Source organism: Paenibacillus sp. p3-SID1389, assembly GCF_025151705.1.
Taxonomy (GTDB): Bacteria; Bacillota; Bacilli; order Paenibacillales; family Paenibacillaceae; genus Fontibacillus; species Fontibacillus phoenicis.
Map to the genome: position 1 here is coordinate 1 of NZ_JALXVO010000034.1, position 48,493 is coordinate 48,493.

Consider the following 48,493-nt stretch of genomic DNA (forward strand, 5'->3'; position numbering starts at 1 on the left):
CAAATCCGTTTGGCCACTTCATAGTGATGATCGCCTCAATGCAGTCCGCCTCACTTTGAAAACGGCTGCTGACAGGTTGAAGCAGCTCCGAATTCATACCTAACTCCATGTCCGATTCCTCCAATTCAAATCCTCTAACTCAATAAATGCGCACGTATGTTCTCTTTTTTTTCATTATACCAAACATACGTTCTATTTACAAGAAAAAAATCCCAGAAAGTCATTCTTATCTTTATGGAAAAGGAAAGATCAGCTCCCCGGGGACCTCATTTCACTCCCGTCCATGGATCTCTCAATTCTGAGCAAAAGGGATAATTGTGCAAAGTGGAGCAGCAAGAAGATCTCCTTCCCCGATCCCCCGTTCTGAGCAAAAGGGATAATGGCGAAAAGAGTGGCGCGCGAGAAGGGCCCAAGGGGCAGGGGAAGCCAAGGGACGCCAGGGGACGTAAAGGGACGCCGATCTTTTACAATTTGAGTGAGCTTGGGCTTAGGTCCAGCAGTGATCCTAGTCTGTGGCGGAAATGGGACAGGAGGGTATAATGGCAGGGAAACCTAGCGAGCTTCCTATGGATGTGGTGTTCACGAGCTCTAGCATGAGTTGTAAATTGGGCCTAACTTGAATCTCTTTGCGACTTTGTTCGTATATATAACATAATTCTAGTCTTACATTTTATATGAAATGGAATGATGTTGGGAGATTTGAGGAGGAGGAGGGAGTTTCTATGAAAAACGTATTTACGATTTTTACAGCTCCGGTGGAAACGTTTAGGCGGGTGCGGGAGAGTAAGACCGCTTGGCTCTTTGCGCTTGCGGTGATGATCCTTGTCTCCGTTGTCGTGATCTACATGCAGATGCCGGTGCTGGAGAAGGAATTTCAACGGCAGATCCAAAGTCAACAGTTGGATGCCGCGATGCAGGCGACGTTTATGGCGACAGCGAAGACGTCTGCTTACGTGATGGGCGTAGTGATGCCGATTATCACGATTTTCGTGACAGGCCTGCTGTTGTTGCTGCTGAATTTAGTCGTGCGCGGTGAAGGCAAATACATGCAGTTTGTTTCCATCGCTGCTTATTCCGCTCTGCCGGGGCTGTTAGGCAGCTTGATCACGGGAATTATGATCATGACGATGGACGTGCAGTCCGTCACGGATGTTTCGCTGAGCTTGGGGGCCTTTATCTCCGATAAGTCCAGCCCAATGTACCAGTTCTTATCCTTGATCAATCCATTTTCGATTTGGGGGCTCGTACTGTATATTATCGGCTCTTCGGTCATGATGAAACGGCCTTACAAAACGGTGGCAGGTTGGATTATTGTAGCATGGCTCGTGTTATCGCTGGGATCGCTGTTGCTGGTTTAAGTCCGGAATTATACATAACAGGATAGGTGATGGACTTGTTGAAGAAAAAATGGTTTTGGGGCGCCATCGTCGGTTTGGCGGTCATCGCGTTGGTCGTTGCCAACCTGATTGGGTTGAATCGGGCAACTGAAGTGAAGGTTACCGCCGTAGAGATGGGCAAAATCGTCGAGCAAATCTACACGAACGGCAAGCTGGAGCCGGGACAGACGACCTCGGTGTACGCTCCGGCAAGCGGATTGGTGGAAGCGGTAAAGGTGAAGTCAGGCGATACGGTCAAGAAAGGGCAGGTTCTCCTTACGCTGAGCATGGAGCAAGTGCGGGAGCAACTGGAGAAGGAACGGATTAATCTGCAATTGACCGAAGCGGAACGACTGGCGGCCAAAAAGCAGCATTTTGAAAGCTTCAAGCAAGCGCGTCTCGAAAACCCGGACCTCGAACCGGAGGAGTTGGACCTTACCACCTATGATTTGCGTATTCGTTCCAGTCAGCTGACGATCCAATCCCTGGAGAAGCAGCTCGCCAATCAGCAGGTGCTAGCCCCAGCCGACGGCGTTGTCACCTCACTTGCGGTAAACGCAGGTCAAATGCTGGCCGAAGGCAGCGAAATCGCAACGATTGCCGATGTGAGCCGGCTTAAAGTAAGTGCATACCTGAATGAGCTGGATGCAGGCAAGGCGGAGCAAGGGATGAAGGCCGTGGTTACCGGTGAGGCTTTTTCGGACAGTTATGAGGGCAGTATCTCGTATTTGGCTCCTACGGCGGGGGTGACCGATCCAACATCCAAGGATACGTCGGTGGAAATGGAAGTCAGCCTGAATCAAGTATCGCCGGAGCTTCGTCCGGGGTATAACGTCACGGTAGAGATGGAGATTCCCGATAAGGAGCGGCTTCTTGCGCCAATCGACGCGGTTCAGTACGACGGTGAGCAGGCATACGTCTTTAAGGTTCAGGACGGTGTTGCCGTTAAGGTGCCGGTTACAACGGGGAAGGAAGGCGAGGATCAAATTGAATTGGTCTCCGGGGCGGCCGCAGGCGATCTGGTCGTGGTGGAAGGCGGCGACAAGCTGCAGGATGGCGCTAAGGTGAAGGTGAAATGATTACACTCAAGGGCATCACCAAAATATACAAAAACGGTCCCCTTGAGGTACAGGCTTTGACCCCCATTGATCTGCACATCGAGAAAGGCGAGTTCGTGGCCATCATGGGCTCATCAGGTTCGGGCAAATCAACGCTGATGAACATTATCGGCTGCCTGGACGTCCCGACCTCCGGCAGCTATGAGCTGGACGGAGCTCCGGTAGAGTCGCTGAGCGAGGAGGAGTTGGCACGCGTACGGAACCGGAAAATCGGGTTCGTTTTCCAGAGCTTTAATCTGCTGGGCCGGCAAACCGTGCTGCAAAACGTCACGCTGCCGATGATGTACGCCGGCATCCCCCGGGAGAAGCGCAACGAGCGGGCACTTGAGCTGCTTCGCAGGGTTGGGCTGGCTGAACGGGTTAAGCACCGCCCAAACGAGCTTTCCGGCGGTCAGAAACAGCGGGTGGCGATCGCCCGGGCGCTGACGATGAACGCACCGATCTTGCTGGCCGATGAGCCTACCGGGAACCTAGATACGAAATCGTCCTATGAAATCATGGATTTGTTCAAAGAAATTCACGCCGAAGGGACGACGATCGTGCTCGTTACCCACGAACCGGACATCGCCGAGCATGCCGACCGGATCATCACGTTTGGGGACGGACGGATCCTAAGCGACAAGCGTAAAGGGAGTGTTGGCGGATGAGCATTTGGGAGAGCATCCTTGTTGCCCTGGACAATCTCCGAATGAACAAGCTGCGTTCCTTCCTGACGATGATCGGCATCGTTTTTGGCGTCGCTGCGGTGGTCACGGTTGTGTCTATTGGCCAGGCTGGACAAAGCTCGATTATGTCGGAGATTTCTAACTATGAGGATGGGTATTTTCTGATCTATCCGAACTATAACAACGGAGAACCCGAGGACAATACCTATTTCCGGCAGCGTGAATTGGCAGAGATTCGTAAGCTCCCGGGGGTCCGTTACGTTTCGTCGTCGTCTTCCTATGGGATGACCGGTAAGCTTAAGAAGGAAGAGCTGCAATTTAGTATCACTGGGACGACCTCGGATTCGCCTAAAATGCAGAAAATCGATGTGGTGGCGGGCAGGTTTTTTAACTCACAAGAGGAGCGGGCGCGTCAAAAAATCCTTGTAGTTGAGGCCAAATATGCCAATAAAGCGTTTGGTTCCCCGCAAGGGGCAATCGGCCGGAAAATCCAATTATCCGGAGGGATGTTCCGGATTGTTGGGGTGTACAAGGCGCAGGAGAGCCTCATGAGCAGCTTTGGCGGAGAGCGTTACTCCGCTTACACACCGATTACGGCTATGCTGGACGGGGAAGGGGCAAGCGATCGCTTAAGTATGCTCGAGATTCTGCCCACATCGCCGGAGAGAATGGATGAAACGGTGGAGACGGTCAAGTCCTGGCTTGCGGACCGGAAAAACGTAAGCAAGGATGCTTATGTCACGGAATCGGCAAGGGATGCGGAACAAATGATAAAAAGCACGTTCTCCATCCTGCAAACGATCATCGGTTCTATCGCCGGCATCTCCCTGCTTGTCGGGGGGATCGGGGTCATGAACATCATGCTGGTCTCCGTCACGGAACGGACCCGGGAAATCGGGATCCGCAAAGCGATTGGCGCGACGCCGGGGACGATCATGCTCCAGTTTATGATCGAAGCGGTCATCCTCTCGTTTATCGGGGGCACGATTGGCGCCCTGTTAGGGTTATTGGCGGCCTGGGTGTTCGCTTTGATCTCGGGGTGGCCGTTTGTCATCTCGATTTGGGCGATTTTGCTGGCCTTTGGATTTTCGGCTGCGGTGGGTATTTTCTTCGGCTTGTACCCAGCCAACAAAGCCTCCAAGCTGCACCCTATCGAATCGCTGCGTTACGAATAACAAAACAACCCGGTTCTCCGTTGGGTGGAGCCGGGTTGTTTCTTTTTGTTGCGGGTTACTATGATGTTGTGGGGCAACGGGGTTACGCCTTTGCTCCGGATGGCTGAACCGGGATATAAATGTCGATCTGTTTACCTTCCTTCGGCCAGCAGCGTTCATCATACCATTCAAAATCGGGCGCAGCCACTTGCTCGTAGCCGGACGTCGGGAACCAGCTCGTAAAGATTTCGTCCCATGTCTGCTGAATGGACGAGGAGAAATCGGCTTCACCTGCTGGCGGAGTGGTGAAGATCGCATAGGTTTGCGCTGGGACCCGATACTCGGTGAGTCCTTCCTGAACCTCGGTTGTTTCGTCGACTTCAAAGCCGATGATATAGCGGAACGTGCCGTCTTCATCGAGGGCGGTGCAGACGCCGAGTTCAACATTTGGATGGAGTTTGCCGGGGACGCGGGAGCCCCATTGTTCATGCATATATTTTTGCCAGAACGCTGGAATGTCCTTGTGATTTTGTCCATCCTCCGTGGTTGTTTGGATTGCGAAACCCAGGATGCGCTTAGCTGGAATCTGTTCAATACGGTATTGCATGACATACTCTCCCCAATCATAAGTAATTTGAGCAACGAAATCTCGAAGCGGATTGGCCCTGGGTACCAGGTATGGCGGGCGGCCGCGGCGGCGGCATTCCGTAGGCAGGATTCCGTACATTTTCCGGAAGGCCCGGGTAAAGGCCTCATGGGAACCAAAGCCGCAGCGCAGCGCGATGTCGACTATCTTCAGATCTGAATGTGCCAGGAGTTCGGCTGCTAGAGACAATCTGCGCTTTCGGATATAAGACGTCATCGTCTCGCCGACGAAAAACAGGAACGTGCGATGAAAATGGTATTCCGAGTAAAACATCGCCTTGGCCACCTCAGCCAACGTGAGCCCCTCGCCTAGCCGTTCTTCGATATAATCGATGCTTTTTTGAATGGTGTTGATTTGATTCATAACTGCCTCCAGACCGGTCTATGGTTCAAGTATAGCGGACCTAAAAATTGGCTTCTTGATCATTCTTGCGGTTGGGAAGATAAGCTAGCTTCAGTATAGCATAGGGGAAGGGGAGGAGCAGTGCCGCTTGTCTCCCGTTTGGCCGGTGATTTGTCAATCCCTGTGGCAAGACTCGCGCCTCCCCCCGTTCCCTGCTACAATGGGGGAAGCGAACGTTTATGGGCTTGACTCGGACGGAGCGCATGGAGAGAAGTTTTTGAAGGAAGAAGGGCTGCCTGTTGATTTTCGGAATCGGACATGACATCGTCGAAATCCAGCGCATGGAGCGCTTGTTAAACAAGTCGATCGGCGAACGGCTGCGCCGGCGGATCTTAACCGTGGCGGAGCTGGAGCTGCCTGGACAAGCTGCCCGACCGGCGGAGTTCTTGGCGGGGCGGTTTGCGGCGAAGGAAGCAGTCAGCAAGGCGTTTGGCTGTGGCATCGGTCAGGTGCTAAGCTTTACTGATATCGAGATTTTGCCCGATGCGCACGGGAAACCGTTTGTGACGCTGACGCCGGGAGCCTGGGAACGACTTGGTCTGTCTGGTGTCGGCCGACCGGAGGGCAGCGGGTATACCATACATCTTAGCATTACGCATGAGCGGCAACTGGCTTCGGCCTTTGCCGTGGTGGAACGCGTGGAATAGAAGGAGAGCAGGATGCGGGGAAACAGGGAAACACGGGTATTTTTCAGTACAGAACTGCTTAGTTGGTATGAGCGGTCGAAGCGGGACTTGCCTTGGCGCAGGCATCGCGATCCTTATTATATTTGGGTGTCGGAAATTATGCTGCAACAGACGCGTGTGGATACGGTGATTCCGTATTTTCAGCGGTTTATCGAGCGGTTTCCGACGATTCGGGATCTGGCAGAGGCGCCGGAGGAAGAGGTGCTGAAATGCTGGGAGGGCCTTGGCTATTATTCGCGGGCCCGCAATCTGCAGGCCGCGGCCAAGCAGGTGATGGAGCGGCACGGAGGGATCGTGCCGGATACCAAGGCGGAGGTATCCGCCTTGAAGGGGGTTGGCCCGTATACGACCGGGGCGATCTTGAGCATTGCTTTTAACCGCCCGGAACCGGCGGTGGACGGTAACGTCATGCGGGTGCTGTCGCGCTACTTCCTCATCGAGGAAGACGTCGCGAAGGCTGGGACACGCACCCTCATGGAGGAGCTGGCCGCGGAGCTGATCCCGGAAGGGCGGGCCTCCGATTTTAATCAGGCTTTGATGGAGCTGGGCGCGCTTGTCTGCACGCCTAAGTCGCCGCAATGCCTGATCTGTCCGGTGATGGCCCGCTGCGCCGGCCGGCTCGAAGGCGCGGAGGAGCGCCTGCCGGTCAAGAGCAAGGCGAAGCCGCCGCGGCCGGAGTACCGGCTCGCCGCCCTCGTCGAAGGCGGCGGGGCGCTGGCCGGCCGCGTGCTCGTGCGCCGGCGGCCGGACACGGGGCTGCTCGCACGGATGTGGGAGCTGCCCCACATCCCCGCCGACGCCGTGCCGGGCGAAGGCGCCGGCCTCCCCGACGGCCCGGCGATGGACCGGCTGGCGGCGGCACTGGCCGCCGCCGGGGTGCCCGCCCGGCCGGGCGGGGCGTTGCTGAACGCGGAGCACACGTTCAGCCATATCCATTGGAATCTCCGCGTGTTTCGTTTTGACGCGGAGATTCCAATGGAGGCGGCCGGCCGCGGCGTAGGGCCCGCGGCCGTGGCCGAGACCGCCGCGGCGTATGACGCGGCGGGCGGCGCCGACTCGGCGGCCCGGCCACAGGCCTCGGACGCCGGGGCCGCCGCCGATGACACCGCAGCCGAGTACCGGTGGATCACTCGGGAAGATATGGATAACCTGGCGTTCCCGAACGTGTTCCTGCGTATTCTGAATGGGTACTTTGGCGCTTAATGCGCCGAAGCCTCCAGGAAGCAGGGTGCCTAACAGCACGCGATACACGCAATAAGTTAATATTGTTCTGAATCAAAGGGATAGATCAATCCCCATAAGCAAAATAGCGGTACTTTTTACCGTTATACTGCCCAGTAGGCTAGTCCCCTCACATATGGCCACCCCCTAGCCGAGGAAGTCCATTACACTGGGCGGCTTGTTTGTAAAGTGTGCAGGATGGAACGTTCATGTGGAGCGCTAAAGGGACTGGACAGCACGGTGAAACAAGGGTAAGAGACTAACTAATTTTATAGAAGTGCGCGGTTTGAGGTAGGGGGAACTTGTTTGCACGATGGGTGCGTTAGGAGGATAGCTCCAAAAGTCAATAAGTCTACTTCTAGCCGACGTCTTCGTAGAAGGATAGCGGTAAAAAATTGGCCTTATTGCGAGCGCCAACGATTGTTGAGGCGCTAATCGGGTCTGATAAGGCCCTAAATTACCGCTATTTGCGGCGAAGCACGTCCCCGGGAGTAAATAGCGGTAAAAATTGGCCTTATTGCGAGCGCCAACGCTTGTTGAGGCGCTAATCTGGCCCGATAAGGCCCTAAATTACCGCTATTTGCGGCGAAGCACGTCCCCGGGAGTAAATAGCGGTAAAAATTGGCCTTATTGCGAACACCAACGCTTGTTGAGGCGCTAATCGGGCCTGATAAGGCCATAAATTACCGCTATTTGCGGCGAAGCACGTCCCCGGGAGTAAATAGCGGTAAAAATTGGCCTTATTGCGAGCACCAACGCTTGTTGAGGCGCTAATCGGGTCTGATAAGGCCCTAAATTACCGCTATTTGCGGCACAGCCCCATCCGTGAACAAAATAGCGGTACTTTTTACCGCTATCCGGCCGCCACACCACAACAAAAGGAAGGCGCATCTCACGCGCCTTCCTTTTTTCCATTACATCATACGGTTCTCCACGGATTTCATGTGGTTCTGGGTATCGGGCTCGCGATGCTCTTCGTCCGAGACTTTGCCGAGGTCGGGGGTGGCTCCGCCGCCGGTGACGCTGTGGGCGAAATTCGTGAATTGCTGCTTATGCGCATCCTCGGCGTGTTTGGCGGCGAGAAGCTCCTCCGGGTCATTCGTCAATTTACGCTTTTGCTCTGCCATAGATGTATCCTCCTTCGTGAGTAATGAACGCAGCGTTATTTCTTCGCAGCCTCATACCGGCGGTTCACTTCGTCCCAGTTGATAATGTTCCAGAACGCGGCGATGTAATCCGGCCGTTTGTTTTGGTACTTCAAATAATACGCGTGCTCCCAAACGTCCAGGCCAAGAATCGGCGTTAAGCCTTCGAAGAGCGGGCTGTCCTGGTTCGGCGTACTGGTGACCGCGAGCTTGCCGTCCTTGCCGACGACCAGCCACGCCCAACCGCTGCCAAACCGGGTGGTCGCCGCTTTGGTGAATTCCTCTTTGAATTTATCGAAGCCGCCGAGGTCGCTGTCGATAGCAGCAGCTACAGCGCCGGTGGGCGCACCGCCGCCGCCGGGGCCGATGACCTTCCAGAACAAGCTGTGGTTGGCATGTCCACCGCCGTTGTTGCGTACGGCCGTGCGGATGCTCTCCGGAACGGCATCCAGGTTGGAGATCAGCTCCTCCACGCTTTTGCTCTGCAGTTCCGGCGCGCTTTCCAGCGCAGCGTTCAAGTTGGTGACATACGTGTTATGGTGCCGATCATGGTGGATGATCATCGTTTGCTCATCGATATAAGGTTCCAGTGCGTTTGCCGGGTAAGGCAAAGCAGGCAATTCATGTGCCATGGTCGTTCTTACCTCCCGTTAATAATAAGATCCCGCTTCGTCATCCGAGTGTTAAGGAAGTCATCAGCTCCCCGCCGTTAACACCCGCATAACAATCCTATTATTGGTAGTACATAAAAATATATGCATAAATGTGAGTCATAACAGGGGCGTTTGTAAAAGTTCATAATTGTAACCGCTTAATTCAAAGCGCTTTCATAAGAAAATTGATGTATTTGGGAGATATCTATGGTTTAATGGACAAGGAAGCTGTTTTTTTCTCGTTTTTGTCTGGAATCAAATATTCGGTTGATGTAAATCAGGGGGTTATGTTTTACATCGGCCTATCTTGCGTGAAGAAAAGGGAGATCTTAGCATGCTTATTCGTTCCTTTCAGTTGAGTGATGTAAATCAAGTGATGGAGCTATTGCAGTTGGCCTTATCGGAGGATTGCTACGAAGACACCAAGTGCGCGTTTGCCAGACAACTTTCTTGGGATTCTGAGCTGATTATGGTTGCAGAAGTCGAGGAAGAGATCAAAGGGGTATTGATCGGGACGATCGATCAGAATACGGGATGCATTTACCGCATGGCCGTACACCCTGATTACCGCCGGCGCGGCGTCGGCCGCAACCTTGTGACCGCGATGGAACAACGGTTCCAGCAGCGGAATGTCCGTCGGATTATGGTCGCCGGAGATGAACACAATAAAGCGATCATGCCGCTCTACGAGGCGATGGGCTATGGGGCAGGCAAGTTTTTGGAAGCCTTCCAGAAGCTTGGTATCGCAGCCCGGACGCTGACGGGATCCAATTGATGAAACTTCCCAAGACAGAAATGGGAAATGTTGAAGCATATCTTCCATCCGTTGCAAATGGGTGAAGGATGTGCTTTTCTATTTATATAGATTGTTTAATTTTGATGAGGTGCAGGATGGAACCGGTCATGGATTCGGAGCAAAAGGCAGCGTCAGATCCCGAACGCTCTGCTAACGAGCTGCAAGCGGAAGCCACGCAACCGCGGTGGGCCGCAGAACTGTGGGAGATGCTGAAGACGATCGTTATCGCCTTTGTCATTATGCTGCTGTTAAACCTATTTGTTTTTAACTTATCAATGGTGAAGGGACAATCGATGCAGCCTACCCTGGAAGAGCAGGAGCGGCTGTTCGTGGATAGGCTGGTGTATCGGTTTCATCATCCGAAGCGCGGTGAGATCGTCGTGCTGAAGGATCCTAGTGTGGATGCCGACCGGAAGCCTTTTCTGGTGAAGCGAATCGTGGCGGTTCCCGGGGATACGGTTGAAGTGCGAGACGGCCAACTGTTCATTAACGGGCAGCCGTTGGACGAGCCATACACCGACTCGGTAATCGAGGACGGCGACATGCCGGAGCTGAAGCTGGAGGCCGGACATTATTTCGTGATGGGCGATAACCGCCACGCCGGACGAAGCAAAGACAGCCGTTATTTTGGCAGCGTGAAGGAGAAATGGATCGTTGGCCGCGCCGAATTCGTTTTTTGGCCGATTACGAAGATCCGTAGTTTATAAGCCGTTTGCTTGGGAGGATGAACAGTGAAGGAAGTGACGATTTATACGGACGGGGCTTGCTCCGGGAATCCCGGTCCAGGGGGATGGGGCGCGGTGCTGATGTTTAACGGGCATCGGAAGGACCTGTCCGGCGGCGAAAAAATGACCACCAACAACCGCATGGAAATCCAGGCGGTCATTTCGGCGCTTAGTCAATTAAAGGAGCCTTGTCAAGTTAAGGTATACAGCGACTCCGCTTACGTGGTCAACTGCTTTCAGCAGAACTGGATTCGCGGCTGGCTCAAGAACGGTTGGAAGAACAGCAAGAACCAGCCCGTCGAGAACCGCGATCTTTGGGAAGAGCTGTGGCGGCTCATGGGCATTCACAAGGTGGAGTACATCAAGGTCAAAGGACATAGCGACAACGAGCTGAACAATTATTGCGACCAGTTAGCACGGGAAGCGATTAAGCGTTTATCTTCGTAAAAAAATACAACAGACAACCATTATGGCAACATGAACAGGAAGGAGGGGGACACATGTCTATGGCGGAAACCGGCATGACGCGTTTACCGGAAGGAGACAATCGCTGGGCGCAGCTGAAGCGGGAGATTCAGGAAGCAGCTGCGGAGTTCGGGATCGACGATATCGGCTTTGCCAGCGCGGATCCGTTCTTGTCGCTGAAGGCGATTTTGCAGGACCGGCGCGATAAAGGCTATGAATCCGGCTTTGAGGAGCCGGATCTCGACAAGCGGGTGTACCCGGAATTGTCGCTTACGGAGCCGGCTTCATTGATATCCATCGCGGTAGCCTATCCGTCGAAGCTGGAGAATCCCCCGAAGTCAGCGCCCGGCGAGCGGCGGGGCATCTTGGCCCGCTCTGCTTGGGGGCGGGACTATCATCAGGTGCTTCGCGAAGCGATGGCGAAGCTGGAAGCCTTCATCCGCGAGCGCGTACCCGAAGCGCGGATCGAGAGTATGGTCGATACCGGGGCATTGGTAGACCGGGCGGTGGCGGACCGGGCAGGGATCGGCTTTAAGGGGAAAAACTGTGCGATCATCTCCCCCAAGTGGGGCTCGTGGATTTACCTCGGCGAGCTGATCACCAACGTGCCGTTTCCTCCGGATACGCCGGTGGAGGAGGATTGCGGTGAGTGCACCAAATGCATCGACGCGTGCCCGACGGGAGCGTTAGTTGGCCCCGGTGAGTTGAACGCGCAGCGGTGCATTTCTTTTTTGACGCAAACCAAAGGGTTTCTGGACGAAGAATTTATGGTGAAGATGGGCAACCGCCTCTATGGTTGCGATACCTGCCAGATTGTCTGCCCGAAAAACAAAGGCAAGTCCTGGAATCATCGGCCTGAGCTGGCTCCCGATCCCGAGACCGTTAAGCCTCTGCTGCTGCCATTGCTGGATTTAAGCAACCGTGAGTTCAAAGAACGTTTTGGCGACAGCGCCGCGGCCTGGCGGGGCAAAAAACCGGTCCAACGCAATGCGGTCATCGCGCTTGGCAACTTCAAAGATTCGGCTTCCGTGCCGAAATTAATAGATATACTGCTTCATGACCCGCGGCCAGAGCTAAGGGGAACTGCAGCTTGGGCGCTGAGCCGAATCGGAGGCAAGGAGGCCGAGGAAGCGATCGACCGGGCGCTAGACGCCGAGCAGGAGGAAGAGGTGCGGGTTCGGCTTCGGGCGGCCAAGCAGAAGCTGCAGGCTTCCATCGGAGACTGATATCCAGCAAGGGGGATAACACAAAATATGCGTTTCATCAGTATCGAGGATATCGAACCGGGGCAATATTTAGGTAAAACGGTGTATTCCGCCAACGGCACCGTGTTGTTGTCGGCAGGGGTTCAGCTTACGGTTTTTATGATTAACACGCTTAAGCGGATCGGTGTGACAATGTTATACATTAAAGATCCGGAATTCGATGATATCGAAATTGAAGATGTGCTCAGCGAGGCGACCAAGCAGGCGATGTTCCGGGAAATGTCCGAAACGTTGCAGGCCATTCGTTCCGGCAAGGATTGGAGCGCGCGCAAAATCAACGCGAGCGTGGATTCCCTGCTGACTGACGTGTTGAACAACAAAGAGGTATTGCTGCAGCTCACCGACATTCGGACAGCGGACAATGCCGCTTATCTTCATGCGGTGAACGTCAGCTTGATCTCTTCGATGATTGGACTGAATTTGGGGCTCGGGTATTCCCAACTCAAGGATTTGGCGATTGGCGCGCTGCTGCACGATATCGGCAAATCAGTGGAACTGCCGGAAGGAGCCAATCCAAAAGACCCTAAAAACCACCATACCTGGAGGGGTTACGAGCTGCTCCGCCATAAACGCGAATTTAATCTGTTGATCGCCCATACGGCATTGCAACACCATGAGCGTCTGGACGGCAAAGGAATCCCGCGGGGAATTGCCGGGGACGAGATCCATCTGTTTCCGCGTATCGTCGCCGTCGCGAATATGTACGACAATTTGATCAGCGGCGCAAGCAAGGACGGGCGGGTCTTGCTGCCGCATGAGGCTTGCGAGCATTTGATGGCTTGCTCGGAACAGGAGCTGGACCACGAGGTGCTGGTGGAGTTTATGCGCATTATCTCCGTGTACCCGAACGGAACCTCAGTTCGTCTTGGGACGAAGGAAACCGGCGTGGTGGTCAGACAACACCGGGGATTACCGGGCCGGCCTGTTATTCGGATCGTGCGGGGCACCGGCGATGAGCTGGACGTGAATGAGGTTGATCTCGCGACTGAGACAACGTTGTTTATCGAGGCGGTTTTGGCGTGAATCCTTGAATCGCGTGAGGCTGGATGCTATGATATTTGGAGTGTGCAAGCCTTACAAGCGAAAGGCAGCACGATTATTATTCAGGGGTGGCTGAAACATGGATATCGTTATTCCAATTATTACTTTAATCGTCGGTCTGGTTGGCGGTTTTGTGATCGGGGTCTTTTACCTCCGCAGACAGTTAACGAAGATGCAAAACGACCCGCAAATGCTGCAGAAGATGGCGAAGCAAATGGGGTATAACCTGAACAGCAAGCAGATGCAGCGTGCGCAGCAGTTGATGAAGAATCAAGGCGGCCCATTGCCGGGGGCGGGACGAACGACGAAGAAGAGAAAATAAAGTAACGTTTCGCCATACTCTATGAAAGGAGGGGCGCTGAAGATGTCCGGATTGAAAGATTACGTCAATACACGGGTAGGCGATCATCGGGAGCAAATCGAATATCATGTTCGGGAAATCCTGAAATTGATCGGGGAAGACGTGAAACGCGAAGGGCTGCTCGAAACACCGGCCCGGGTGACGCGGATGTATGAAGAGATTTTTGCCGGGTATGAAGTCGATCCTCGGGATGTGCTGGGAGTTACCTTCGAGGAAAACCATGAAGAGCTTGTCATTGTGAAGGACATCGTCTATTACAGTCAATGCGAGCATCATATGGCGCCTTTCTTCGGCAAAGCCCATATCGGATATATTCCAAGCGGTCGAATCGCCGGGCTCAGCAAGCTGGCCCGTTTGGTAGAAGCGGTAACCCGACGCCTGCAGGTGCAGGAGCGGATTACCTCGCAAATTGCCGACATCATGGAAGAGGTGCTGCAGCCGAAAGGCGTGATGGTTGTCGTAGAGGGCGAGCACCTATGCATGTGCTCTCGCGGCGTCAAGAAGCCAGGCAGCAAGACCGTGACCTCGGCCGTACGCGGAAGCTTCCGGAAGGATGCGGCTTCCCGGGCGGAGTTCCTTTCGCTCATCAAAGAATAGCCTTTATCAAAGACCTTTGGTTTCGAGTACAAGCCTCGTGAACCAAAGGTCTTTTTATAGTTCTTATTATTGGTACGGACACGTTGTACAGCAATTAAATAACACCATCATTATTCTGTTACTAGCTCTTATCCTCTTCAAAGTGAGCAAAAGAAAGTGAACCATAATAACAAAATGGCAGTCGTTTAAAACGGCTGCCATTTTAGTTTTTTCGCGGCTTCGTACCGTTTGGCGACGGCGGGCCAATAGACGACGTTCCACCAATCTTTGATGTAGTTGGCGCGAGCGTTTTGATGCTTCAGGTAATACGCATGCTCCCAAACGTCCAGCGGCAGCAGCGGAACGACGTCCCATTGCGACAGGTTCTGGTGCTTCTCCGCTGTGAGGATCTCCAGCCGGTGAGCGCGCGGGCTCCACACCAGGATGGCCCAGCCGCCGCCTTCGACTTTGGCAGCTGCTTCAGAGAACTGTTTATGGAACGCGTCGTAGCTGCCGAAATCGCGTTTGATCTGCTCCAGCAGCTCGCCTTGCGGTTTGCCGCCGCCCTTCGGATTCATAATGTCCCAGAAAATCGTATGCAGGTAATGTCCCGCACCGTTAAAGGCCAGCTCCCGCTCCCAATGCTTTACCAAATCAAAATTGCCGGATTTCCGCGCCTCCTGCAGCTTGAGTTCCGCTTTGTTCAAATCGTCAACATACGTCTTGTGATGCTTGTCGTGATGAATGCGCATCGTCTGTTCATCGATATAGGGTTCAAGCGCGTTGTATGGATAAGGCAGCGGAGGGAGCGTATGTCCGCCGATCGGGACGGAGTGTTCCGGTACGCGCGCCGTAATCGCTTCCGCGTTGTTGTCAGCGGCTGGTTCTTGGCGGAGGCTGAGCTCATCCTGTTCCTGCACATGCACCTGCACGACTTCTGCTGCAAGGGTGGCCTCGGACACGTCCGCCGCTCCTGGCACGTCTTGCTCCTCGGGCGTGTTTGCTGCTTCGGAGGCGTCCGCTCTGTTTTGCTCGGCGGAGGTGGTTGCGTCCGTTTCGGCCGTCAAGTCCAGTTGCTCGGACGTGGTGAAGGCTGTTAACTCCTGCGGATCTTCTTCGTTGGCCGAGTCGAAAGACGCTTGTTCGCGGTATATTGGCTGCCCAGCAGCCGCGTGGTAAGGATCGGGATACGGCGGCGCTCCGGCCATGCTGCCGGCGATTTCTCCCGGCCGATTCAGCCGCTCAAGCACCTCAAGGAAATACGCCGATTCCCGGATGATGTGCAGCAGCACCACGGGAGCCAGCGGCACCGACTTCACGGCCGCGCTATGCTTCAGCATGTACTCCAGATGGCGGATAAATTCCTGCGACTGCTGACACGAGGCTCGCAGAAGCCGTTCCGTCTGGCGGATGATCTCTGGACTCGAGGCGGCGTGAGGTGTGGCCAAGGCGTATTGCAGCAGCTTGTCAGCTGCGGCCTCCGTCCCTTCAAAGATCGGCTTCCATTCCTCCAGCAGCCGAACGTAATCGGCCTCCAGGCGGGGAACAATCGCCTGAATGACTTCCGTGTGCTCCGCTTCTTGTTGCTTCCAGAAACGGATTTCCTCCAATATGCGCACAGGCAAAAAAGGCCCGTATACAAACAACATTCGGCCTACCTCCTCAGGGATAAGAAGTACATTACTACCAGCTTATTGGTGAGGAGGGTTGGCTTATGCTATTCGGATGCGGACCCGGTTTGAATATTCGTTTGTTGGGAGGCGAGCTTGATCTGGCCCAGGAACAACGACACTTTACGCAGATATTCCTTCGGATGCTCGCGGAAAATCAATTCATGATGCGCGCCGTCTACGATCCATACGCTAGAAATAGGATTCGTTTGGTTGGCCGCCAGTTTCTCAGCGATGGGGTAAGGCGCTTTCTCATCCTCGGTGCCGTGGATGAACAGGATCGGGAAGGGATAATCTTCCGATTTGACCTGGGTATACGGAATTTGCCGCAGGCTGGTACCGTTTAACACCGGAAGCAGCATACCGATAATCTCCAGCGACGGATGGCGCGGCAGGTCGATGTGCTGGCGGATGTTGTGGTACATCGTATCCGGCTCCAGCAGGAACGTGCTGTCGAGAATCATGCCGTCGATGTCCGGGCTTTTTAAACCGGCTTGCAGTGCAGTGCCGGCCCCCATGGAGAAGCCCCAGACGATGATCTCTTGGCTGCCCAGTTGTTTGGCAACCTGGATCGCTCCGAGCAGCTGCTGGGCTTCTTTTTTGCCGCCGGTGGCGACCTCCTTGCTGTTCTCCGCAGCAAAGCCGTAATCAAACATCAGGACATTAAAATTCAGACGATGGGCAAAATTGGCCAGATCATACATCGGAATCCAGTACTCCTCGCGGTTGGCCCCATACCCATGGCTAAATACGATCGTTTTGACGGAATCTTCCGCCGGAATATACCATCCTTGCATCATTCGGCTCCCGTCAGCCGCGGGGAAGGTGATGTTCTGGTAATCCAAATTAATAGACAGCTTCGGATTGGAATAAAGCGGCGCCACCTTGGGGTTGGAGAGCACCCAGGCGATATAGCCGTGCAGCGAGATAAAGCAGAAGATCAGGAAGAACAGCACGGATAATAAGAGGGCAATGATAATGTTTTTGATGCTGATGTGCCGGGCTGTTGCCGCGGGAACATCGCCGGAAACGTACGCCGAAGGAGGCAAGGGAAGATCATTTCGACCGGTGTGGCTCATACGCTTCCCTCCCATTACTAGATTATATGATTGAAATTTGGACTGTTTACAATTGAAGAAAACGCTTTTAATGGAGGGGGATCGAAGAAAATGTCGAAATAACACGATTCCCCTGAATTTAATCGTAAGTCGATCCCTGTTGAATGTCAATGGAAGGTGTTTCATTGACGGAATTTCGCTTCTTTCATATAATTTATGTAACCGAGTTTCATATAGTGAAACCTAAGGAGGATGCCGGATGGAAGACCGGAAGCTGACGGTGCGCGCGGTTGAGCGGGCTTTGGATATATTGGGATGTTTCACAAAAGCAAGCGATCTGGGGCTGACGGAGATCGCCGCCGAAATCGGCCTGCATAAAAGCACGGTCCATCGCTTGTTGACCACGCTGGAGGAGCGGGGCTTTGTGATCCGTGATCCTGCTACGGAGAAGTACCGTCTCGGCCTGAAGATCTGGGAGCTGTCGACCCATATGTCCCACAGCGACGATCCCGCTGTGCTGCTGCTGCCGCAGATGGAGCGGCTGCGCGACCGGCTCGGCGAGACGGTCAGCCTTTATTTACGTGACGGCATTGAGCGGATACGGATTCAGGCGGTGCAGAGCAACCAGGCCATCCGCCGGGTCGCGCCGGTCGGGGCGCGGCTGCCGCTGTACGTGGGCGCGTCCAGCAAGGTGCTCGTCGCCTACTCGGGCGAAGAGGTGCTCCAGGCGGTGCTGGACAGCCCGGACTGGCCGCCGACGATCGATAAGGCGGCCTATGTGGCGCAGCTGGAGGATATCCGCAAGGCGGGATATGCCACCAGCTACGAGGAGCGGGAGCCGGGGGCGTCCGCCGTCTCCGCGCCGATATTTGACCGGACAGGGAAGCTTGCAGCCGCCCTGTCCGTGTCGGGGCCGGTCAGCCGCTTGACGCTGCAGCGGCTGGAGGAATACGGGCCGATCCTGGTGGAGGCGGCCCGGGAGATGGGCATGCTGATGTAGGCGCGCCTGGCGGCAGCCGCGATCATCATGCCTTGCATGGCCAAAACGCCTGCGCGAGGGGGGAACCCTGCGCAGGCGTTTTTTACGTTGTTATTGGAATCACGATAACTCCGAAATGGCTTCAATAGGGCTTGAAAAAAATGTGCTTTATTTTATTAAAAATGCAACATTGCTCCTTTTTTTAATTCTTTATGCAACGCCAGTGCCACAACAGGCGAAGCTTCCAGCAATAAGGCCACTTTTTACCGCTATATACTCACGGAGATTAAGCTTTGCTGCGAATAGCGGTAATATATGGCCTTATTGGGCTCGAAAAACGCCCCGGCAGGCGTAGCAGCCCGCGATAAGGCCACTTTTTACCGCTATAAGAGCACAAGGACGAAGCTTCTCCGCAAATAGCGGTAATCTTTGGCCTTATTGGGCTCGAAAAACGCCACAACAGGCGAAGCAGCCAGCAATAAGGCCACTTTTTACCGCTATAAGAGCACAAGGACGAAGCTTCGCCGCAAATAGCGGTAATCTTTGGCCTTATTGGGCTCGATGAACGCCCCGGCAGGCGTAGCAGCCCGCGATAAGGCCACTTTTTACCGCTATATACTCACGGGGATGAAGCTTCGCCGCAAATAGCGGTAATCTTTGGCCTTATTGGGCTCGATGAACGCCCCGGCAGGCGTAGCAGCCCGCGATAAGGCCACTTTTTACCGCTATATATTCACGGAGATAAGCTTCGCTGCGAATAGCGGTAATATATGGCCTTATTAGGCCCAATATACGCCATAATAAGTGCAACGCGGCTTACTTGATCCCCTGAACCCAAGCTGCAATATCGTCGATGATCTCCTTGGAGACGTTGGACGGTTGGGCGTACTCGGCGCCGATCGAGAGGCCATCCACTTTGGCCAGCAGGTGGTTGACCTGCGGATACGATTTAAACGCGACGTCTTTGCGGTTTTGCAGCGCGGTTTTCCAGCCTTCAAATTGCTTCATCGTCACTTGCCAATCGTTCTCGCCTTGCAGGATCAGCATCGGAACGGATTGCTGCTTGGCGAGCTCGGCCGGCACGTAGTTTTTCTGCTCAAACCACCAGTACGCCGGTTGGGTCGGGAATTGCTCCGGCATATGGTCAACCGTATACTGCGGGTCGTTGACCATCGCGGCGATCGACGTATACACCGCAGCTTGCTGCTCGTAAGGCGCCGGGTCCAGGCCGAGCTCCTTCACACGGCTGACGAGCTCCGCTTGCTGCTCAACCAACACATCGGCGAATTTACCGCTTGGTCCGGATAGCAAGATTGTCCCGGCGATGTCGCCGCTGGTATCGCCTGCGATGATCAACGGCATCGCATAACCGCCTTGGCTATGGCCGGCGACAAAGATGCGGGAGGCATCGATCTCCGGTGTCTGTTTCAATAACGCGACCGCCTTCAGGGCATCGTCGACCGTCTCTTTTTTCAGCGTAAACTTCGAATCGGCGGCCACTTTAAAGGTATGCTCGTACGTGACTTTGTCGTACCGCAGAACGGCGATGCCTTGCGCAGCCAGGCCCACCGCCAGGTCACGGAACGGCTTGGCGCTGCCGATCGCCTCGTTCCGATCGTTGGTTCCGGAGCCGTGCACCAGCACAACGGCAGGGAACGGGCCGTTGCCCACAGGCAGCGTTAAGGTGCCCGGCAAGGCCATGGCGCCTTCCCCAACGGTGACTTCCCGCTCAGTATAAGCGGCGGCATCTTCGTAGGCAGGCTTTTGGTAGGCCGAGCTGGCAGCGGCAGCGATATACATATCGTCGATCTCACCGGCGGCATTCAGCCGCAGCGTTAAGTTCACAGGAACTGCGGCCGTTTGAAAGGCGTACGTTACGTTGCGGTGGACGGTATTGGACGTTTCACTCTTGGATGGAGTGCCAACCACTTTGCCGAACACCGCTTCATAATTGGCCCATAGCTGGTTCAGCAGGGAAGCCGGAAGGTAAGAAGATGCAGAGGCGCTGACGTATTTCGCCGCTTCGGCGCCGTTACCGGCAAGCAGCGCTTTCAGGAACAAGTCGGCGGAGTCCGCAGCTTCCGCATCCGTCTGCGCCGATTCATTTTCCCCAAACACCTCAACCAGCCATTTGGCATCGACCAGCGCCCGGCCGTTCGTTATACGTACAGGCTCCCCTAAAATAGTACGTTTCCCGTCCACCAACGCTTCCGACGAATCGAGGGTCAGCTCCAGCTTATGGCCGTTCTTGGTGATGAGGATGCTGCGGCTTTCCGACAGCCAATCGACTTGCGCGCCAAAGTCTTCGGCCGCTTTCCGTACAGGGATGAGCGCAGTGGCGCTTTGCTGAGATGCCAGAGCGGATGCTGGCGGAAGTGCCAGACTAAGGGTGAGTGCAACAGCGGCGGCATGCTTGAATAGTTGGGATCGTTGGGTCATTTCATTTTCCTCCTTAAATATCAAATGAGCTTCATCTATTTAGTAAGCCAGGCAGACCAGGCGATGACGACCAGAATGCCCAGCAGGGTGAGCCATGATATCGGATTTGCGAAGTTCATCGTCCAGCCGATCCCGGTTCTTTTCTCCACAAAAAGAGTTGGGTCCTGCGGATTAAAGTAAATCGCTCCCAGCTTCCAGTAACGGTCATCGTAAACCGGCGCGGCGCTTGCATTGCCGGGGACACGCCCGCGTCCGATTCGGCTGCCGCCTTGGCCTGTCGTAAAGGTCAGCACCATGGCAAATAAGACAATAAATACAGGGACGGCCAGGCTAACCATCGTGATCACGCTGATATCCATGGGACGAATCATGTTAACTTGAATGAACGAAAACATCAGGATCAACGCCAAGGATGAGGCTACTGTGAAGACGGACCATCTCCGGCGGAACGCGGCGTTTTGACGGAGCGAGCGCTCTGGATCGGAGGTCCGGAGCTGTTGTTTGCTGTGATGGATCGACCAATTCACAAACCAGAACAGCAACGTTAAGATGATCTGCATCACGTTAGGAAACAACACGATGCGATAAGATTTAGCGGCACTGCTGACCACTTGACCCGAAAAATCGAACTTCATTGCGACCGTATCAGGGATAGACGCGTATTGGCTTAGGGTCAGGGCTGCACTTACGACAATGATGACGGCGTGGATCAGAAACCACTTGCCGGATAATGCCAGCCTTTGCCGGCGAAACCCGGTGTCCACCGCAATCAAGGCCGGAGAGTCCGGAGCGGCGGGCAGGGACGGGCGGAGTTTTTTCATCCGGAAGTAAAACGCTAGATGGAGTCCCGTGGAGATCACGAGGACCACTCCGAGATAAATGGCAAACAGGATACCCTGCTCATTGCCATTCTTGTTCCACAGGCTCACGAAGCAGGCAATCAGCAGGAGTGAATAGATGGTTCCGCTGATGGAGGCATACAGCCTGCGCAGCCGCCGCACCGGTTCGCTCCAGTATTGCTCCTCGCTAACGGATACGCCGAAGCTTACCGTCTCCCGAGTTAAATAAGGCATCAAGGCTAAGGACGCCAGCAAGGGCAAAAACATCAACAATAAGAGAAATGTAGATAGTAGCTGCATTTCGGTTTACTCCTTTCGAGAAATCTCTTGGTGGATTTGCTCTACAATCCGAAGCAGTTCTTCCTTCTCCATCCCGCGGCAGATGGCTTCGGCCACGATCGGACGCAGCTCGCGCCGCTGTTTCTCGCGAAATTCCGGCGTAATCGGCGGCATGGCCACCGGATCGACGACAACGCCTTTTTGGCGGTGGACTTGGATGTAACCTTCCTGCTTCAGAATCGTATAGGCTTTGTTCACCGTATGCAGGTTAACGCCGATATCGGAAGCCAAGCTGCGTACGGAGGGCAAGGGTTCGCCCAGTTGAAGCCGTCCGCTGGCAATCCCTTCGATAATTTGATTAACCAGTTGTGTATAAATCGGGACCTCCGATTGTAAATCCAACTGAATGATCACGGACAGGCATCTCCTTTTTGTTCTAACTGTTATACATTAACTATAACAGATAGTTTGTGTGGTGTAAAGTGCTGCAGGAGCGATTGATTGACGGGTACCTGAAATCATGATTAGATGATCCTGACCATGAATGGGGGAGTTATAGGTGTCGGATCAGACGGAGGGGCGTTTGACCGGATACTTCAGCTGGTATTCAGCGGGTGGGGTGGAGGCGAACATCAATGCCATGGTGCATCCGCAGCAGCGCCGCCAAGGTATTTTCCGAACTTTGCTGGAGGCGGCGGCAACGGACATGCGCGAGCAGGGGATTCAAGCCTGCCGATTTAAAGTTCCGGCGGATTCGGATGCCGGTCAACATACCATGGAGCATCTTGGCGCCCAGTTTGACAAATCGCAGTACGCAATGGAGTTTCTCGCTTTACCGAGCGATGAGATCAGGAACCCGAACCTCGCGCTTCGCCCGGAAACGCTGAAGGATTTCGGATTTATGGTGCGCTGCTCCACACAAGCGTTTGGCGATTCGGAGGAGTGGACGCTGCGTTATTTCGGTAATACCCGGGAGATTACTACACATGTAAGCTAAAAGCATGGCCATAAGATGAAAAAAACGAGTTCCCTTCACACACCGTGAAGAGAACTCGTTTTTGATTTGAAGCGTTGATTTACGCGTTTGCTGCGATCATTTGACGCAATACGGTTTGCAGGATGCCGCCGTTGTGATAGTAATCCACATCGACCATGCTGTCGAGGCGGGCAATCACCGTGAACTGGAACGTGCTTCCATCCTGGCGGGTTGCCGTTACGGTTAATTCTTGACCCGGCTTCACGTCGTTGCTCAGGCCTTCGATATCAAACGTTTCGGTGCCGTCGATGCCTAGCGTTTTCCAGCTTAAGCCTTCCTTAAATTGCAGCGGCAGTACACCCATGCCGACCAGGTTACTGCGGTGGATCCGTTCGAAGCTCTCCGCGATAACCGCTTTGACACCCAGCAGGTACGTGCCTTTCGCTGCCCAGTCACGGGAGCTTCCGGTACCGTATTCTTTGCCGGCAATGACAACGAGGTTTTGGCCTTCGGCTTGATATTTCATCGAAGCGTCGTAGATCGACATCACTTCGTCCGTCGGCAGGTATTTCGTTACGCCGCCTTCCGTACCTGGCGCCACTTGGTTGCGGATGCGGATGTTGGCGAACGTGCCGCGCATCATGACCTCGTGGTTACCGCGGCGGGACCCGTAGGAGTTGAAGTCTTTGCGTTCAACTCCATGCTCTGTCAAATATTTGCCCGCCGGACTGCTTGGCGAAATGTTGCCCGCCGGAGAGATATGGTCGGTCGTTACCGAATCGCCGAGCAAGGCCAGCACACGTGCACCGCGGATGTCTGCAATGTCGGACAAGCCTTCGCCAATCTTCTCAAAGAACGGCGGATTTTGGATATAGGTCGATTTCTCATCCCACTCGTACAGCTCGCCTTGCGGAACCGGGATGGAATTCCAGCGTTCGTTTTGCGTGAAGACATTCTCGTATTTGCTGCGGAACATCTCCGGACTCATCGATTGGCCGATCACTTCCTTAATTTCTTGGGAAGAAGGCCAGATGTCCTTCAGGTAAACCGGCTTGTTGTCGCGGTCGTAGCCGATCGGATCGTTTTGCAGGTCGATATTCACCGTACCCGCGAGCGCGTAAGCAACGACCAGCGGCGGAGAAGCCAGAAAGTTCGCTTTCACCTGTGCATGGACGCGGCCTTCAAAGTTCCGGTTCCCCGAAAGTACCGCCGCAACCGTCAGATCGTTATCGGCGATCGCTGCGCTGACTTCGTCCGGCAATGGACCGGAGTTCCCGATACAGGTTGCGCACCCGTAACCGGCAACGTGGAAGCCAAGTGCTTCGAGCGGCTCGATTAAGCCGGCTTTTTGCAGATACTCCGTTACCACGAGGGAGCCTGGGGTCAAGCTGCTCTTCACGTAACCCGGCTTGGTCAGACCGCGTTCAACGGCTTTCTTCGCCAGCAGGCCAGCGCCGACCATAACGCTTGGGTTGGAGGTGTTGGTACAGCTCGTAATCGCCGCGATAACGACGGCGCCAGTTTTCAGTTCGCTGGTTGAACCGTCCGGATGCTTCACCGGTACGGACTGCTCGATCTTCTCTTCGGTCAGGCCGTAACCGCCTTTCTCAACCGGCGTGCGGATGATGGAGTTGAAGCTCTCTTTCATCGCAGTAAGCTCGATGCGGTCCTGCGGACGCTTTGGTCCGGCCAAGCTTGGTACGACGGAGCCAAGATCCAGCTCGATCAGATCGGTAAATACCGGATCCGGCGTATCGTCCGTGCGGAACATGCCTTGCGCTTTGTAATAGGCTTCAACCAGCGCGATTTGCTCTTCGGAGCGGCCGGTGCTGCGCAGATAAGCGAGCGTTTCCTTATCTACCGGGAAGTAACCGATCGTTGCACCGTATTCCGGGGCCATGTTTGCCACGGTCGCGCGATCGGCAAGGCTGATGTTGGTCAGGCCTGGGCCATAGAATTCCACGAATTTGCCGACAACGCCTTTCTTCCGCAGCATTTGCGTAACGGTCAGCGCCAAGTCGGTGGCCGTAGCGCCCTCAGCCAGGCTGCCGGTGAGCTTAAACCCGATAACTTCCGGAGCGACAAAATAGAGCGGCTGCCCCAGCATGCCCGCTTCGGCCTCGATCCCGCCAACGCCCCAGCCAACGACGCCAAGACCGTTGATCATCGTCGTATGGGAGTCGGTGCCTACGAGCGAATCTGGGTAAACGAACGTTTCGCCGTTTACGGTCTTCGTAGCGGCCACAGATGCCAGATACTCCAGGTTGACCTGGTGAACAATCCCGGTAGCCGGAGGTACGGCGCGGAAGTTGTTGAAGGCGGTTTGCGCCCAGCGCAGGAAGCGATAACGTTCTTCGTTGCGCTCAAACTCAACCTTCATGTTGTACTCAAGCGCATCTGGGGAACCAAACGCGTCGACCATGACGGAGTGGTCGATGACGAGGTCAACCGGCACGAGCGGGTTGATTTGTTTCGGATCCCCGCCGGCTTTCTTCACGGTGTCGCGCATCGCGGCGAGGTCGACGACGACCGGTACACCGGTGAAATCCTGCAATACGATACGAGCGGGGATAAAAGGAATCTCTTTATTCTCATCGCGGCCCTCGCTCCAACCGGCGATTTGCTTCACATGTTCTTGGGTGATCGCTCTTCCGTCATATTGGCGGACAGCGGCTTCAAGCAATACTTTAATGGAGAACGGAAGTCTGGAAATCTTCCCCAGACCTTGCTGCTCAAGAGCTTGCAGGTCATAGTAGCGGTAGCTCTTGCCGCCGACCTCCAGCGTACGGGCAGCGGAGAAAAAATCGTTCGCTGACATGAATGAACCTCCTTGATTGTAGTTTCACTAGATGAAACATTATTTCAAAAATTCCTGATTTAAGTATACCTTTCCTACCGTGGGGAGTAAAGTACTTTTTGTACCTGATTTAGGCTCGTTTGGGCTGTATCGGTGCGGTTGAATGGGCTTTCAAGCCTAGGATGACCAGGTGCAAAACATACTCCCTCCCAGGCGTTCATATAATGGCTAATAGTGAAAAGGAGGCGTGGACGTATGGCGGAGGAATGGAAGAAGACGTTATCGGTTTATGTAAACGAACAGAACCAGGACGAAGTGGACTATCGCACGCCTAGCGGGGGCACGGTCGTAACCGATGTGGATTATCTAATGCGGCGGGGTGAGCGGAAGCGCAGACTGGAGAGCTGGTATCGCCTTCGGGGAGCCTCGCCGCTGCGCTGCGAGACCCGGGCCAAGCTGGTGCGTGAGATCGAGAAGCGCGAGGGCGAGATCGAGGTCGATCTGCAGCTGTCCCGCAAAATATACTATGAAAAAGGCGGAGCCCGCCATCAGGAGGAGCGAATCGAAAAGCAGCGCCTAACCTTGGCGCGCGACGGTTCCGGCTGGATCGTCAGCAAGGTGGAACAGCCGGTGCCTGAGCGGCATCCGGTGATGGTGCTCCCTGATCATAATGAAGAGGAAGCGGCGGGGAGCAAGGGAGCTGTGCCGCGGCCGTTTTTGAACCACGAAGTTCTCGGGATAGGCGGCGCACGCAGCATCGCTTACCGTCGCGAGGAAGCCGTGATATACGCTGATCGGTGGTGGGACAGCTTTAATCCGGAATTCGCCGCCTTTGAGGTGGATTGCACGAACTATATCTCCCAGTGCCTCTTTGCAGGCGGAGCCCCAATAAACTATACTGGAAAAAGAGAATCGGGCTGGTGGTACAAAGGTTATGTCGGCGGACGGGAGCTGTGGAGCTACAGCTGGTCAGTGGCCAATGCGTTAGCGCGCTATCTCGGCCAGAGCCGAACCGGACTTCGCGCCGAACTGCTCGAGCGTCCGGAGCAACTCCAGCTTGGCGATGTGATCGCCTACGACTGGGACGGCAACGGCACGTTTCAACACAATACGATCGTGACCGCGTTCGACGCTGGCGGCATGCCGCTGGTTAACGCCCATACGACGCCAAGCAAGCACCGTTATTGGGATTACCGGGATTCCTACGCCTGGACCGAAAAGACGGTGTATCGTTTTTATCATATCGCGGACCGCTTCTAGAGTTGAGTTCAATGAAGGTTCATTGAACTACATATTTAAGGAAAGAGGTTGCTCATGGGACAGGACAGAATTACCGTAGGCCTCATCTACGGGGGTAAATCAGGAGAGCATGAGGTTTCGCTGCAGACGGCCTTCGCCGTATCTAAGGCGTTTAATTTTGACAAGTACGAGTTACTTCCTTTTTATATCGATAAGCAGGGCAAATGGAAGGTGGGCGAGAAGCTGCACGCGCCGTTTGCCGCACTGGAGGAGCTGAAGCTTGAGGAGAGCAAGGGCGATACGGCTGCTGCGATGGGGCTGTTGTTCAGCAAGCTGTCGACGGGCCAATCGGAAATTGACGTAGTGTTCCCGCTGCTGCACGGCACCAACGGCGAAGACGGCACGATTCAAGGGCTGTTCGAAATGGCAGATTTGCCATACGTCGGAGCAGGCGTACTGGCTTCCGCGGCCGGGATGGATAAGGTCATCATGAAGAAGCTGTTCGCCGAGGCCGGACTCGAGCAATGTGCGTACTGCTATTTCACCGCATCCGAGTGGGAGCGCTCAAGCCACACGCTGATCCAGAGCATCGAGGAGAAGCTTGGCTATCCGTGCTTTGTCAAACCGGCGAACCTTGGCTCCAGCGTAGGGATATCCAAAGCGCGAAACCGTGAGGAGCTGCTGTCCTCCGTGGCGCTGGCCTTCCGTTATGATTTGAAAGTGATCGTTGAGGAATTTGTGGACGCCCGCGAAGTGGAGGTCGGGGTGCTCGGCAACGATGAGCCGCTGGCCTCAGTACCAGGAGAAATCGTCTCCTCAGGCGAATACTACGATTATCAAGCCAAATATTTGGATGGAAAATCGCAGATGCTGATTCCTGCGCCGATCGATACCGAATTGGCTGAGCGCATCCGGGAACTGGCGGTTAAGGCGTTTAAAGCGATTGCCGGCAGCGGGCTGTGCCGGGCTGATTTTTTTGTGCGGAAGTCGGATCATAAAATTTGGATTAACGAAGTGAACACGATGCCAGGCTTCACGCCGTTTAGCATGTATCCGCTCTTGTGGCGCGAAACCGGAGTGGCTTATGAGGTGCTGCTGGATCGCTTGATTGAATTGGCGCTGGAGCGCTATGAAGCCCGGCAGGCGTTGGAATTCGAAAGCGGCATTTAGTCAGCGGCGGCGATTGCCGCCCGGACGGCCGGCTGAATGAAAGGAAGGGGTAACGGTGGGGTTTCAAACGGAATTCAACTCAGTGTGTAAGTTCAAGAAAGAGCAGGAGCTTTACGAACTGTTGGAATACGGCAAGGGCAAAATGCTCAAAGAAGGGCTGCGCGTGTTCCCGACAGGACAGAAGGTCATCGCATATTCACCGGATAACAAGGCGGTGGCGATCGTGAAGATCACCGCTTGTGTTGCCGAGATCAACTTCAATGGAGAGGAAGTTACTTCGGTTGAGCTGGAACTGATCCGTCCGCTGACGGAGGAGGAGTCTGCCGTGCAGACCGCTCTGGCGCACGAAATGTTCTTCGGAGATCCAGACGTTTAACGACCTCGAGACCCTGGAGCAGCGATCCGCGCGGACACGCCGATCACGTTATCGTCCTTCCTTTGCTTGAGTTTCTGCGCAGTATCGCCCCGATCACCGAGCGGGTGGATGTGATGCTGGAGGCGAAGCTCAAGGACGGGGCGCTATCTGCGTTAATGGAGGATTTAGCGCGGTATCGGGAGGAAGGCGTGGAAATTTTGGATGGAGCGAGCGTGCGCATCCAACCGTAATTCTGAGGACAAGCCGTCGCTGAACGCCGGCTCTCTTGAAAAATGAAGGGAAATACGGTAAGTTGTACAAAATGAAGGTGTACTTAAAAGAGGAGGATATTCATGGGTAATTTGTTAGCGGGGAAAAATGTGATCGTGATGGGGGTTGCCAACGAGCGCAGCATCGCGTGGGCGATTGCGCAAAGCTTGGCAGAACAAGGCGCCCGTCTGGCTTTTACATATGAGAGCGAACGCGTAGAGGGCCGGGTTCGCAAGCTGGCCGAAACGATTCCAGGTTCACTGATCCTGCCGTGCAACGTGACGGTGGATGAGGAGATCGATCGACTGGCCGACGCACTGCGGTCCGAATTTGGCGTTCTGCATGGTCTGGTTCACAGCATTGCGTTTGCCAAAGGCGAGGATCTGGCGGGTGAGTTTATGGACACGTCCCGCGAAGGTTTTGCATTGGCTAACGACATCAGTGTCTATTCGCTGGTAGCCGTATCGAAGCGCCTGTCTCCGCTCATGACGGAAGGCGGCAGCATTATGACGATGACGTACATGGGATCGGAGCGCGTGATGCGCAACTATAACGTGATGGGCGTAGCTAAGGCCGGACTGGAAGCATCGGTACGTTACCTGGCTAACGACCTCGGGCCGAAGAACATCCGCGTCAATGCGATTTCGGCTGGGCCGATCCGTACGCTGGCCGCGAAGGGGATCAGCGATTTCAACTCCATCCTCAAGCAAGTTGAGGAGAAAGCTCCGCTGCGCAAAACGACGGACACCGCTGAAGTTGGTGACACGGCGATGTTCCTGATCAGCCATCTGTCCCGCGGAATTACCGGGGAGGTAATTTTTGTAGACGGCGGGTATAATATCGTAGGTGCATAACGTAAAGACCGCATGCGGTTAGTCAGCAAAAAGTTCGTTTCCGGAGGGGACACATTCCCTGCTATTGGACACGGACTTTTTGCATATAAAGTAAAGTGGCTTTCGTTTGAATTCCAAGGCGGGCAGGCGAAAGGACGCAACTTTGCAAATTTAAGGACGTATAGTTTTTAGGAAGCAAATTATCAGTATAAGATGAAAGTAGAGTGAATCGATTGGAATCGAATCCGAAAGTTCCATATGTGGTAGGCAGTAAGAGTCCGACGGCCGTAGCGATCAACTGTGCTGCAAAAGCGGGAGAATGGATCAAGAGCCGGCTGGGGGACTACCGTGATCTGAATACGAAGCAATCGCCACATGATTTGGTAACGGATGTGGATAAGGGTGCGGAAGCGATGATTCGCAAGCTGATCTTGACGCATTTTCCAGATCATGAGATCCTTGGCGAGGAAGGGGTAGCCCCGGGAGCGGCGGCATCTGCTGCAGCGCTGAAGCAGGGGAGCGAATCGGAGTATTTGTGGATCGTCGACCCGGTGGACGGAACGACCAATTTCGTGCACGGATTTCCGTTTTTTTGCGTATCGATTGCGCTGGCATATAAAGGTGAGGTCATTATCGGCGTGATTTATGACCCTATACGCGACGAGATGTTTGTGGCGGAGAAAGGCAAAGGCGCCTACATCCACGGGCAGCCGTCGAAGGTGTCCGCCGATGCGACTTTGTCCGGCAGCGTCGTTGCGGTAGGGTTTAACCCGGACCGGGATTTTGCCTTGCCGGTAAACATGCGTGGACTGAACGCGTTGTCCGGTGAAGTGCGCAGCCTGCGCGCCGCGGGTTCAGCCGCTTTGCATCTGGCGTATGTTGCTGCTGGTCGGCTAAGCGGATATTATGAGGTTGGACTGAACGCCTGGGACGTCGCCGCCGGCGCACTGATCGTGAAGGAATCGGGAGGAATAGTGACAGATACCGCAGGTAACCCTTATCACATCGGCGTACGTCATTTGGTTGCCAGCAATGGCAAAATCCATGACGAGCTGCTGAGTGTTATCCGGGCTGCCGATGCGACGGGCCTGTAAAACGAGTTTGGCGACAGCAAATGTTTAATCCATATTTACCGGAAGGAGTGTCCAGGATGAGCGATAGCAAGGAATTGGAACGCGAGCTCAGCGAGATGCTGACGGAAGGGGAATACGGCAATGAGAAAGAACGCCGTGAGGAGGAACGCAGAAGATTGTCACCGAAGTACGAAATCCGAATTCAGACCACGTTGGACCCGATCGTGGAGGAGACGCTGAATTATCGGAAGATGGCCAAGGAAGTCGATGGCCGTTATGATGAGTATTTGAAAAGGACCGGGCGCGCGGAGAAAAAACCGGAATAACGCAGAGTACGCAGCATAAGCCGGTGTAAGATGCATCAACGAGACCTGAGGCCAACAGCGAAAAACCTCAGGTTTTTCGCGCTATTATACTTATTTCTTTATCCAAGGAGTTGAAAAGCTTGAAGCATCATCGGATGAACAAGGCTTTCGTTTTGGCGGGAGCGCTCGCCCTCGTTCTAATCTTGTTCAGCGGCATCGCCGCAAAACCAGCCCAAGCTGCGGAGGCTGTCGACGACTACCTTATCGTTGCGCTGGGCGATTCCATTACAGCCGGGTACGAACCGGGCATGACCGAGCAGAGCGTCCCCTACGGCTTCGTCGAACGTCTTAGAGAACAAGGGCTGTTTCATGAGCGGACGTCTGCCGTCAATTACGGCATTCTGGGTCTGACCAGCGAAGGCTTAAAAAATTACGTTACCGCGATCCAGAAGGGTGTGCCGGCGGCTGCTGCAGACATTCAAGCGAACGTGCCCGATCCGCGCATTGCTTCCTTTGCGGCGGGGATCGCCCAAGCGAAGGCTGATCTGCAGAAGGCTGATTTGATCACGATTACGATCGGCGGGAACGACCTGCTGAAACTGCTTCCTGATGTGAAAAACATCTCGCTCGATCAGCTCCGCGCCCAAGGCGATGAGGTGTTGACGCGTTATGGTGACAACCTGCGCGAGATCGTCCGCATCTTGCTGGAGTTGAATCCTTCGGCGCAAATCGTGATTGCGGACCAATATCAGCCGGTGCCGAAGCTGGCCGGCGCAGCGATTTACGATGAGCTGCAGCAGCTCGCCGGTAAGTTTACCGCTATCGTGGATGGCATTGTTGCTGATCACGCAGGTGATGCGAAGCCGGTAAAAGCAGCCCATGTAGCAGTGGCTTTTACGGGGCGGGAAATTTCGCTGACGCATATTTTCTCCGACACGGATATCCATCCGAACCAAGCCGGATATGAGGAAATCGCCAAGATTTTCGCTGAATCGGTTTGGGGCAGCTATCGGACGACAACCGCCAAGACCGGTGGAGCCCCGATATCCGTTGTGGTTAAGGGCAAGGAGTTAAACACGCCGTATCCACCGATCTTGAAGAACGGGCAGACGTTCGTGGCCATTAAGGACATCACTGATGCGATTGGAGCGCAAAGCAAATGGGATTCCCGCACCTCCACTGCGACGGTTACCTATGGCAGCCGGACGGTTGTGATCCCGATTGGCGCGAAGCAAATCAAAGTAGATGGAACGCCGGCGACGACCGCAACTCCAGCTTTCCTGCAAAAGGTCGGCAAAGAGAACAAAACCTATGTTCCGCTCGCTTTGCTCGTGCAGGGGCTTGGGCTGGATGTTCAATACAGCAGCAAAATGAAGACGGTATTTATCAACGAACTTTAATATTAAAATAGTTGGCCGACAAATCGCCGGAGCGTGGAGAACGCTCCGGTTTTTTTGTGTTGCGGCTGGCGCCAGCCCCCCAGATGTATATGGCTGCCGGCTTCTCTCGATATTATCCCGATGAGTCAGGGGGAGTGAACGAAAGGGATGCCAAATCCGTATGATCACACATAAGCTCCTTAGTCCTGGACATTTGGCCGCAAAGGGCGTTCCGCTAAGCTAAGTGGGAGAGGTTTATTTTAGGGATACACATAAAAGGAGATGGCGGAACATGCCGAAAATCGCGGACAAATATTTACAGGTCGACCCCTGGAAGGTCGTGGAGGTAGGTTTTGATCCGGGGCGTAACCGGGTCAGCGAGTCGATTTTTTCACTGGGGAATGAATATATGGGGGTCAGAGGCTACCCGGAGGAAGGGTATAGCGGAGATACGCTGCTGGGCAGCTATTTCAATGGGCTGTTTGAGGAGAGCCCGGTGACGGCTCATTACAAGGGGATTATTAAATCGCTGCGCTTTATGGTGAACGCGGTGGATTGGCTTCATACGCGGATTACATTGGATGGGGAAACGCTGGATCTGGCGGTGAGCCGGTTCAGCAACTTTCGGCGGGAGCTGGATTTTCGCACAGGAATCTATACCCGGGAGTTCGTGTGGCATACCGCCAGCGGGAAAGACGTCCAGATTACGTTTGAACGCCTCGTCAGTATGAAGGTGTCCCATCTTGGGGCACAGCGGATGACGTTGACGCCGCTCAACTTCACTGGTTCGATTCAAGTGCAAACCGGCCTGAACCTGAAGGTGATCCATGAGGATCAGCAACGGTGTTATTGGAAGGAGCTGAAACAGGGGGAAGCAAAAGATATCGAAGGAACCGGGATCGCGGGGATTCTAGGGGAGACGGTGAACACGGGGAACCGGTTGTTTTCCGGATTCCGCGTAGTTGCACCGGACGCCGTTACGGACGAGTTAGTGCAGGAAAGCTGTTACATCGGCCGGGCACTGACCTTGAAGCTGGAACAGGGCAAGCGCAGCACGCTGGATAAACTCGTTGTGAACGTGGCTGAGAAAGACCGTACCACGCCGGACGATGACCTTTGGCTGCGAGGGATCGAGCTGACAGCTCGGCACACCCAGGCGGGGTTTGATGCGGCGGCGGCCGACCAACGGGCGTATTGGAACCAGGTGTGGGCGGAATCGGACATCGCGATCGAAGGCGATCCGGAGAATCAGCAGGGGATCCGCTTTTGTATTTTTCAACTGTATCAGACTTACCACGGGGATAACCCCGGCTTTAACATCGGTGCAAAGGGGCTGACCGGCGAGGCTTATCGGGGGCTGGCTTTCTGGGATACGGAGTCGTATTGCTTGCCGTTTTATATTTTTAACAATCCGAAGGCAGCGCGGAGCTTGCTCGAATTCCGTTATCGGACGCTTCCTGAGGCGTTGAAGCGGGCCAAGGAGCTGGACTGTGAAGGAGCGTTTTATCCGATTGCTACCATCGACGGAACGGAAAGCTGCGATCTGTGGCAGCACTCCAATCTGCAGCTGCATGTCGGCACGGCGGTAGCGTACGGGTTGCGCCATTATGTGAAAATTACGGGTGACAAGGCGTTTCTGTATGAAAAAGGCGCGGAAATGCTGATCCAAATCAGCCGTTTTTACGCGTCACGCGGCCAGTGGGGGCAACAGTCGGGCAAATACGGCTATTTCGGCGTCATGGGCCCGGATGAATTCCAGCTGATGGTGAACAACAACTGTTATATCAACCTGATGGCCAAGAAGTTGTTCGAATATACGCTGGAGGTGCTGGAAGCGATGCGGAGCGAGGCTTCCGCCGCTTATGACGAGATGGCAGCACGGCTTGGCCTGACGGAGGAAGAGCAGAAGGATTGGCAGAACAAGGCGCAGCATATGAAAATTCCGCGGGATGAACGGACGGGGATTTTTGAAGAGCATGATGGCTTTTTTGACCTGCCGCATCTGGATATTCACGCCATTCCGGTCACGGAGTTCCCGCTGTATTCGCATTGGTCGTATGATCGACTCTACCGTTACGACATGATTAAGCAGCCGGATGTGCTGATGTTCATGTTCCTGTACAGCAGCGAATACTCGCTCGAGGAAAAACGCGCTAACTACGATTATTACGAGCCCCGCTGCATTCACGAATCGTCGCTGTCGCCGTCGATCCACTCGATTTTGGCGGCGGAAATCGGACGTTCGGATGAGGCGTATAAGTTCTTTGAATTTGCGACCCGGTTAGACCTGGACAACTATAACCGCAATACGCGGGAAGGCTTGCATACCACGTCAATTGCGGCAGCTTGGATGAACATTGTGTACGGGTTCGGCGGGATGCGGTCCGATGGGGAGTTGCTTGCGCTGAATCCAAGTATCCCTGAACGGTGGGAAAGTTACCGGTTTATGGTGACGTATCGCGGCACGAAACTGCAAGTTGAAGTGGACCAGAATCAGGTTAGCATCCGTGCGATGTCCGGCGGCGTGGCGGAAATTTTGGTGTATGGCAACCTGGTCAACATCGATGAAGCCGGGATTCGGTTGCCGCTCCGAAAGGCGGTCGTTCAATGAGCTGGATCGTTAGAGAAAGCGGGTTTGACCCGGAGCGGATCGCACATCACGGCAATAAGTTTATGATCGGGAACGGGGTTCTTGGTTACCGGGGGACGTTGGAGGAGTTCAGCAAAAGTGAGCTGACCGCAACGATCGTCGCCGGCCTGTACGACCAAGTTGGGAGCAAGTGGCGTGAGCCGGTGAATGCCCCTAACGGGCTGGAGACGAATGTTTTTTGGAACGGCACGCGGCTAAGCGTGTTGGAGGCCGGAAATGTGGCCACAGGGGATAGCGCAGTGAAGAGCGAGAGTGCAGGCGGAGAGCGCGATCGAAGCAGACCAGAGCTTGTGGCTCACGAGCAGTCGCTGAACCTGCGTCAGGCGGTACACCGCCGGCGGTCGGTTTTTCGCACAGGGGATGGCGCAGAGGTCACGATCACTTCGGAGCGGTTTTGCAGTGCGGCGCGCACGGAGCTGATCGTATGCCGCTTCACCGTGGAGAGCAGCCAGGATGGCGAGCTGACGATCGTCACCGGCATTAATGGCGACGTCTGGGACATCAATGGCCCGCATCTTGTGCGGATGGAGAGCGGAGCGCATGCGGCAGGGGATGACGCAACCTGGGAGGTCGTGTCACTTACCGCTTCGACGCAGGAGCTCGGCTTGCCGATTACCGTAGCGGAAGCGGCAGAGGTTGCGAGCGGCGGGGAGCATGAAGTTTTACGCGAGGATCTATCCATCCGCCGCCGGATCCACGTGCGTTGCCGGGCCGGGGAACCGGTCGTGCTCGTAAAAGCTGTCGCCGTGGTGGCCGGACTGGAAGGGGAAACGGCTAACCAGGTTCAGGCGGCAGCGATCCAGTCGGCCCGGGAAGCGCGGCAGCTTGGTTACGATCGGCTGCTGAGCGAGCACGCCGAATATTGGGAGCGCAAGTGGAGCGCCTCCGACATTATCGTTGTAGGCGATGACGAAGCCCAGCTGGCATTGCGCTATAGTATGTACCAGCTCCATATCATTGCACCGGAACGCTCGGAGAAAGTGTCCATTCCGGCTCGCGGGTTGTCCGGCCAGGTATACAAGGGCGCGGTGTTCTGGGATACGGAGATGTTTATGCTGCCGTTCTTCCTGTATACCCAGCCAGAGGTGGCACGGAACCTGATGATGTACCGGGTGCATACGCTGGGCGGAGCGAAGCGCAAAGCCGCCGAGTACGGCTATGAAGGCGCATTTTATGCCTGGGAGAGCCAGGAAACAGGGGAGGATGCCTGCACCTTGTTTAACGTCAATGACGTGTTCACCGGCCGTCCGATGCGAACCTATTTCCGCGATAAGCAGGTGCATATCAGCGCGGACGTGGCGTACGGGATCTGGCAGGTTTACGCGTTTACAGGCGATGACCGTCTGCTTTTGGATGGCGGGGCGGAGGTCGCGTGGGAGTGTGCGAAGTTCTTTTATTCGTATGGGTATTTCAACCCTCGGAAGCAGCGTTACGAAATCCTCGACGTTACGGGGCCGGACGAATATCATGAGCGGGTGAATAACAACGCGTTCACGAACCGGATGGTGAAGGAATGTCTGCGCATCGCTTTGGATGCCATGGAGATTCTAAAGCGCGGCAACTCCGAGCGGTATGAGCAGTTGCTGGCAGGCAGCTATATACAGCCGGAGCACATTCGCGACATGTATGAACGGTTGTACGTTCCAGAGCCGGATGCCCAAAGCGGGTTGATTGAGCAGTTTGACCGCTATTACGCGCTGGAGGACGTTGCGCTGCCGCAACTAAAATCGCGAATGCTGCATCCCCACGAGTATCTCGGCGGGGGAAACGGACTTGCGACGACAACGCAAATCCTCAAGCAAGCCGATGTAGTGCTGATGCTGCACCTGTTTAAGGACGATTACGATCCAGCAATCAAAAAAGCGAACTGGGCTTACTACGAGCCGCGCACCGAGCACGGATCGAGCCTCAGTGCTTGCATCTATGCACTGGTGGCAGCGGATACGGGATCACCGGACTGGGGTTACCCTTACTTTATGCGGACGGCGACGATTGACCTAACCGGCGATGCCAAGCAATACGTCGGTGACTTGTACATCGGCGGCACGCATCCCGCTGCCAACGGCGGGGCGTGGATGGCGGCGGTGTTGGGATTTGCCGGCTTACGGTATGACGGAGACAAGGCGGTGCTTCGTCCGGCGTTGCCATCAGCCTGGCAGGCGATCGAATTCCCGGTACGCTTAGGCGGCGGCTCTTATCGGATCCGTGTCAGCCGGGAAGAGGTGGTCATCACGGCTCATGGCGATAATCCAGCTGGCCTGCGGTTTACCGTAGGAGAAGGAGAGCTGGCGGTAGCGCCGGGCCAGGAGGTTCGGATCCCCGTATGATACGGTCCGTTAGGAGTGCAAACGAAAGATTAAAGGAGAATCCATCATGTTAGAAACAATGAAAGGTGCGATCTTCGACCTCGATGGCGTGATCGTTGATACAGCCAAATACCACTATCTCGCCTGGCGGGCGCTGGCGCGACGGCTAGGTTTCGAGTTTACCGAAGCCGACAATGAGCGGCTGAAAGGTGTCAGCCGCATGGAATCGCTGCGCATCCTGCTTGAGGTGGGCGGTGTGGAAGCCACGGAGGAAGAACGCGAGCGGATGGCGGCAGAGAAGAACCGCGAATATGTCGAGTATATTTCCAAGCTGGAGCCTTCGGAAATTTTGCCGGGGGCGAAGGAGTATTTGCTGCAGCTGCGCGAGCGGGGCGTCAAGGTCGCGCTTGGGTCGGCGAGCAAAAACGCCGGGTTCATCTTATCCCGGCTGGGCATCGAGGAGCTGTTCGACGCGGTGATCGACGGCACCAAGGTGTCCAAGGCGAAGCCGGACCCGGAGGTGTTCCTCGCGGCTTGCTCGGCGCTGGCGTTGCCGCCGTCTGAATGCGTCGTGTTTGAGGACGCAGAGGCGGGCGTGCAGGCGGGCAAAGCCGCAGGCTGCCGCGTCGTCGGCATCGGCAGCCCGGACATCCTGGCTGAAGCCGATCGGGTCGTCAGCGGGCTGCATGAACTGGTGTAGCTGGCACGTTTGATCGCTTTGCACGAAACCCAATAAAGTCCCCCGGAAATTTCCGGGGGACTTTTTGTTTTTTTTAACTGGCAAGAATCCCAAAATCCCCTACACTAAGAAATAGGCAGGGGCCCGCCCATCCGCGAGAACAGGTGGAACCGCCACGATCTTCGTAGAAACGCGCATACTTGCCGGTTTTTAGAATTGCTATAGTTAAATTGCCGGAGGTGCAACACCATTGAAGCTAAAACTCAAGAACCCGCTAGCCAATTTGAACGTTAAACAGCAGATGATCCTCCTCTTCATTGTGATGGTCATTCCGTTATTTATTCTGAACGCCTACGGCAACTATAAAGCGGATCAAGTGTTGAAGCGAAATGTCACCAACGCCTATATCGAGCTGAATAAGCAGAATTTCCGGCTCATTACCCGGGATATCGAGGCGATTAACAAGGTTACGTCAACCGTATTCCAGCATCCGCTGCTCCAGCAGCTGAACCCCAGCGGTGAAAGCTCAGAGACCGTCCTGGATCGGGTCAAAAACTACGAGAGGCTGGAGAACCTGCTGCTCAATTACTCGCAGGAAACCGATCAGCGGGAGCCGGTGTATTATTCGCTATACGTCTACGATCCGGACAACGCGTATTTCTTTGCCCCATATTATCCGGATGCGCGAAAGGCGGGCGTCTATTTTTTTCTCGAGAACGAGAAGCCGGAATGGTTTGATGAAGCCGTCGCGCAAAAAGGAAACGGTTACCTGCGCCTCATTGAGCACCTGTCTCCCTCCGGCCAAGGCCTGCCAAATCAAAAAACGCTCGCTTATATCCGGGCGATTAACAGCATTTACAAAAACGGGACGATTGGCGTGCTGGTCGTGTCCAATGTAGACGGGCGCATCGGCGAATCGCTGCAAACTGTCTCAATTCCAGAGGGCGAGCTGTATTTTACCGATTGGAACAACCGGATCCTGACCTCCACACCGAACCTTTCGTCCACGCCAACGGGTTCCATATTGGATTTGCCGCCGGAAGCGGATCTAGGCGATTCGCTGATTGGGGTAAAGGATGTCATTACTGAGGATTTCATCTATGTGATTAATTATAATTACGTTCTGCAGCAAAAGCTGGTGTACAAAGTGCCCATCAAGGCCATGCTGCAACAGCAAAACGAAATCAAACGGATTATTCAGCTCATTTCCATCGCTTATTTTGTGGTGGGGCTGGTGTTAATCTTATATTTCTGGCGGTCGCTGATGACCCCGATTCAAAAATTGGTTTATTTCGTCCGCCGTTACGAGCCGGGCAATGTGGTGCCGGAGACGCCGTACCGGGAAAGAAACGACGAGGTCAGCGTGCTCATTTCTACAATCTACGAGATGGCTCGCCGCCTCAATGGACTGATTCATTATAAATATCAGATGGACATCAAGCAGAAGGAAGCCCAGCTGCAAATTTTGTATCAGCAGATTAACCCGCATTTGCTGTACAACACGCTGGAGAGTATTTATTGGAAAAGCGCGATGGAAGGAAACACCGCCTCCGCCGAAATGATCAAGGAGCTGTCCAAGCTGATGAAAATCAGCCTGAGCCGCGGCCGGGAGCTGATCACGCTGGAGGAAGAGCTGGAGCATGCTTCGGCTTACATCAAGTTGCAGGAGCATCGTTATGAGTATGGTTTCCGCGTGATCTGGGACATTCCATCGGAACTGCATTCCACCATCATTCCAAAAATCACGCTGCAGCCGCTTATTGAGAACGCTATCATTCATGGCGTTAAACATATGGGAGAAGATGGCGAAATCATGATTCGCGCCGAAGCGGACGAAGCGCAGGGTTGTGTATACATTAGGATCGCCGACAACGGGTATAAGCCGGTCGACTTCGACGCCATCGACAAGCTGCTGAATGACGAAACGCCAAGCCCATCGTTTGGTTACGGCATCCGCAATATTCATCAGCGGCTTCGGCTGCATTTTGGGCCGGAGTACGGTTTGAAATACATGGGCCGCCCTGAAGGCGGAACCATCGTCACCATTACCCTGCCGCTCACCGTGAACCGGAACGAATAAAACGAACAGGGGGAACCACGATGTACAACGTATTGGTCGTCGACGACGAACCGTTGATCTGCAAAGGATTATCGGGACTTTTAACCGCTTCAGGACTGGATATCGGCCAGATCTACACCGCGTATAACGGGCACGAAGCGCTGGATTATGTCCGAATGGAGGAAGTAGATCTGCTCGTCACTGACATCCAGATGGGAGAAATGAACGGGATCGAGCTGATGCAGCAGGCGAAGCTGATCAAGCCATGGGTACAGACGATCATCATCTCCGCGCATGAAACGTTCCAATACGCCCAGATGGCGATCCGGCTTGGCGCCAAGGACTATTTGATTAAGCCGCTGAACAGTGAGCAGTTCCTGGATTCGGTGCGCAACGCGCTGCTCAAGATGGATAAACCGATGCCGCAGAGCGAGGAGCTGTTGTCCCGGGGCGCTGAACATTTCCGCATGGAGGAGCCGCTTCCGGAATACGGCGAACGGTTGAACCGCCTGTTAAGTGATCCCGCCGAAGGGGACGAAGAGCAGAGGTTTGCGGAAGCTGAGCGATTGGGGCTGACGGGGCCGTATTTTTCCGTGATCAAAATCAAGCTGGCCATCCCCGCTGACAAGCAGCAATCCGGAGATCGGGATCGGGATGCCTGCCTGTTCCGCTACGCGGCGCTGAATATCGTGAACGAGCTGCTGCATCAGGAGTGGCGCGCGGCATCTTTTTATACCCAGAGTCTGGAGATCGCCCTCATCTTGCAGTGGAATGAAACGGAGTACGCCGAACCCAATCTCAATAAAATCAACCAGCTCGAAATGCTAGGCCGCAGCCTGCATCATCACATCCATAAATACCTTGGCTTGCGGTGCACGGTGGGGATCAGCCAGATTCTCAAAGGTACGGGGTTTCTGAGCTTGCTAAGCTGTCAGGCGGACAAAGCGATGCTGTGGGGAGGAGAACACGGGGATCACCATGTGTTTTATTATGGCGATTTTAACTGGCACAGCTATACCCAGGATCCTTCCACGGAGGAGCTGACGAAGCAGAATAACCGGATCGTGGAGAGCGCCAAGAAGTATATCGAGGAGAATTACCGGCAGAAGGGGCTGACCATCCACGAGGTGGCCCGCAACAATCATGTCAGCCCCAATTACTTGAGCTATCTGTTCAAGAAAAATACCGGCTACAACCTGTGGGAATACGTGATCAAGCTGCGGATGGAAGAGAGCAAAGCGCTGATTCTGAACACGGACCTGCGCCGTTACGAGATCGCTGAACGCGTGGGTTATGAGTCGCCGGAGCATTTTAGCAAGATTTTTAAGAAATACTTTGGCGTCAGTCCCACGGAACTGAAGAAATAACGATGAAGTAAGAACGACCATAGTTCACATAGTTTTAGACATGTTCGCCGTCCGGCTGCTTTTCTACAATGAGAAGAGACACTACGTAGAAAAGAGGGAGAACGATGGGGGAACCCGTGATTTCACCGGGGAACATGCAGCAGAACACGGTTAAAACGTCCGCCTCCGCTTCGCGGAAGCCGCGGCGGGGGTCGAACTGGAAGCAGTACATGTGGGGGTATCTATTTCTGGTACCGGCGATCGCCATATTTATCGTGTTCTTATGGGTCCCGATCATCAAAGGGATGGTTTACAGCTTCTATAACATTGATTTCGTCAAAGGTAACACATTTGTCGGACTGGACAATTACGTGAAGGTGTTTCATAACCCCGACGTACTTCTGTCGGTTCGCAACACCTTGTATTATATGCTCCTCTGCTTGGTTATCGGCTTTTGGGTGCCGATCGCGGCGTCAATCGCCATTTCCGAGCTGCGCTGGTTCCAGGGATTTGCGCGGATTGCCGCGTACCTGCCGTTTGTCGTGCCGGGCGTCGTCCTCTATGGGATGTGGCGCTGGATGTACGATCCGGTGGGGCCGATCAACGCCTTGCTCGGATGGTTTGGAGCCGATCCGGTGTCCTTTATTTCCGACGGCAGGTGGTCGATGGTCTCGATCGTCTTTATGGAGACGTGGCAGCAGTTTGGTTCAGCGATGCTGATTTACCTGGCCGGAGTGCTGAGCATTCCGCGGGACTGGTACGAAGCGGCGGAAATCGATGGAGCCGGCGTCTGGGCCCGGATCAAATACATCACGCTGCCATCGATGCGGAATCTGATCGTGTTGATGCTGATTTTACAGCTGATCGGCACTTCCCAGGCGTACCAATCGCAGTTAGCTTTGCTGGACGGCGGGCCAAACAAGGCTACGTTAACTTACGCCCTCCTGACAGTCAAATACGCCTTTACCCAGCTCGATTACGGGGCCGGGACCGCGCTGGGTGTTCTGATGTTCATCGTGCTAAGCGTGCTGGGCGTGTTGCAATACAAGCTGAACAAGGAGGAGTACTGATATGAAAGAAAGAGGCATCCTGTCGCCCCCCGATTTGCAGAAGCCGCTGAATAAAGTGGTATACGGATTTATGGTCTTGTGCATCGCGGTGATGACGTTTACGATGCTGTATCCGATCGCGATGACGATGTTTAACGGGCTGAAGAGCAACCAGGAGGTCAACTCGTTTCCGCCGCGATTTTTTCCGCAGGAATGGCATTGGGACAATTTCCCGAAAGCCTGGAATTACATCGATTTACCGATGTTTTTGAAAAATACTCTGCTTATCTTCGGCGGCAACCTGCTGATGACCATTTTGGTGCTGGGTCTCGCTTCGTTCAGCATTTCACGGATCCGGGTGCCGTATAGCCGGGCGATCTACTTTTTTATCCTGCTGACGTTGTTTATCCCGGCCTCCAGTTATATGATCCCGAACTTCGTCAACCTGAAGGAGCTGGGGCTGCTGAACACCTATTGGGCGTTCTGGCTGCCGGCGGGAGCGAACGCGTATTATTTTCTGCTGATGAAAAATTTCTTCGACGGCATCCACCCGGAGATCTTCGAAGCGGCCCGGATTGACGGAGCTTCGGAGTGGACCAGTTACTTGCGGATTGCGGTGCCGCTGTCCGTGCCGATCTTCGCGACGCTGGCGATCTTTATTTTCTCCACGGCGTGGAATGACTGGTTCTGGCCATCGCTGGTAATGCACACGGAAGACAAATATACGCTGGCGACCGCGATCTACAAATATGTAATTAACGCGCGGAACATGGATAGCAGCATTAAGTTCAGTATTTTGTTTATGGTGATGATTCCGCCGATCTTCGTGTTCCTGGGGTTCCAGAAGTTTATCATGCGCAGCGTGAGCTTGTCTGCAGTTAAGGGATAGGCGGATGGGTGGCAGCTTTTACAGAATCGTAGGCCTGCACACGAAAGTCATAAGATCACACATCGAATGCTAAATGTTTCTCTTTTATGATAAAAATGCAAGATTACCTAACTTATGAAAAGGGGAGTTTCAATGCGCAAGTTTTCAGCAGTGTTGATGTGTCTGATGTTGCTTGGTTCGCTGCTCGCGGCCTGCGGCGGAGGCGGGAACAAGGAAGCCCAAAATAACGGCGGCGGAAACACGGCGGCCACGGGGAACAACGGAGGAAGCAATGCGGATGCGAATTCGGGAGAAGCCGATGATATCACGCAGCGCAAGGTCACGATCAAGATCCACTATCCGTTGCCGGACGAAACGACGCTTCGCCAACAGGAGGACGATAAAATCGCCCGCTTCCAAGCCAAATACCCGAACGTGACGATCATTAAGGATGACTGGCAATACAGCGTCAACGAAATCGGCGTAAAGATGGCCTCCAACGAAGCCCCAACCTTCTACAATACGTGGGCAACGGAAGCCCAATTCCTGGTGGAACGCGGCTGGGTTGCTGACATCACGGATCTGTGGAACAACTGGGAGTATAAAGACGAAATTAACCCGGTGCTGCAAAATCAATTTATCGTTGACGGCCGAGTGTACGGGATCACCCAAAACGGTTACGTTACCTCGACGGTCGTCAACAAGAAGCTGCTGGACGAGAAGGGCATCGCTGCTCCTCCGTTCGACTGGACTTGGGACGATATGTACAACGTAGCCAAAGGGGTTGCCGATCCGAAGAAAGGGATTTCGGGGATCGCACCGATGGGGAAAGGGAACGAAGCAGGCTGGAACTGGACCAACTTCCTGTTTGAAGCCGGCGGCGATATTGAAAAGACCGAAAACGGCAAAGTGACCGCCGTCTTCAACTCCGAGGCTGGGGTGAAGGCGCTGGATTTCTATAAGAAGCTGAGATGGGAAGCTAACGCGATCCCGCAAGACTGGGCGCTGGGTTGGGGCGATGCCGTCAGCTCCTTCCAACAAGGCCGGACGGCGATGGTGATCGCCGGTGCATTTGACGTCATTCAAGCGGCGCTGAATGAAGGCGGCATGAAGCCGGAGGATGTGATCGCTTATCCGATGCCTGCTGCAGAGAAAGGCGGCAAGCATTACGGGGTGCTCGGCGGCAACTACCTCGTCATTAACCCGAATGCCACGAAAGACGAACAAGAAATGGCGTTCCGCTATATTACGTTTGATTACTTCACCGACGATGCCTTGAAAGCCGTTGAAGATACGATTCAAGCCCGCAAAGCGGAAGGCAAGTATTATGTGCCGACACCGCTGGAGTATTTCAGCGAAGATTCCGAGTATGCCAGCAAAGTGAAAGCCATTTACGAAAAATACGACAACGTGTACAAATACGATCCGCAGCTCTTCGGCCTGCTGGAAGGCAAGCCGGAAGCGCAATTCGGCACGCAGGACTACTACGCCACGATGTCCAACGTCGTCCAGGAATCGTTCTCGAAGAAGGGCACGGACTCCAAGCAGCAGCTGGATGTCGCAGCGAAGTACGTGCAAGAGAATTTCTTTGACAAAATTCAAGCGCAATAATTCGTGAGTTGGCAGGGAGTCTCCCCTTGGGTCAGGTTGACCGGGGGAGGCTTTTTTTGCGTTGGAGGGGGCGGGAGTGGTGGAGGTAGGGAGTACGATTGGAGAGTGACGATGGTGGCGGAGGAGGCTAGTGCTAATGCCAGGCGTAGGCCGCTAACGGACCTGAGAGACCTTATTTTGCGGTTTTCGGCGCGTGTTGAAATCTAACGGACCGGAGAGACGTTATTTGCGGTCTGGAGTGGAGTTCAGTACGGATTTCAGCCCAATAGCGTCATCTGGTTCCGTTAGGATGGGAAATGGCCGGGAAATGAGCGAATAAGGTCATCTGGTTCCGTTAGAAGGGACTGGAGCGGAGAGGGACGGCGCGCCCTGCCGAGCTCTCTAAATCTAAATCACGCCGACGTTGCCGTTTTGTCCGTCGACTGGTGCGCGCGGGCTTGTCGGCCGAGTACGAGGCCAACGAGGGAGGCCATTACTTGCTGGAACACCATGCCCAACACGACCGGCACGGCCACCGGGGCGGGGAAGTAAGTGACGGCCAGCACGGCGCCGGCGCTGATGTTGCGCATGCCGCCGTTGAAGACCAGCGCGACTTTGTCGGCTTCGTTTAGGCCGATCAGCCGGGACAAGCCGAAGCCAAGCGCGTAGCCGATGGCCGCGAGCAGAACGATGATGGCGGCGAGCCCCAGCAGCCGCGGGCTGAAGTCGGTCAGGTAAGGGGCGACAACCGCGCCGTTAATCGCCACGACCGAAGCCATGGCAAGCTTCGAAAACGGGTTCAGCCAAGGCCCCCAAGTGGTGATCACCTTGCCTTGGGTCCACTGGTTCAGCACCATGCCCACCAGCGATGGGACGACGATCATCCAGAACAGGCTGGTCATCATCGCCACGGCGTCAAGCCGGACGCTGGTGCCAACCAACAGCGCCAGGATGCCGGGAACAACAAAGGGAGCCAGCAGCGTGTCGATCAGGATGATCGACAAGGTCAAGGCAATGTTGCCCTTGTAGATGCTGACCCAGACGAAGCTGCTCACCCCGGTTGGAATCGCCGCAGCGAGGATAAAGCCGGTGATCGTATAAGCATCCCCGGGGAACGCCAAATGCCCCATTCCCATCGCCATCAGTGGCATGGCCAGGTGGAGGATGAACAGGCAGAGCACCAGGGGGAGCGGTTTTTTCAGCACATTAAGGAAATCATTGAAGCTAAGACTAATGCTCCCGGCAAAGGTCATGAAAGCAAACAGCCACGGAGACAGATAAGTGTAAGGAGCCAGTTTACTCCCGCAAAGGACGCCGATCAATATGCTAGTAGGGGTAATTAATGGCATTAATTTGTTCAGTTGTCGGTTTAGCGTTTGCAGCATGGTCACGACATCCTTTGGCAGTTTATCGGAAATTATATGAAAAAATATAATTGTTTACATTTACGTGGTAAATTTAGGTAGTCGACAATGAAACAAGTTTGGCCAAATTAACAAGAATAAATAGAGAGGTTGAGATGCTATGTTTAAAAGAACATTATTATGCGCCTTGACTTTAATAATTACCTTGTTCATTTCTGGGCCAGGATATGCAGCGAATGATCAAGATGATAGTCTGGGGCATGATTCTATTAGCCCACAGACTAAAATGGAAATTATCAAAACAATGGAGGAATTAACGAAGATAAGCTTGGAAAAGCTAAATCCTCAAAATTCTTCGAAACTTAGTTCGAATGCTGAAGGCACCCTGAGGAAAAAACTTTCTTCCTTGGGTGTTAGAGAGCTTACTCCAATTGAAGTGCAAGAAAAGATATCAAAAAATTTAGTAACACCTAACGTTTCAGTTCCTCCTAGTAATAGTAATGTCAGATGGTATGAGCTTAGATATACACATACCCGGAGTGGAAAGACATATGATATCCAAGAACTGTATGCTCAGGCCGTAGGGTATAACACTAATCTTTATAGTTCTAACAACACATTGTATTTGATTAATGGTACAAAAACACAGGTCAATGTTGGTCAGGCACTAATAAATGTTTACGCGAATAAATTAATCGGAGTTATTGCGTCATTGAATCCAATCACAAATATTTTACCATATGAGTTATTTGTAAAAATACCAGACGGAAGTTCCACTATTTCTATGAATTCTGATTTCATTTCATACAGATTACTTTCAACTGCTTGTTTTTCATACGTAAAAGATTCTGGAAAAAGCGACGATTATTTAACTATGATGTACGCCTATGCTTTGGCCGTCAGACGGATGATTGAGCCGGAGCCTGTGTTCGGGGATATGAAAAACAATTGGGACTTCAAACGATTCCTGCTTCGAGGCTTACCAAAAGCAAGCTTTGAAGTCGGGTGGCTTTCCCTTGCCCACAATCTGCTCAAGAAAGCAGCGGCGGACGCCAAAAACCAAGGAGCTAAGCGGTCTGTTCTCGCTTAGCTCCTTGGTTTTTTACTTATACCATCCTATCTTGTTGCTGAGGATGTTCAAAAGTTTACTTTTGGGACAGCCTCTACTATTTTCATCGGGCAATTTCTTTGAAAGAAGCCTCTGCGGCTTCCAACGTGAAGTCGATGTCGGCTTCCGTGTGCGCCGTTGTCAGGAACCAAGCTTCGAACTTCGACGGGGCGAGGTTGACCCCACGGTTCAGCATGGCGCGGAAAAAGGCAGCGAACGCTTCGCTGTCGGTGTCTTGCGCCTCCGCATAGTTCGTGACCGGATGGTCACAGAAATGCGTCGAGAACGAGCCGCGGATTCGGTTGATGGTCAGCGGCACTCCATGGCGGCGGGCCGAGTCAGCCAGCCCGTCGGTCAGCTTCACGGCGAGGCGGTCCATCTCTTCGTAGACCCCAGCGCCTTGCAACACCTCAAGGCAGGCGATGCCGGCGGAGATAGAAGCAGGGTTGCCCGCCATCGTTCCGGCCTGATAGGCCGGACCCAGCGGTGCCACCTGCTCCATGATCTCTTTGCTGCCGCCGTACGCGCCGATCGGCAGCCCGCCGCCGATGATTTTGCCGAGGGCGGTCAGGTCCGGCCGGATCGCTTCGTGGTTGGAGAGGCCGGCGTAGGTTTGAGCCGAGCCGTAGTGGAAGCGGAAGGCCGTAATGACCTCGTCGTAAATGACGAGGGCGCCGTACTGCCGTGCGAGCCGGCAGAGCTCTTCCAAGAACCCGGGCTTCGGCATCACCATGCCGAAGTTCCCGACGATCGGCTCGACCATGACGGCGGCGACGTCGTCGCCCCACTTGTCGAGCGCATCTTTCAGCGCCGAAGCATCGTTAAACGGTACGGTGATCACCTCGTGCGCGATGCTGGTCGGGATGCCGGCGCTGTCAGGGATGCCCAGCGTGGACGGGCCGGAGCCCGCGGCCACGAGCACGAGATCGGAATGGCCGTGGTAACACCCGGCAAATTTGATGATTTTGTTGCGCTTCGTATACGCGCGCGCGACGCGGATCGTCGTCATGACCGCTTCCGTACCGGAGTTGACAAAGCGTACCTTGTCCATCGAAGGGATCGCTTCTTTGAGCATACGGGCCAAGCGGATCTCCAGCTCGGTTGGGGTCCCGTACAACGTGCCGTTTGCGGCTGCCTCTTGAATGGCCTTCGTCACATGCGGGTGGGCATGTCCGGTAATGATCGGCCCGTAAGCCGCCAAATAATCAACGTAGCGATTGCCGTCCACGTCCCAAAAGTAGGCGCCCTGGGCTTTTTTCATAAAAACAGGCGCCCCGCCGCCAACCGCCTTAAACGAGCGGGAGGGGCTGTTGACGCCGCCTACAATATGCTGCAACGCTTCTTCATACAATCGTTCGGATTGCGATCGATTCATCTCTATCTTCCTTTCTGAATTGAATAACTGGTGTGAACTAGTTGATGCGCTGGCGATCCGGCAATTCAACTGCAAAAGTACATTTAATTTGTCCGGAAAACCGGCTTTTTTGTGCGATTAGCTGCAAAAGTGCATCTCACGTA

42 protein-coding genes and 2 pseudogenes are annotated in these 48,493 nt (G+C 54.3%); 32 read left to right on the plus strand and 12 right to left on the minus strand.

Going from position 1 to position 48,493, the window contains the following annotated elements; genetic code table 11:
* Positions 1-109, minus strand: a pseudogene (locus M3G15_RS21770) (transposase); the annotation flags it as partial.
* Positions 110-722: 613 nt separating this feature from the next.
* Here M3G15_RS21770 and M3G15_RS14230 point away from each other — a divergent pair.
* The 4 genes from M3G15_RS14230 to M3G15_RS14245 are packed head-to-tail and all read left to right on the plus strand — an operon-like array spanning position 723 to position 4,334.
* Entirely contained in the window at positions 723-1,358 is a 636-nt protein-coding gene (locus M3G15_RS14230) for a YIP1 family protein (RefSeq protein ID WP_157273559.1), read from the plus strand.
* 29 nt (positions 1,359-1,387) lie between these two features.
* A complete protein-coding gene (locus tag M3G15_RS14235; protein WP_260071312.1) occupies positions 1,388-2,455 on the plus strand; it encodes an efflux RND transporter periplasmic adaptor subunit in 1,068 nt (355 codons plus the stop codon).
* Entirely contained in the window at positions 2,452-3,141 is a 690-nt protein-coding gene (locus M3G15_RS14240; protein WP_009227061.1) for an ABC transporter ATP-binding protein, read from the plus strand. Before M3G15_RS14235 ends, M3G15_RS14240 begins: the two co-directional genes overlap by 4 nt.
* Positions 3,138-4,334, plus strand: coding sequence for an ABC transporter permease (locus M3G15_RS14245; RefSeq protein ID WP_260071313.1), 1,197 nt, complete (start codon positions 3,138-3,140; stop codon positions 4,332-4,334). The genes M3G15_RS14240 and M3G15_RS14245 overlap by 4 nt, the downstream gene beginning before the upstream one ends.
* Positions 4,335-4,416: 82 nt before the next feature.
* Here the strand turns inward: M3G15_RS14245 and M3G15_RS14250 are convergent, their stop codons facing one another.
* Complete coding sequence (locus M3G15_RS14250; protein WP_009227063.1) at positions 4,417-5,322, minus strand: AraC family transcriptional regulator; 906 nt, start codon at positions 5,320-5,322, stop codon at positions 4,417-4,419.
* A gap of 278 nt (positions 5,323-5,600) precedes the next feature.
* Between M3G15_RS14250 and acpS the strand changes: the two genes are divergently transcribed.
* The gene (gene acpS / locus M3G15_RS14255; RefSeq protein ID WP_260071314.1) at positions 5,601-6,008 is read left to right on the plus strand and encodes a holo-ACP synthase; all 408 of its coding nucleotides are present in this window, start codon (positions 5,601-5,603) and stop codon (positions 6,006-6,008) included.
* Between the two features lie 12 nt (positions 6,009-6,020).
* Positions 6,021-7,250: an A/G-specific adenine glycosylase gene (mutY, locus tag M3G15_RS14260; RefSeq protein ID WP_260071315.1), complete on the plus strand. Its 1,230-nt coding sequence runs from the start codon at positions 6,021-6,023 to the stop codon at positions 7,248-7,250.
* Between the two features lie 932 nt (positions 7,251-8,182).
* On the opposite strand, the gene M3G15_RS14265 is transcribed toward mutY, so the two are convergent.
* A complete protein-coding gene (locus M3G15_RS14265; protein ID WP_260071316.1) occupies positions 8,183-8,395 on the minus strand; it encodes a hypothetical protein in 213 nt (70 codons plus the stop codon).
* Between the two features lie 35 nt (positions 8,396-8,430).
* Entirely contained in the window at positions 8,431-9,045 is a 615-nt protein-coding gene (locus M3G15_RS14270; RefSeq protein WP_260071317.1) for a superoxide dismutase, read from the minus strand.
* 355 nt (positions 9,046-9,400) lie between these two features.
* Between M3G15_RS14270 and M3G15_RS14275 the strand changes: the two genes are divergently transcribed.
* From M3G15_RS14275 to folE, 7 genes are all read left to right on the plus strand, one after another.
* Positions 9,401-9,841, plus strand: a complete 441-nt coding sequence (locus tag M3G15_RS14275; protein ID WP_009227068.1) for a GNAT family N-acetyltransferase — start codon at positions 9,401-9,403, stop codon at positions 9,839-9,841.
* Between the two features lie 116 nt (positions 9,842-9,957).
* Positions 9,958-10,569 (plus strand): signal peptidase I, encoded by a 612-nt coding sequence (gene lepB, locus M3G15_RS14280; RefSeq protein ID WP_397376628.1) that lies wholly within the window; start codon positions 9,958-9,960, stop codon positions 10,567-10,569.
* A gap of 24 nt (positions 10,570-10,593) precedes the next feature.
* Positions 10,594-11,034: a ribonuclease HI gene (gene rnhA / locus M3G15_RS14285; protein ID WP_009227070.1), complete on the plus strand. Its 441-nt coding sequence runs from the start codon at positions 10,594-10,596 to the stop codon at positions 11,032-11,034.
* A 53-nt stretch (positions 11,035-11,087) separates the two neighbouring features.
* Positions 11,088-12,278, plus strand: a complete 1,191-nt coding sequence (gene queG / locus M3G15_RS14290) for a tRNA epoxyqueuosine(34) reductase QueG (RefSeq protein WP_009227071.1) — start codon at positions 11,088-11,090, stop codon at positions 12,276-12,278.
* A gap of 27 nt (positions 12,279-12,305) precedes the next feature.
* Positions 12,306-13,340 carry an HD-GYP domain-containing protein gene (locus M3G15_RS14295; RefSeq protein ID WP_009227072.1) on the plus strand — a complete coding sequence of 345 codons (1,035 nt, stop codon included), beginning with the start codon at positions 12,306-12,308 and terminating at the stop codon, positions 13,338-13,340.
* A 97-nt stretch (positions 13,341-13,437) separates the two neighbouring features.
* Entirely contained in the window at positions 13,438-13,680 is a 243-nt protein-coding gene (locus M3G15_RS14300) for a YneF family protein (protein ID WP_009227073.1), read from the plus strand.
* Between the two features lie 42 nt (positions 13,681-13,722).
* Positions 13,723-14,316: a GTP cyclohydrolase I FolE gene (gene folE / locus M3G15_RS14305; protein ID WP_260071319.1), complete on the plus strand. Its 594-nt coding sequence runs from the start codon at positions 13,723-13,725 to the stop codon at positions 14,314-14,316.
* Between the two features lie 185 nt (positions 14,317-14,501).
* Here folE and M3G15_RS14310 read toward each other — a convergent pair whose 3' ends face one another.
* The gene (locus tag M3G15_RS14310; protein ID WP_260071320.1) at positions 14,502-15,944 is read right to left on the minus strand and encodes a Fe-Mn family superoxide dismutase; all 1,443 of its coding nucleotides are present in this window, start codon (positions 15,942-15,944) and stop codon (positions 14,502-14,504) included.
* A gap of 68 nt (positions 15,945-16,012) precedes the next feature.
* On the minus strand, positions 16,013-17,044 hold the full coding sequence (locus tag M3G15_RS14315) for an alpha/beta hydrolase (protein WP_260071321.1): 1,032 nt from the start codon (positions 17,042-17,044) through the stop codon (positions 16,013-16,015).
* A gap of 238 nt (positions 17,045-17,282) precedes the next feature.
* Between M3G15_RS14315 and M3G15_RS14320 the strand changes: the two genes are divergently transcribed.
* Positions 17,283-18,023 (plus strand): IclR family transcriptional regulator, encoded by a 741-nt coding sequence (locus M3G15_RS14320; protein WP_009227077.1) that lies wholly within the window; start codon positions 17,283-17,285, stop codon positions 18,021-18,023.
* A 795-nt stretch (positions 18,024-18,818) separates the two neighbouring features.
* Here the strand turns inward: M3G15_RS14320 and M3G15_RS14325 are convergent.
* From M3G15_RS14325 to M3G15_RS14335, 3 genes are read right to left on the minus strand one after another with little or no spacing between them, the layout of a single operon-like run.
* Positions 18,819-20,441 carry an alpha/beta hydrolase family protein gene (locus tag M3G15_RS14325; protein ID WP_260071322.1) on the minus strand — a complete coding sequence of 541 codons (1,623 nt, stop codon included), beginning with the start codon at positions 20,439-20,441 and terminating at the stop codon, positions 18,819-18,821.
* Between the two features lie 35 nt (positions 20,442-20,476).
* Entirely contained in the window at positions 20,477-21,580 is a 1,104-nt protein-coding gene (locus M3G15_RS14330) for a DUF1648 domain-containing protein (protein WP_009226931.1), read from the minus strand.
* A gap of 6 nt (positions 21,581-21,586) precedes the next feature.
* Positions 21,587-21,973: a GntR family transcriptional regulator gene (locus M3G15_RS14335; protein ID WP_036646601.1), complete on the minus strand. Its 387-nt coding sequence runs from the start codon at positions 21,971-21,973 to the stop codon at positions 21,587-21,589.
* Positions 21,974-22,118: 145 nt separating this feature from the next.
* Here M3G15_RS14335 and M3G15_RS14340 point away from each other — a divergent pair, with 145 nt between their 5' ends.
* Positions 22,119-22,556 (plus strand): GNAT family N-acetyltransferase, encoded by a 438-nt coding sequence (locus M3G15_RS14340; RefSeq protein WP_260071323.1) that lies wholly within the window; start codon positions 22,119-22,121, stop codon positions 22,554-22,556.
* A 79-nt stretch (positions 22,557-22,635) separates the two neighbouring features.
* Here M3G15_RS14340 and acnA read toward each other — a convergent pair whose 3' ends face one another.
* Positions 22,636-25,353 (minus strand): aconitate hydratase AcnA, encoded by a 2,718-nt coding sequence (gene acnA, locus M3G15_RS14345; protein WP_260071324.1) that lies wholly within the window; start codon positions 25,351-25,353, stop codon positions 22,636-22,638.
* Between the two features lie 234 nt (positions 25,354-25,587).
* On the opposite strand from acnA, the gene M3G15_RS14350 reads away from it, so the two are divergent.
* The 16 genes from M3G15_RS14350 (at position 25,588) to M3G15_RS14425 (ending at position 44,524) form a co-directional block, all read left to right on the plus strand.
* On the plus strand, positions 25,588-26,592 hold the full coding sequence (locus tag M3G15_RS14350; protein WP_036646604.1) for an amidase domain-containing protein: 1,005 nt from the start codon (positions 25,588-25,590) through the stop codon (positions 26,590-26,592).
* Between the two features lie 54 nt (positions 26,593-26,646).
* Positions 26,647-27,741, plus strand: a complete 1,095-nt coding sequence (locus M3G15_RS14355) for a D-alanine--D-alanine ligase (protein WP_036646606.1) — start codon at positions 26,647-26,649, stop codon at positions 27,739-27,741.
* A 55-nt stretch (positions 27,742-27,796) separates the two neighbouring features.
* Positions 27,797-28,117, plus strand: coding sequence for a hypothetical protein (locus M3G15_RS14360; protein ID WP_009226937.1), 321 nt, complete (start codon positions 27,797-27,799; stop codon positions 28,115-28,117).
* Positions 28,118-28,179: 62 nt separating this feature from the next.
* Positions 28,180-28,347 carry a hypothetical protein gene (locus M3G15_RS14365; RefSeq protein WP_009226938.1) on the plus strand — a complete coding sequence of 56 codons (168 nt, stop codon included), beginning with the start codon at positions 28,180-28,182 and terminating at the stop codon, positions 28,345-28,347.
* A gap of 102 nt (positions 28,348-28,449) precedes the next feature.
* Positions 28,450-29,220, plus strand: a complete 771-nt coding sequence (gene fabI / locus M3G15_RS14370) for an enoyl-ACP reductase FabI (protein WP_009226939.1) — start codon at positions 28,450-28,452, stop codon at positions 29,218-29,220.
* A 203-nt stretch (positions 29,221-29,423) separates the two neighbouring features.
* Positions 29,424-30,293, plus strand: a complete 870-nt coding sequence (locus tag M3G15_RS14375; protein ID WP_260071325.1) for an inositol monophosphatase family protein — start codon at positions 29,424-29,426, stop codon at positions 30,291-30,293.
* A gap of 56 nt (positions 30,294-30,349) precedes the next feature.
* Positions 30,350-30,598, plus strand: coding sequence for a hypothetical protein (locus M3G15_RS14380; RefSeq protein WP_198136241.1), 249 nt, complete (start codon positions 30,350-30,352; stop codon positions 30,596-30,598).
* Between the two features lie 119 nt (positions 30,599-30,717).
* The gene (locus tag M3G15_RS14385; protein ID WP_260071326.1) at positions 30,718-31,977 is read left to right on the plus strand and encodes a stalk domain-containing protein; all 1,260 of its coding nucleotides are present in this window, start codon (positions 30,718-30,720) and stop codon (positions 31,975-31,977) included.
* A gap of 271 nt (positions 31,978-32,248) precedes the next feature.
* The gene (locus tag M3G15_RS14390) at positions 32,249-34,567 is read left to right on the plus strand and encodes a glycoside hydrolase family 65 protein (protein ID WP_260071327.1); all 2,319 of its coding nucleotides are present in this window, start codon (positions 32,249-32,251) and stop codon (positions 34,565-34,567) included.
* Positions 34,564-36,933 (plus strand): glycosyl hydrolase family 65 domain-containing protein, encoded by a 2,370-nt coding sequence (locus M3G15_RS14395; protein WP_260071328.1) that lies wholly within the window; start codon positions 34,564-34,566, stop codon positions 36,931-36,933. The genes M3G15_RS14390 and M3G15_RS14395 overlap by 4 nt, the downstream gene beginning before the upstream one ends.
* A gap of 46 nt (positions 36,934-36,979) precedes the next feature.
* The gene (gene pgmB / locus M3G15_RS14400) at positions 36,980-37,612 is read left to right on the plus strand and encodes a beta-phosphoglucomutase (RefSeq protein WP_009226945.1); all 633 of its coding nucleotides are present in this window, start codon (positions 36,980-36,982) and stop codon (positions 37,610-37,612) included.
* A gap of 229 nt (positions 37,613-37,841) precedes the next feature.
* Positions 37,842-39,671, plus strand: coding sequence for a sensor histidine kinase (locus tag M3G15_RS14405; protein ID WP_260071329.1), 1,830 nt, complete (start codon positions 37,842-37,844; stop codon positions 39,669-39,671).
* Between the two features lie 20 nt (positions 39,672-39,691).
* Positions 39,692-41,017, plus strand: coding sequence for a response regulator transcription factor (locus tag M3G15_RS14410; protein ID WP_260071330.1), 1,326 nt, complete (start codon positions 39,692-39,694; stop codon positions 41,015-41,017).
* A 104-nt stretch (positions 41,018-41,121) separates the two neighbouring features.
* Complete coding sequence (locus tag M3G15_RS14415) at positions 41,122-42,066, plus strand: carbohydrate ABC transporter permease (protein WP_009226948.1); 945 nt, start codon at positions 41,122-41,124, stop codon at positions 42,064-42,066.
* 1 nt (position 42,067) lies between these two features.
* Positions 42,068-42,934 (plus strand): carbohydrate ABC transporter permease, encoded by an 867-nt coding sequence (locus M3G15_RS14420; RefSeq protein WP_260071331.1) that lies wholly within the window; start codon positions 42,068-42,070, stop codon positions 42,932-42,934.
* Between the two features lie 132 nt (positions 42,935-43,066).
* Complete coding sequence (locus M3G15_RS14425; RefSeq protein WP_260071332.1) at positions 43,067-44,524, plus strand: ABC transporter substrate-binding protein; 1,458 nt, start codon at positions 43,067-43,069, stop codon at positions 44,522-44,524.
* Between the two features lie 392 nt (positions 44,525-44,916).
* Here the strand turns inward: M3G15_RS14425 and M3G15_RS14430 are convergent, their stop codons facing one another.
* The gene (locus M3G15_RS14430) at positions 44,917-45,888 is read right to left on the minus strand and encodes a bile acid:sodium symporter family protein (protein ID WP_260071333.1); all 972 of its coding nucleotides are present in this window, start codon (positions 45,886-45,888) and stop codon (positions 44,917-44,919) included.
* 865 nt (positions 45,889-46,753) lie between these two features.
* On the opposite strand from M3G15_RS14430, the pseudogene M3G15_RS21775 reads away from it, so the two are divergent.
* A pseudogene (locus tag M3G15_RS21775) lies at positions 46,754-46,957 on the plus strand (transposase); the annotation flags it as partial.
* An 82-nt stretch (positions 46,958-47,039) separates the two neighbouring features.
* Here the strand turns inward: M3G15_RS21775 and M3G15_RS14440 are convergent.
* A complete protein-coding gene (locus M3G15_RS14440) occupies positions 47,040-48,350 on the minus strand; it encodes a glutamate-1-semialdehyde 2,1-aminomutase (RefSeq protein WP_311202283.1) in 1,311 nt (436 codons plus the stop codon).
* Positions 48,351-48,493: the final 143 nt, after the last annotated feature.

What these genes read in the sequence shown, in the direction of transcription:
- M3G15_RS14420 (WP_260071331.1), top strand. Translation starts at nt 42,068, where the DNA reads ATGAAAGAAAGAGGCATCCTGTCGCCCCCCGATTTGCAGAAGCCGCTG.
- M3G15_RS14245 (WP_260071313.1), top strand. Translation starts at nt 3,138, where the DNA reads ATGAGCATTTGGGAGAGCATCCTTGTTGCCCTGGACAATCTCCGAATG.
- lepB (WP_397376628.1), top strand. Translation starts at nt 9,958, where the DNA reads ATGGAACCGGTCATGGATTCGGAGCAAAAGGCAGCGTCAGATCCCGAA.
- M3G15_RS14390 (WP_260071327.1), top strand. Translation starts at nt 32,249, where the DNA reads ATGCCGAAAATCGCGGACAAATATTTACAGGTCGACCCCTGGAAGGTC.
- pgmB (WP_009226945.1), top strand. Translation starts at nt 36,980, where the DNA reads ATGTTAGAAACAATGAAAGGTGCGATCTTCGACCTCGATGGCGTGATC.
- mutY (WP_260071315.1), top strand. Translation starts at nt 6,021, where the DNA reads ATGCGGGGAAACAGGGAAACACGGGTATTTTTCAGTACAGAACTGCTT.
- queG (WP_009227071.1), top strand. Translation starts at nt 11,088, where the DNA reads ATGTCTATGGCGGAAACCGGCATGACGCGTTTACCGGAAGGAGACAAT.
- M3G15_RS14380 (WP_198136241.1), top strand. Translation starts at nt 30,350, where the DNA reads ATGAGCGATAGCAAGGAATTGGAACGCGAGCTCAGCGAGATGCTGACG.
- M3G15_RS14250 (WP_009227063.1), bottom strand. Translation starts at nt 5,322, where the DNA reads ATGAATCAAATCAACACCATTCAAAAAAGCATCGATTATATCGAAGAA.
- M3G15_RS14440 (WP_311202283.1), bottom strand. Translation starts at nt 48,350, where the DNA reads ATGAATCGATCGCAATCCGAACGATTGTATGAAGAAGCGTTGCAGCAT.
- M3G15_RS14355 (WP_036646606.1), top strand. Translation starts at nt 26,647, where the DNA reads ATGGGACAGGACAGAATTACCGTAGGCCTCATCTACGGGGGTAAATCA.
- M3G15_RS14415 (WP_009226948.1), top strand. Translation starts at nt 41,122, where the DNA reads ATGGGGGAACCCGTGATTTCACCGGGGAACATGCAGCAGAACACGGTT.
- M3G15_RS14425 (WP_260071332.1), top strand. Translation starts at nt 43,067, where the DNA reads ATGCGCAAGTTTTCAGCAGTGTTGATGTGTCTGATGTTGCTTGGTTCG.
- M3G15_RS14410 (WP_260071330.1), top strand. Translation starts at nt 39,692, where the DNA reads ATGTACAACGTATTGGTCGTCGACGACGAACCGTTGATCTGCAAAGGA.
- M3G15_RS14230 (WP_157273559.1), top strand. Translation starts at nt 723, where the DNA reads ATGAAAAACGTATTTACGATTTTTACAGCTCCGGTGGAAACGTTTAGG.
- M3G15_RS14310 (WP_260071320.1), bottom strand. Translation starts at nt 15,944, where the DNA reads ATGTTGTTTGTATACGGGCCTTTTTTGCCTGTGCGCATATTGGAGGAA.
- M3G15_RS14430 (WP_260071333.1), bottom strand. Translation starts at nt 45,888, where the DNA reads ATGCTGCAAACGCTAAACCGACAACTGAACAAATTAATGCCATTAATT.
- M3G15_RS14275 (WP_009227068.1), top strand. Translation starts at nt 9,401, where the DNA reads ATGCTTATTCGTTCCTTTCAGTTGAGTGATGTAAATCAAGTGATGGAG.
- folE (WP_260071319.1), top strand. Translation starts at nt 13,723, where the DNA reads ATGTCCGGATTGAAAGATTACGTCAATACACGGGTAGGCGATCATCGG.
- fabI (WP_009226939.1), top strand. Translation starts at nt 28,450, where the DNA reads ATGGGTAATTTGTTAGCGGGGAAAAATGTGATCGTGATGGGGGTTGCC.
- M3G15_RS14265 (WP_260071316.1), bottom strand. Translation starts at nt 8,395, where the DNA reads ATGGCAGAGCAAAAGCGTAAATTGACGAATGACCCGGAGGAGCTTCTC.
- M3G15_RS14300 (WP_009227073.1), top strand. Translation starts at nt 13,438, where the DNA reads ATGGATATCGTTATTCCAATTATTACTTTAATCGTCGGTCTGGTTGGC.
- M3G15_RS14270 (WP_260071317.1), bottom strand. Translation starts at nt 9,045, where the DNA reads ATGGCACATGAATTGCCTGCTTTGCCTTACCCGGCAAACGCACTGGAA.
- acnA (WP_260071324.1), bottom strand. Translation starts at nt 25,353, where the DNA reads ATGTCAGCGAACGATTTTTTCTCCGCTGCCCGTACGCTGGAGGTCGGC.
- M3G15_RS14235 (WP_260071312.1), top strand. Translation starts at nt 1,388, where the DNA reads ATGGACTTGTTGAAGAAAAAATGGTTTTGGGGCGCCATCGTCGGTTTG.
- M3G15_RS14315 (WP_260071321.1), bottom strand. Translation starts at nt 17,044, where the DNA reads ATGAGCCACACCGGTCGAAATGATCTTCCCTTGCCTCCTTCGGCGTAC.
- M3G15_RS14240 (WP_009227061.1), top strand. Translation starts at nt 2,452, where the DNA reads ATGATTACACTCAAGGGCATCACCAAAATATACAAAAACGGTCCCCTT.
- M3G15_RS14330 (WP_009226931.1), bottom strand. Translation starts at nt 21,580, where the DNA reads ATGCAGCTACTATCTACATTTCTCTTATTGTTGATGTTTTTGCCCTTG.
- M3G15_RS14320 (WP_009227077.1), top strand. Translation starts at nt 17,283, where the DNA reads ATGGAAGACCGGAAGCTGACGGTGCGCGCGGTTGAGCGGGCTTTGGAT.
- M3G15_RS14325 (WP_260071322.1), bottom strand. Translation starts at nt 20,441, where the DNA reads ATGACCCAACGATCCCAACTATTCAAGCATGCCGCCGCTGTTGCACTC.
- M3G15_RS14295 (WP_009227072.1), top strand. Translation starts at nt 12,306, where the DNA reads ATGCGTTTCATCAGTATCGAGGATATCGAACCGGGGCAATATTTAGGT.
- M3G15_RS14395 (WP_260071328.1), top strand. Translation starts at nt 34,564, where the DNA reads ATGAGCTGGATCGTTAGAGAAAGCGGGTTTGACCCGGAGCGGATCGCA.
- M3G15_RS14350 (WP_036646604.1), top strand. Translation starts at nt 25,588, where the DNA reads ATGGCGGAGGAATGGAAGAAGACGTTATCGGTTTATGTAAACGAACAG.